Raw genomic sequence first — 57,502 nt, 5'->3', positions numbered from 1 at the left:
GGGGCGTAGCGCAGTCTGGTAGCGCACCTGGTTTGGGACCAGGTGGTCGTGAGTTCGAATCCCACCGCCCCGACCAAGAGACACACAAAGTATTGAATGTGCCCGTAGCTCAACTGGATAGAGCAACGGCCTTCTAAGCCGTAGGTTACAGGTTCGATTCCTGTCGGGTGCGCCAGCACACAGCGGCAGATTTCAAGGTTTTGTGGTGGCTGTAGCTCAGTTGGTAGAGTCCAGGATTGTGATTCCTGTTGTCGTGGGTTCGAGCCCCATCAGCCACCCCAAAGATAAAAAGCCCAGTCTTCGGACTGGGCTTTTTTCATTCCCGGCCAAGAACAGCCAGTAGGCAAATAGTAGGTATATTCAGTACGCCCCCTACACTATTCTTGCCTGCGCACTGTAATCGATCCAGAACAGCGTGGAAGCCACACTTCCTGCAAGCCCGAAAAATGTGTCTAATGACAGGCTTGATAGAGACACTGACCATAAACCGGCATGGACATTGTTACTCCACAAAAACGTTCGGCCATGATGTCCGGCATTCGTGGCAAAAATACAAAACCCGAACTCCTGGTCCGCTCCTTTCTGCACGCACAGGGCTTCCGTTTCCGCCTGCACAGAAAAGATCTACCCGGAGGCCCTGATATAGTGCTACCGAAATACCATGTATGCATTTTTGTACACGGCTGCTTCTGGCATCGCCACCCTGATTGCCGCCTGGCAAGCACACCAAAAAGCAGGCAGGAGTTCTGGGAGCCGAAATTTGCTGGAAATGTAGAACGTGACACCCGTAATCAGGCAGCGCTGCTTGCCAGTGGCTGGCGGGTAGTCATTTTATGGGAATGCGGCTTGCGCAAACCAGGAATTTCCGGATTAACCTGGCTGCCCGAATGGATTTTAAGCAATGAATTTGCTGTAACCTGGCCCGAGCGACCAGATTCACACTAATGAAGTTATTACAATTTTGCATGGATAATCATGAGTCTTTTTATTACCCAAATTGAGCAGCAGCTTTCGAACCTTGCGGAGTCTTATACGCAGCAAGGCAGCGACCTAAAGGCTGTAATTCATCATTGGGCACATGCAATTGCTGCAGGCAGCACGCCAATAGGTGAGCCACCAACCTTGGAGATAATTAAAACCCTCCAAAATGCGCAACTATATACAAACAAAGATGAGTTTCGCCACAAACTATACAGCGAAATAGTTTTCCCTCCCCCTTCGGCGCCCAAATTCCATTTCATCGATCTTTTTGCAGGTATTGGTGGTTTCCGGCTTGCTCTACAGGAAGCAAATGGCGCGTGTGTCTTCAGTAGCGAATGGGATCGTTCGGCACAGCAAACATATTTTAACAACTACGGCGAATTGCCATTTGGCGACATTAGAGCATTTACAAATGACAATATTAGCGACGAGCTACTAAATAAACTAATCCCAACCCATGAAATTCTTGCCGGAGGATTTCCATGTCAACCATTTAGCCATGCCGGAGTTTCTGCCAGATCAGCAGTTGGCAAGCAACACGGTTTTGAATGTAAAACCCAGGGTACTTTATTTTTTGATATTATGCGTATTGCATCTGTAAAACGCCCCAAGGTTCTACTACTTGAAAATGTACGCAACATCCAAAGCCATGACCAAGGCCGCACATTTAATGTAATAAAATCAGAAGTTGAAGAACTTGGCTACGACTTTAAATTCAAAATCATTGACGCCTCAACCCTAGTACCACAGCGGCGTTTACGATGCTATATGGTTTGCCTCAGAAAAGACTTAAATGTCAATTTTGAATTTCCAGACTTCACAGGAAATTCATTACCATTGCGTACAATCTTAGAGGAAAACCCGCCCAGCGATTTCACAATCTCAGACCGTCTCTGGCAAGGTCATATAAACCGTACTCAGCGCAATCTGGAACGAGGCACTGGTTTTACTGCGTTCACAGCTGATATTGACAAACCATCAAATACTCTTGTTGCTAGGTATGGCAAAGATGGTAAAGAATGCCTTATCCCGCAAGAAGGGAAAAACCCAAGACTATTAACACCTAGAGAGTGCGCACGGCTCCAAGGGTACCCAGATAAATTTGTAATCCCAAAAGCAAAAACACCCGCATACAAACAATTTGGCAACTCCATAGCCGTCCCTGTTGTTTCTAAAATTGTAAACAAATTAATCATGGACTTAATATGAGTTTTGAAGATTTTTGCAAACAAGTAAGCGCCCTGGACGAACAAACGATCGCAGTAAGCAATTCACTTGCAATCAATTTTAGCAACAAAAACGGCAAAGTTTTTTCTGTTGACCCCGTGGTACTTGTCGCATTTATTAATGCCCTACAAGAAAAACATGAAGATTTCCTAGCCATCTGGAGGGCCACGCCATCCAGAGGAGATAACTTCACTTCCTATGAAGAAAAATCATATCGTGAAATATTCAAACTAGCAGGAAGTTTAGAAGGTTTAACCATCATTGCTTCCCTTGGTGGAAGCCAAACTAGCCAGCTAACCAGAGTAATATCAAAGCTAATTTGCTACTATGGCAAATTTAACTACCAAAACATCAAAGACAACACCTTCTTTGACAGAGACTCGACAAGAATAGCTTTAAAAAATATACCCAATCAATTAACTAGCTTAACCGAAGATAAAAACAATCGCACAAAAAAAACAAAACCTTTAAACTTTGAGTCATGGTTAAAAAACAATGGCGCATCAGACCGAACCATTGCATCGTATACAATTACGGTACCAAATAAATTTGACGCTCTAACTGGAAGCAACGAATCCAATTCAAGCATGCTATCTATTCGTTCACTTTCAGATCTTGATAGACTATCTACCCAAGTTCGCGGACTGGACGAATGGAAAACTGCAAATACCAATGGAAATGGTATGTACGATGCGGGCCTAAATAAATACAAGGCATATCTCCAAGAAATACTTACAGATTCACTCCCACTACCCAAACCTCTATTACTCTTAGCCGGCATTTCCGGCACGGGCAAAACCCGTTTTGTCCGTCAGCAAGCCGAACGCACTGCGATACCAGGCTCCAGCAATTTCGAGCTGATCCCTGTCCGGCCGGACTGGCACGAGCCTTCCGATCTACTGGGCTATGTATCGCGCATTGATGGTACCCGCTATGTGGCGACGCCGTTTCTGCAATTTATGGCGGCCGCCTGGCGCGATGCGGCGATGCCGGGGGCGGCTTACCAGCTTAAAGATCCAGCCGAGATGACGCCATTCTGGGCCTGCCTGGACGAGATGAATCTGGCGCCGGTCGAGCAGTATTTTGCCGATTATCTATCGGTGCTGGAAACGCGGGCATGGTGCGATGGCCATTACAGCAGCGCGCCGATTTTCGCGCCGGGCAAATTACTGAAATCGGCTAACTCCGCCGTATTGGACCAGCTGTGCAGCGATCTGGGCCTGGCAGGTGAGGTATGGGCCGGGCTATGGGACTACTTCATTGAGCATGGCATGCCGCTGCCGCCGAATCTGATTGTGGCCGGCACGGTGAATATGGATGAAACCACGCACGGCTTTTCGCGCAAGGTGATCGACCGCGCTTTTACCATCGATTTTGGCGAGTTTTTTCCCAACGTTTATGCAGATTACTTTGAGCCCAAGCAACAGCCAGTCACACTGGGCTTTCCGCTGGATTCGCAGATTGCCAATGCCGATGAGCTGGGTGATGTTGCTGCCGATCCGGATGGCCAGCGCAGTATCGAGTTCCTGCAGGCGGTGAACGTATTACTGAAGGGCACGCCTTTCGAGCTGGCATTCCGCGCGCTGAACGAGCTGCTGGTGATGCTGAAATGCTTTTCGCCGCAAACCGATGCCCAGCTATACGCGGTGTGGGATGATTTTCTGATGGCCAAATTGCTGCCACGGCTGGAAGGCGATGAGGATAAATTGCAGGCCAGCGGTGACGATAGTTTGCTCGTCAAACTAAAAACCGAGCTCACCACCCGGTTTGCCTCGTCAGCATCACGCCCGGATCTATTTAATATCCAGCTAGCGGACGGCAAGTCACCCGATATTCCGTTCCGCTCTCTGGGCAAACTGGGCTGGATGCAAGACCGGCTGTTGCGCGATCGCTTCACCAGTTTCTGGCCCTGATCACAGGAAGTAGCAATGCCGGATTTACTCAAACTGGAAACCGCCGACTGGTCACTGAATGTCTGGAGCAGGGATATCGAGCCAGCTCAAAAGCAGCTGGCCAGCACGCTGGCTGCACGCCAGGTGAAGCGGGAAGTTACACGTATACGGCTGCAGCCATCAAAATTCAAGGCCTGCATCCCTATACCCTGCATAAATGAACATGAGCTGCACCTGTGCGAGCCGGTTTTTTTTGAGAACCGCAGCTATGAATTCGAGTTTGCTTTTTCGGCCAACGTGGACGAGGCAGAAATCCGCCACCGGCTCTCCGCGGTCTGCGATGCCTTCCGTTTTACCAACAATTCGCTGCGCGGCACGCTAAACACCGGCAATGATATTGGCTGGCTACGGCTAGGGCTGCGGTATCGCCGCGCGGGCGTCTGGCAGGATGCGGCGATTGCGCTTGAAGTATTGCCGACCAAGATGGTGATGGCCGATGATCTGCAGCAGATCAATACCGCCATTGATGAAACCTACCCGCTGTGGCGTTTTGCGCTGGCGCAGAAAACCGATGTCGAGCTGGCCCAATCGCGCCAGCCGTTTGAGCGTTTCCCGCTGCTCTGGCTGGCCCAGTTTGCCGCGCTGCGCGAAGCCTTACTAAAAGAAGTCCGCTATATCTGCAACGCGCCACATAACCGCCTACAGGAAACGGTACGCGCAGTCCGCGCCGAACGACTGCACGGCCGGATCAACCCCGGACTTGAAGAGCGAGTGGCAGAGGCGGTAAAAAACGGCGAACTACATCTGCGTTTTCAGACTACCAGCCGCCGCCTCTCGGTCGACACCCCTGAAAACCGTTTTATCCGCATGGTGTTAGAGCATTGCACCCGCAGCCTTGCGCGTTTTGCGGCCAGCGCACAGCGGCATAATTCGGCGCCGGACCGAGAAAGGATTTCATCGGCTTTTTTTAACGAGCTCTCGCAATGGCAGCAGCAGATCAGCCAGAAGCTGGCGCACCCGCTGTTTGGCGAGGTTGGCAAATTTGATGGCATGGCGCGGGAATCGCTAGTGTTACATCAGCGTGCAGGATACGCTGGGGTTTACCGCATCTGGCAGCAACTGAAACTATATCTGGATCTATTCGGCCGTAATGCATCGGTGTCGGTCAAACCGGTATCCGAGCTGTATGAAGTCTGGTGTCTGCTGGAAATCCGCAGGCAGTTGCAGTGCCTTGACTTTGTCGAACAGGACAGCAGCAAGGCGCTGCTGCGCGAAAAGAATCTGGAAAAAGAACTGATTGATGGCATGGGCGCATCGTTCGTTTTTACCCGGAGCGACGGCATCAAACTGCACCTGGCGCATGAGCCGATATTCAAAAAGCCCGGCAGCCAATACGACCGGATCTATTCATGGAATGCGATCCAGAAGCCGGACATTGTGCTCAAAGCCACCTTCCCCAATGGGGAATCAATCATCTGGATTTTTGATGCGAAATACCGGATTGAAACCGACGAAAAAACCGGCCACGATCTGGCGCCTGATGATGCGCTGAACCAGATGCACCGCTATCGCGATGCACTGATTCATCTGGGCGAACCGGTTGACGGCATAGCCCCCAAAAGCCGCCCGGTTGTGGGCGCCTATGTACTCTACCCGGGCTGGCATACCGATCAGCATGATCCGGCCGACAACCCCTATCACGCGGCAATTGAGGCGGTCGGCATCGGCGCCTTTCCCGCCTTACCGGGGCAGGCCAATCAATGGCTGGCGTCTTTTTTACTCGACCACCTCGGCAGCAAGCCATCCAGCATTGAATACCGGATCGAAGCGCCGGATGAGCATCTGGCCCGCGACTCGGTGCGCATCGCACCATCCGGCCTGCAGCTGCGCCGGTCAGCCGAACTGGTACTGGTCGCCCAAACTGGCGGCGGCCGCACACCCGAATATCTGGAAGGCTTTCGCAATGGCACCGCCCGCTGGTATCACATCCCGGCCGAAACGCTTGCCTTGCGGCAGACGCCCGAAACAGTCATCAATGATCTGCGCTTTTGTGCCATTGCGGTGACGTCAGCCGCCGGCCAAGCCGAAATCAGCTACATATTTGATATCCGCTCGGTCCGGCTGGTGCAGCGGCATGAGATTTCACCGGCACAGGCGGGCACGACCAAACCGAGCGCTACGGGCATGTACTGGCTATTCGAGTTGGGGGCGGCACATCGCCGCGCGGTGATCAGCGTACCGTTCGCACTGGGGGGACGTCGATTCAGCTTCTGGATTACCGAGGTGGCTGATCTGCTACATCCGCCGCCGGGTGAACCGAGGCCGGGCAGATACAGCTATCTGTATGCCGGCGGGTGATGCCGCATTGCCACATTGCCGCAGCGAGAAAACGGCGAGTCCAGTCGCCGCAGCGCGGAGCAACTAATGCACCGCCTGAATCAGCGGCACCACCTGCCCGAGCGCCACCACCTGTTGCGCTGCGCCTAGGGCAATTCCTTCTTTGGGCATGCCAAATACCACGCAGCTTTCTTCATCTTGCGCATAGGTCTGTGCACCTGCCTGGCGCAATTCAAGCAGGCCACGGGCGCCATCGTCGCCCATGCCGGTGAGCAAAAATGCCACCGTATTGTGCCCGGCCGCAACCGCCGCGGAGCGAAACAGCACATCCACCGATGGGCGATGGCGCGTGACCAGCGGGCCATCAATGACTTCTACGTAATATTCATTGCCATTGCGCCGCAATAGCAGATGCTTGCCCCCCGGGGCTAGAAGCGCCAAACCGCGCCGCATCCGGTCATTATGCTGCGCTTCGCGTACTTCGATCTGGCTGAGCATATCCAGCCGATCGGCAAAGCTGGCGGTAAATTTTTCGGGCATATGCTGCACAATCGCCAGCGGCGGGCAGTCTGGCCGCAACTGCGGCAGAATCTGTTCGAGTGCTTGGGTGCCGCCGGTGGAAGTGCCGATCACCACGATTTTGGGCGTGGCAGGCACCTGGGCCTTGCTGGCTGGGGCGGGCAGCACCGCATCGGCGGTGAGCTTGGGCGCTACGCGCCGCTCTTGCGCACCACGGGCCAGCGGGTCATCAAAAGCAGGCATAGGGGTGGCGGGTATAGGCCTAGCAGGCAATACGGGATTGATCTGCGGCGGCATACTGGCAGGGCGACGCAAGGCAGCACTATCGTGTTCGGGCAAAGGCGGTAAGTTCAGCTTTTGCACCTTGGCCTGGGCAGCGGCGCGAATCGCATGCACCAGCTCGGTACTGCTGGCGTGCATAAAATCGCGAAAACCAATCGCCGGTTTGTTGATCACGCACAGCGCCCCCGAGGCCAGCGCCAGCAAGCTGAGCTCCACATTCCGCTCGGTCAGGGCCGACATCACAACCACCGGCGTGGGTTGCTCGCTCATAATGCGCCGCAAGAAAGTAATGCCATCCATACGCGGCATGGCGATATCCAGCAGCAGCACATCGGGCCACTGCTTTTGCATTTTGTCGTAGGCAAACAGCGGATCAAAGGCGGCACCAATCACCGTGATATCGGGCTCGCGCTGCAAAATCTCGCGCACCACCTGCCGCACAATCGCCGAATCATCGACGATCATTACTTTAATTGGCGCCGCGCGGCTCATACCAGCCCCTAGCCGTAGCGGTAAATCGATTGCGCGATTTGCGCCAAAGGCATCACCTCAGCCGCGGCCTCCAGCTTAATGGCCTCTTTGGGCATGCCAAATACCACGCAGCTTTTTTCATCTTGCGCGATGGTGTGCGCGCCGGCTTCACGCATTTCTTTCAGACCCTTGGCGCCATCATCGCCCATGCCGGTCATGATAATGCCCAGCGCATTGCGCCCGGCCGATTTCGCGGCGGAGCGAAATAGCACATCCACCGAGGGGCGATGCCGACTGACTGGCGGGCCATCAATCACTTCCACATGATAAAACGCGCCGCTACGCTGAATGGCCAAATGCCGCCCCCCGGGGGCAATCAGCGCGCGGCCCGGCATAATCCGGTCGCCATTGCTGGCTTCTTTAACTTCAATTTGGCAAATTCCATCCAGCCGGCGGGCAAAGGCGGCGGTAAATTGCTCGGGCATATGCTGCACAATCGCAATGCCCGGGCTGGTTTTGGGTAACTGGGTCAGCACGAATTCCAAGGCCTGCGTACCGCCGGTGGAGGTGCCGATGGCCACTATCCGCTCGGTGGTGCGAAACACCTCATGCCCGGTGGGCGCGGCCAAAATCACATCGGCCGCCAGTTTTTCCCGAATCGTGGGCAGGGCCCCTGTGTCTGCCGTGGCGGTGGCAGGCTTCGCGGCTGGTGCTTCGGGCTGGCGCAAACGATTAACCCGCGCCACCGAGGCCGCGCGCACCGCATCGATCAGCATTTTGCGGTTTTCTTCGAGAAAACCTTTGACCCCCGCCATGGGCTTGGCAATCACATCTACCGCGCCAGCCGCCAGTGCCTGCATACTGATATCGGCGCCTTTCTGGGTCAGCGATGAGCAGATCACAATCGGCGTGGGGCGGGTGGCCATAATGTGTTTTAAGAAGGTAATGCCGTCCATCTTGGGCATTTCCACATCGAGCACAATCACATCCGGCCAGCGATGCTGCAGTTTTTCCTGCGCCATGATCGGGTCATGGGCCACATCGATAATCTGGATATCCCCCGCGCTACTGAGTTGTTGCCCCAATACCTGCCGCACCACGGCAGAATCATCTACCAGCATTACTTTGATGGTCATGGCGCCCCCTGGCCCCTTGGCTACGCCCGCTTGCGATAAATACCGGCCTGCACCAGATCTAATGGCAATTGAAACCCGGTTAGGCTTTCCGAATGGCTCACCAGCAAATAACCGCCGGGGTGCAAGGCATCGATGCAGCGAAGCAGTACTTTGTTTTTAGTCTCGATATCAAAATAGATCAGCACATTGCGCAAAAAAATCACATCAAAGTGACCTAGGTCGGGTAGAGATTCATTTAAATTCACCAACCGAAAATCCACCCGTTTGCGCAGCGCCGGCATGATGCGCAAGGTGTGGAGCTGCGCGCCCTGCCCTTTTAAACAGAAATCACGCAGATAGGCCGGCGGAATCCCTTCGCAGCGGCTCATCGGGTAATGGCCTTGCTGCGCTTTGGCCAGCACCGGCTGGCTGATATCACTGCCCAGCAAATACCAAGTGCCCTGCAGGCCTAAAAAGTCGCTGAGCATCATGGCAATGCTCCAGACTTCTTCCCCGGATGACGATGCGGCGCTCCACACCCGCAAGGCGCGGCCTACCGCCTGCGGCGAGAGCAAATAGTGCTTAAACCATTGAAAATGCTTGGGTTCGCGAAAAAAATACGTTTCATGCGTGGTGAGCAAATCGAGCGCCAATTGGCGCTCGGCTTCCTCGCTGCTAGCGAGCAGCGCACGAAAATAGGCTTCAAAGGTATCAATATTGCGCGCCTGCAGCCGCTTGATCAGCCGCTGATGCACCAGCGTTTTTTTCACCTCGGTGAGATTCACGCCGGTGCGTTCGCGCAGCCATTGCTGGTAGCGCACAAAAGTAGCGTCGGTTAGCACAGGCATGGGCAGCAGGCTCGCTTAATGGCTCACATGCTCCTCGGCAGCGGACTCGGCCACGTCCAGCGCGGTTTCGTCCAGCATGGCCAACTGCGCCATTTCCTCAACCGACAAGGCGCGGCTTAAATCCAAGAGCACCACAAAGCGATTTTGCACCTTGGCCATGCCGGCAATGAAATCCGAACGGATGTGATTGCCAAACTGCGGCGCAGGCACAATATCGCCATCGGCAATCGCCAGCACTTCGTGCACCGCATCCACCAGCACGCCAAAATACTGTTGCTGATCATCATGCTCAATCTCGATGATCACCACACAAGTACGGCGGCGTACCGTGGTTTCCCCTTTGCCAAAGCGCAGCGACAAATCAATCACCGGCACCACCGCACCGCGCAGATTCATCACCCCGCGCACAAAATCCGGCATCATCGGCACTTGCGTCATTGGCATGTATTCGAGGATTTCCTTGATCGCCAGAATCCCGATGGCGAAAGTCTCGCCGCAAAGCTGAAAAGTCAGATACTGCGAGAGATCAAGGTGCGCTTCCTCCTGCTGGACGCGCTCCTTGCTGGTTTTTAAGGCTAAAGCTCCCATGACACACCTCGCCTAGAAACGGGTGAATTCGGCGTCATCCAGCTCGCCACCTGATTTGGCGCCATAGCTATGCGCTTTGCCGCCGCCCTGCCCGCTGCTGGCTTTGCGGCCAGCCCCGCCGCGGCGCCGCCCGCTATTGCCGCTCTCATCGAGCTTGAAGAAAGATACCAGCTCTTGCAGGTTTTCCGCCTGGCTGCTCAGCTCTTCCGCCGTAGACGCCAGCTCTTCGCTCGAAGCAGAATTTTGCTGGGTGGTTAGATTGCTTTGCTGTACCGAGGCATTGACTTGATTCACGCCGCTGGCTTGCTCGGCTGCGGCGGCAGCAATTTCCTGCACCAGATCGGCCGTTTTGGTGCTGGAGCTAACCATTTCTTCCAGCAATTCGCCGGCGCGCTCAGCCAGTTTCACGCTGCTGCTGGCCACTTCGCCAATATCCTGCGCGGCCACCTGGCTGCGCTCGGCCAGCTTGCGCACTTCTGCCGCCACCACCGCAAAGCCCTTGCCTTGCTCACCGGCCCGCGCCGCTTCAATCGCGGCATTCAGCGCCAGCAGATTGGTCTGGTAGGCAATATCGTCAATGATGCTGATTTTTTCGGCGATCTGGCGCATGGCCGCCACGGTTTGCCGTACGGTATCGCCGCCATCGGTGGCTTCACGCGCCGCTTTGCTGGCAATGCCTTCGGTGATGCGGGCGTTTTCACTGGTTTGGCTAATCGATGAGGAGATTTCTTCCACCGAGGCCGAGGTTTCTTCGATGCTCGCAGCCGATTCGGCGGCGGTTTGGGCCAGCGATTGCGAGGTAGAGGTGAGCTGAATCGCGGCCGACGAGACATTATCGGCATTGGCCTTGATATCGCCCATCAACGAGCGCAGCTTATCGATGGTATTCGAAATCGAGGCGGCCAAACTGGTGGTGTCGCCCGGGCGCAACGAGATATTCACCAAGAGATTACCAGCGGCTACTTCGCGCATCACATCGCTCACATAGTGCGGCTCGCCCCCCAAGACGCGGTTGAAGCTGCGCACCAAGAAGAACACCACGCCAATCGCCACCACAATGGCAATTGCGCCGACGACGAGCAACTGAAACAAGGCTGTTTCATAGCTTTTCATCGCAGCTTCAGATTCTTCCTTGTTTTGCTTCACTTCCATCTCTGCCAGTTTTTGTACCACGGCATTGAGCTTGTCATAGGCCGGAATAGCTTTAGTAAGCATATATTCCTGAGCTTTTTCCGCTTCATTATTGCTACCCAGCTTCGCCACCTCATCGGAGGTCAGTTTGTACTCTGGAAGGAGTGTCTCTACTTGCGTCGCCTTTTCTCGCTCATCTGCAGAGCTAGATTTAGTCATCAACTCCTTAAATGTGCTGTAGTGCTGTTCAAAGCGCGTTTTACTGGTTTGATAGGCTTCGTTTGCCTTATCCAGCAGCTGCTTATCAGACATGATCACCATATTCCGGGTTTGAAAACCGGACTCCTGCAACGCGGTAATCATTTCGTAGGCGCTGACCATCTTGGCGTTGTTCACCTCGGCAATCATGCGGATGTTTTCGTTCAGCTTGAGGTAGCCGGCAATCGCCACCACCACCAGCAATACCATCAGGGCCAAGACACCACCAAAACCAAGCAACAAGCGGGTTGCTACCGTCATTTGCTTATTCATTTTGCACTCTCCGTACTCAGGATGGGTATCTACCGCAACCCTAATGTTTATAATGCTTTCACACCTATACCCAACAAAAAATCAATGTAACTGCGCCCGGCCTTGTTCGGTTTGCCCGGCAAAATCTGCGACTTCTTTTTGCTTGGCAAACTCAATCAGCGCGGGCACATCCAGAATCAGCGCCACCTCACCCGAACCTAAAATGGTTGAGCCGCTAATCGCCCGCAGATGGCTAAACAGCTGCCCCAGCGGTTTGATCACGGTTTGAAATTCGCCCAGCAGGTTATCCACCAGCAGGCCAGCTTTGCTCTCGCCGTAATTGACCACCACCACGTTTTGCCGCTTGCCCGGAGGCTCGCCCAGCTCGAGAAACTCGGATAGATTGAGCACCGGCAGCACCTCGCCGCGTAGGTTCAGATGCGAGTGCGTACCGTCGGATTTCAGATCGTCCGGTACCTCGATGCACTCCACCACCACTTCCAGCGGAATCACGAAGGTCGATTTACCAATCTGCACCAAAAAGCCATCAATAATCGCCAGTGTGAGCGGCAGGCGAATGCGGAAATTGGTGCCCTCGCCCACGGCCGAATCGATATCAATCGTGCCGCGCAGGGCTTCCAGACCGCGCTTCACCACATCCATCCCCACCCCACGGCCGGAGATATTGCTGATCTGCTCGGCAGTGGAAAAACCGGGCTCGAAAATCAGTTTGTAGATTTCGTTATCGCTGAGCATGGCGTCGGCGCTAATCAGCCCGTTGGCCACCGCTTTGGCGACGATTTTGTCTTTACGCAGGCCACCGCCATCATCGGCTACTTCGATCACGATGCTGCCCGATTCGTGATAGGCATTGAGCCAAACATTGCCGGTGGCCGATTTGCCGGCCGCCAGCCGGGTTTCCACCGGCTCGATGCCGTGATCAATGGCATTGCGCACAATATGCATTAGCGGATCGCCGAGTTTTTCGACCATGGATTTATCCAGCTCGGTTTCCGCACCGCTGATATGCAGCTCGATCGATTTACCGAGCTCCTTCGAGACATCGCGCACCACGCGAGGAAAGCGGCTAAAAATCTCACCGATCTGCACCATGCGCATCGAGAGCGTGCCGGCACGTATCTGCTCAATCAGCGTGGCGATGGTGGCGGTGGATTCGATCTGGGCACTTTGGCCCGAGCGGCGGGCGATGAGGTTGGCGGCTGCGCCAGCGATGACCAGCTCGCCAATCAGATTGATCAGATTATCGAGTTTGCTGGCTTCCACCTTGATAAAGCGGGTTTCGGTGGTTTTGGTTTCTTTGTGTTCGGTTTTGCGGGCCACCGCGCCGCTGGCCTGTTTGGCGGCCTGAGCAAACTGCAGATTGCTCGCCAGAGGCGCCACCGCCTCAACAGCCGCCACCTCGGTCACGACTTCAGCCTCAGCCTCGATCACCACCCCGAGCTGCTGCCAGGCCGCAGCCACCGCCTGCTGCTCGGCCTCATCCTGCCCCTGGGTCACGGTGGCCAGATAGCGGCCTGCCGTCGCCAGCGGGAAAATATGAATCTGGCTGCTTTCCCGCACAAATTCGAACACATCATTGAGTTTGGCCAGCGGCATAGTGCTGTGATACACCAGCTCAAAGCGCAAATAACATTGCTCAGGATCGAACGCATCGCCGCTGGGGAGCTGGGTGGCAATGGTTTGCAAGCCGCCCAGCTGGCCGCTTTCGGCCAGATAGCGCACAAACGAGAGCGGATCCATGCCATCGGCCAGCACTTCACGGCCAAAGCGCAAGGAAATCAGCCAGCTTTGCTCGGCCGCCGCGGGCGCTTCGGTGGCGCTGGCGGCCAGCGGGCTGATTTCGCCGCTGGTTTGCTGCCGGAAATAAGCTTTGAGCTCATCAATCAGCGGTGGCGCAGCCATGCTGGCGAGTACATCCGGCTGATCCAGCTCTTGCAGCATGGCTTTCACGTGATCGTGGCAGCGTAGCAGCAAGGTATTGAGCTCATCATCAAAGCTAAGCTCCCCCGCGCGCAAGGCATCGAGGACGTTTTCGGCTTCATGGGTAAAGCGGACAATCGCATCGAGGCCAAAGAGGCCCGATGAGCCTTTAATGGTGTGCATGGCGCGAAACATGGCATTGAGCTGTTCGCTATCGGGCTGCTGGCCCTGCACATCCATCAATATGCTCTCCATTGCGGCGAGCAATTCGTGGGCTTCATCCAGAAACGCCGGCAAGGCGCTGTCGTATTCACTCATGGCCGGCTCCTTCGGTCTGCACAATGTGGCTTAAACCCAGCTCCGCCAGCACTTCGGCCAGCACCGCCGAGGGCTCGCCAATGGTGAGCGGCCGCCCTAGCCGTTTGGCCTCGGGTACCAGCCACAGCAAGATCTGCACCAGTGAGGAATCCACCTCGGTAACATCAGCGAGCTCCAGCTGCAGGGGCTCGTTGTGCTCATGCAGGGCTTGCCAGAGCTGGGTGTGGGTTTGCCGGGCCTGATAAATGGTTTGCTCACCGAGCAATTGAATAGTGTGTGTCATGCTGCACCCCACTTAGGGCAAGACCAGCTTGGAAATCGCATCCAGCAGAATCGGCGGCTGAAATGGTTTTACCACCCAAGCCTTGGCGCCAGCGGCCTTGCCGGCGGCTTTCTTGGCTTCGTCGGCTTCGGTGGTCAGCATAATCACAGGGGTGAATTTATAGGCTGGCATTTGCTTCACCTGCGTCACGAAGGCAATGCCATCCATATTCGGCATATTCACATCCGAAACGATCAGGTTTACTTTTTGGCCGGTGAGCTTGCTCAGTGCATCTTTGCCATCGCACGCTTCGAGCACGTCATACCCTGCGCCCTTGAGGGCAATGCCGACCACGGTGCGCAGACTGGCCGAGTCATCAACGATCATGATTAATTTAGACATTGCCGCTCCTCAGAAAAAATCGACTGAAGTTGTAGGGGTATTGCTCGCAGAGCCAGATCGGCCGTGGTGTAGCGCCTTTTGCTCCAGGGTGGTATAGGTGCGTTCCAGCTCGCTAAGCCACAGCTGGCGATCAGGCAACTGCCACTGCTCGTGGGTGAGATCGGCTTCATGCAAGGCTTGCTGCAGCTTGTGGATATCGCCCACCACATGGCTTTGAATCTGCCCTACCCGATCTTGAAACTGCAGATTAACCAGCACTTCATCGACTTCGTGGCTGATCTGCCGGTTTTGGTGTTCCAGCTCTTGCAGGTTGTCGTTCAAAGCCTGAGTAGCGGCATGAAATTCGCCGATCACGCCCTGAATCACCTGCTCGGCCGACTGGATAATGCTTTGCTCTTCGCTCGAAAGCTCGCTGGTCAGGGTCAGGGTTTGGGCCATGGCCTGATTGATCAGATCGATTTTCTCGGTGATGTGTTTACCGGTGTCGCCCGATAGATTGGAGAGCTTGCGCACTTCATCGGCCACCACGGCAAAGCCCCGCCCCATTTCCCCGGCGCGGGCGGCTTCAATGGCGGCATTGAGCGCTAGCAAATTGGTTTGATTGGCAATCGCGCTAACCGAAGTCCCCATTTGCTTGAGCTCGGCGGTAAAACTAGCCAGCCCGCGAATTTCATCCAGCATGGTTTGCCGGCTTTCCACTGCGCGGTGCAGTGCTTCCAAAATCTGGCTAAGTTGCGTTTCCGAGCGGCTAATCATGCCGGGCAGATCGCTTTGGCTGCCGCCACTGGTGAGTGCCAGCGCGGCATTGAGCTGCTGATTAATCCCGACAAAGCGGTTGGCCAGATTGCCGATGGCTTGTTCAGTCTGCTCGCGGGCCACATCCAGATTGCGCGCCCAGATCGGCAACACCCCCAGCAAGAGTTCGCGCGCCTGCTGGGCAAACTGGCCTAACCGTGTTGCAGCGTGTCCGCGCGGAGGCTGCGCGTCTGAATTTGGTGTGGGGCTGGGGGCGCGGTGCCAAGCGAGTGCAGCAGTTGCCGCTATGCACAATAATCCGGCCCACCAACTGGCATTACCCAGCCATAACAGCAGCACTTGGACAATGAGGATAATGGCTGTGAGAGCGATCCTAGGTGGCATCTCGCTCCTCCCTGCGGGTTGGTTGTTTTCAACCACCGTTCTAGCAGAGCGGTTTTGCGCTTGCCGAGATGCAAATGGGAGCGATTCTTACGAAAAACGGAAGCAGAAAAGGGATAAAGTCGCTGTCAGCAAGGCTTTGCGCCATGCTGACAGTGCCGCGCAAGCCCTGCCTGGGCTCGGTTTAGGGGCTAATTTACTGCTCAGTAGCCGACAAACGGCAGGGCAATTACTTACAGAGTGTCGTCTTGGCGCGAATCGGCAAGGGCGTAGTAAAACTGCCCGTGCTGGATGGTGGCTTCCAGAAAGCGGCGCCCGTAGCCGACTTCACGCCCGGCTTGCCGGTCTAGCTCGCCCAGCGCCAACACCCAGTCGGCGCCATCGGGATATTCGGCGACCAGCAGGGTGAGTTCCAGCCAGTCTTCCAGCGAATTGGTGTATGCCATTTGCCGTGCCTCCGCTTAGCCGCCGGTGTTGCCGTGCAGCAATCAACCGCTGATTCAATTCGAGTATACGGGCAGGTGCGGGCCGAAAAATGAAGAATTGGTGACGGTGAAATGGTGGGGGTGGGGGTGGGGGCGGGGGCTGCGGCTAGCTTTGGATTTGCGCCACACCCTGATTGGCCAAGGCATCGGCCCGCTCATTGCCCGGATTGCCCGCATGCCCTTTCACCCAGCGCCACTGCACCGCATGCCGCGCCACTTGTTCATCCAGCGCGCGCCACAGGTCTTCATTTTTAACCGGCTTTTTGTCGGCGGTTTTCCAGCCGTTGCGTTTCCAGCCGTGTATCCAGCTTTCAATGCCGTTTTTAACGTATTGCGAGTCGGTATGGATGGTGACTTCGCAGTGGCGAGTGAGCGCGGCCAGCGCCGAAATCACCGCCAGCAGCTCCATCCGGTTGTTGGTGGTATGGGCTTCGCCGCCACAGAGCTCTTTTTCATGCGCGCCATAGCGCAGATAAGCGCCCCAGCCACCGGGGCCCGGGTTACCTTTGCAGGCGCCATCGGTATAAATTTCGACCATCACTGCGTCTCTTTGGCGTTGGCCTGTCGATTGGAAAGCGGCGTATTTTACGCGCCGCTGGCAGTTTTGGGCGATTGGCTAGCGCCTGTCCCAAGCTCAGCCTATACACCCCTAATGTATAGCTCTGAAAATATTAAAATCCAAGGGCCACATCAATATACCCTGTCTTTATTTGCAGCGATCTTTCTCGGCTTGCAGCCGCATTTTCTCCACCACCGCGGCGGCATTGCGTGCGGGCACGTGCACAGTGCGCCACTCGGGCTCGATGATGGTCATGCCGCTCACGCGTTTCACTACATCCAGGCAATACACGCCGCCACCAGCCGGCCATAAACGATCGCCGGCGCGCTCCAGAAAACGGCTTTTTTCCAGCCAGCCCTTGCGTTGCAGCGGCGGGCGATAGCAAAGAAATTCACCACGCAGCAGTTGTAAATCCAGCAAGCGCAACCAGTCTTTGAGCCGCTGCGGGGCCAGAAACTGCCCTTGCCAGGCCACTTCATTGGCCTTGAGCCGGCGCAAGCCCCACAAGCTCCAGGGATTAAAACCGGTGATCAACAGCCGCCCTTCCGGCATCAGCACGCGCTCGGCCTCGCGCAACACACTGTGCGGGTCGGCAGCAAAATCCAGCGTATGCGGCAGCACCAGCAAATCCAGTGATTGCGAGGCCAGCGGCAGGGCATCAGCCTGGCAGGCCAGCTGTGTGCCCGCGGCCGCGCCGGCGATCAGCCGCCATGGCATGCGATTGGCGCGCAGGCAGTCCATTTGCGGTAATTCCAGTTGCACCGCCTTGTAGCCAAAGATATCCACCGTGGTACGATCAAACCAGGCGGCCTCGCTATCGCGCACATATTGCCCGAGCGGGGTGGCCAGCCAGGCGGCAAACTGCTCGACTGGTGTATTCATGCTGGAACCTGACTGGGCATACTCATGTTGACACTCACCGCGCTTCCCATCTTTAGCGACAATTATATTTGGCTACTGCACAACGAACAGGCGGTCATCGCCGTTGATCCGGGTGAGGCCGCGCCGCTGCAAGCCTGGCTAGCGGCCCGCGGGGCTCAGCTCGCCGGCATTTTGATTACCCACCATCATCACGATCATACCGGCGGCTTGGCCGCACTGGCCAGCCCCGCGCTGCCGATCTACGGCCCGGCCGGTGTGGCTGAGGTCAATAGACCGCTGGTAGGGGGAGAGAGTTTCACCTTGCTGGAAACACCCATCGAAGTCATTGCCACCCCGGGGCATACGCTGGATCACCTGAGCTACCTTGTAGCCGACAGGCTGTTTTGCGGCGACACCTTGTTTTCAGCCGGCTGTGGGCGCTTGTTTGAAGGCACACCGGCGCAAATGCTGGCCAGCCTGCAGCGTTTAGCCGCCCTGCCCGCGCGCACACAGGTGTGCTGCACGCATGAATACACCGCCAGCAATCTGCGCTTTGCCCGCCATCTCGAGCCCGAAAATGCCACCCTGGCCCAGCGCGAAGCCGAAGTGCTGGCCCTGCGTGCGGCGGGCAAGGCGAGCCTACCCAGCAACATGGGCCTTGAGCTTGCCACCAACCCGTTTTTGCGCTGTGGCGAAGCGACAATTCAGGCTGCAGCCCAGCGCTTTAGCCCCGGGATCAGCGGCGAGCTAGCCACCTTTACGGCCCTGCGCGAATGGAAAAATCAGTTTTAGTGGTGAAACACGCTAAACAACTGATCATGCAACTGAATTTGCCGCCAATCTTGATTGACACGGCCAGAAAGCGCCGTTTACCATCGCAGGATTAGCAATATCTGAAACAGGATCCGGGCCCATGATGCGTCGCCTGTGCGCTGCCTGCCTGGCAGCCGCCTTTTCCCTGCCCGTGCTGGCCTTTGAATCTGGCAAACTCGATTACGAATTTCGCAGCGCAGCTCAACTACCTGCGGACACCCAAGCCACCGTTATCCAGCTGTTTAACGATGCCAATCCATTAGTGCAACGCGATATCTGGGAGCGCATCCGCACCGGTTTTGCGATTCCCGACATTGATAGCCCACTGGTCACCAAATGGGAAAACTATTACGCCAGCCGGCCTGATTATCTAAACCGGATTATCGAGCGCAGTAGCCGCTATCTGTATCACGTGGTGAATGAAGTCGAGCGCCGCAATATGCCGATGGAAATGGCGCTCTTGCCGATGATCGAATCGGCCTACAACCCGAAAGCCGAATCACCGGCCAAAGCCGCCGGCATGTGGCAATTTATCCCTGCCACCGGCAAGCGTTACGGCCTGGAGCGCACCTGGTGGTATGACGGCCGCCGCGATGTGGTTGCCGCCACCGATGCCGCTCTGTCTTATTTGCAAGACATTCACGGCATGTTCGATGACTGGCAATTGGCGCTGGCTTCCTACAACTGGGGCGAAAATGCGGTAAAACGCGCAGTTGAACGCAATAGCGCCGCCGGCCTCTCTACCGCGTATATCGATTTGCGCATGCCGGACGAAACGCGCAATTACGTACCGAAACTGCTCGCGATTCGTAACATCATCGCCGATCCGGCAGCTTATGGCGTCGAACTGCGCAAGATCCCGAATCAGCCGTATTTTGTGACGCTGCAACCGGGCAAACACATGGATGTGTCGGTAGCGGCCAAGTTGGCGGGTATTAGCGTCGAAGAATTGCTGCGCCTCAATCCTGGCTTTATCCGCCCGGTGATCGCGCACAAAGACGAGCGCAAACTGGTGTTGCCGCTGGAGAAAAAAGAGCAGTTCGAGCGCAACTTGGCGCAGTACGAGCAGCCACTGCTGAATTGGCAGCCCTATGTGACCAAACCGGGCGAAAACCTGAGCCAGCTGGCCAGCACCTTTGGCATTGATGTCGACGAGCTGCGCGACATTAACGACATTGGCAACCGCGATACCGTGGCCCGCGGGCAAACGATTCTAGTGCCTAAAGTAGCGGGGCTGGATGTGTCCGAACGCCAGACTTTGGCCGCGCTGCATAAAAACCGTGAAGCCGATGCGATTGATACCGGCGAGAAAGATCAGCCCAAGCCGGTGCTAGCCGCCGCTAGCAAAGCGGAAAAAGGCGCGCGGGAACACAAGGTGGCTAAAGGCGATACGCTGTTTAATATCGCCCGCCGCTATAACCTGAGCGTGGCGGAGCTCAAGGCGCTGAACGGTTTGAAATCCACACAAGTGGCGCTGGGCGACACCCTGCGCGTGGGTATTGCCCCACCCAAAGCCTATGTGGTGAAACGCGGCGATACGCTGGCCTCGATTGCCCGCAAGCTCAATGTCGATCTGGCCGAGCTGAAAAAACAAAACCGCAAACCGCTCTCGCCCGGCATGACCGTGGTGATGAATTAAGCGTTTTTACCGCTGACCTACGCCGCTCTCTGAGCGGCGTTTTCATAGGTATTGCCCGCCAAGCAAGATCATAAAAGGCCTACAGCGCAATACCCTACATGGAGAGCAATATGTTGCGCTGGATATTTGCCTTGCTCGGGCTGGGCGCCGCTTGGCTATATGATTTGGATCGCCTGTTCTGGTTGCTGCCGATTGCCGGCTTTCTGGTCGGGCGCTGGTTTGAGCAGCGTAGCGCCGCTCCCGCGGAGGACACCGCGCCAGATTTGCAGCAAGCAGACTTGCAGCAATTGGTGCAGCGGGTGGCGCGATTAGAAGCCGAAGTGGCTCAGCTACGCGCGCGGCAGGCCCGCGCGACCACCTCGGTCCACCCCACCGCCACTGCGGATGCCCAAGCTGCTAGCCAGCCAATGAGCGCCACGCCACCCGCCGCGAATCCAGCCAGCCCCGCGCCAGTATTGCCGCATGGCATCAGCGCCAGCACCGCACAAGTCAGCCCCGGCGCAGAACGCGAACTGACGAGCACTGCGGCAGCACCCAATACCGCCGCAGCCAGCGCAACCAGTGCAGAGGTCTTGCTGGCGGCCACCCAGCGCCCACGGCGACCTAGCGTGCCGCAACCCGCTGAGGAAAATCCATTCTGGCGTCAGCTGCAAGGCTGGCTGCTGGGGGGCAATACCGTGGTGCGGCTGGGTATGTTGATTTTGTTTGTGGGCGTGGGCTTTTTGCTGAAATTTGCCGCAGATAATGCCCTGCTGCCGATTGAAGCACGGCTGGCTGGCTTGGTGCTGGGCGCCGGCGTGTTGTTTAGTTTTGGCTGGCGGCTGCGCGAGTCGCGGCGGGCCTATGCACTGATTTTGCAGGGCGGCGCGCTGGGTTTGCTGTATTTCACCCTCTATGGCGCGCTGCGGCTGTATCAGCTGCTCTCGCCCGAAGTGGCGTTTGCGCTACTGAGCTTGCTGGGCGTGGCGGCGGCCTATCTATCGGTGCGCCAAGATGCCAGCCCGCTGGCGGTAATGGGGATCTGCGGCGGCTTTCTGGCGCCGATCCTCACCAGCACGGGCGGCGGGCAGATTCAGCTGCTGCTGGGCTATTACGCGCTACTGAATGCTGGGATTTTTGCGATTGCCTGGTTTAAAGCCTGGCGCGGGCTGAATTTGCTGGGTTTTGGCTTTACCTTTGGCGTGCTGTCACTGTGGCTGCTCAACGATTACCAGCCAACGCAATGGGCCAGCGTGCAGCCTTTTGTGGTGTTGTTTTGGTTGTTTTACACCGCGATTGCCGTGCTACATGCCCTGCGCCAACCGGATAAGCCACCTAGCAAGGTCGATGCCACACTGGTGTTTGGCACGCCAATGATCACGCTCGCCCTGCAGGCACGGCTGATGGACGGCGTGCAATACGGGCTGTGCTACAGCGCCATCATCGCGGCGCTGCTGTATTTCGGGCTGGCCTATGGCTTGCAGCGCCAGCAGGGCAGCCCAACACTGCGCCTGCTGGCACAAGCCGAGCTGGCACTGGGGGTATTACTCGCCACGCTGGCGATCCCGCTGGCTTTCGGCCCGCTCACCACAGCGACGGCTTGGGCCGTGGAAGGCGCGGGCGTGGTGTGGCTTAGCCTGCGACAAGGGCGGCAACGGCCGCTGCTCTTTGGCCTAGCCTTGCAATTTATCGCGGCACTGGCGCTTCTGGATGATCTGCGCCCAGCCGTGTATAGCAGCCAGTATTACCTCGCCCAGCTGCTACTGGCACTCAGCAGCCTATTTTGCGCCTGGCAATTGCAACAGCGCAGCCAGCACTGGGCGGCGCAGGTTTCCCTGCTCTGGGGCGCGTGGCGGGCGATGCTGGGTTGGGTCATGTTGGGCTGGGGCCTGCTGTGGTGGGCGATTGCCCAGCTGGAAATGACCCGCGCCGAGCTGGTGGGCGACGCGATCATGAATGGCCGGATGCTGCTTTTGCTGCTGACGGCGGGGCTGCTGCAATTGGGCTGGTTGCGCGGCCAATGGGGAGAGCTAGCCGCCCCGCTGCGCGCCCTGCCCGCGCTGGTGGCCCTGCTGGCTCTCGCCCAGCTCGATGTTACCCCGCATCTATTTCATTTCTGGGCCTGGGCCTTGTTGCTGCCAGGTAGCCTGTTACTGCTGTACTGGCAGGATGAAGCCGCCAGCACCCAGCCGCAGCAGCATTTAATCAGCGCACTGACTTTCTGGGGTATCTTCACCCATGAATTGGTTTATCTGCTTCAGCAACAGATACCCACCGAGGTATATCGAATCAGCCTCTTTGCCATCGCCTTGAGCGCCTTGCTGGCAGGTCAGCGAGCATTGCGCTGGCCAGTGCAACAACATACTGACATTTATTTGCGCGCCGCCAGCTGGCCCGCCGTCACCCTGCTGATCGGCTGGGGCGGCTATAGCGCCCTCGCGGCCGGCGACAGCGGCTGGGCGTATCTACCGATCATCAACCCGCTGGATCTGGCGCAAATTCTGACCGGCTTGGCTCTCTGCCATTGGTGGCAGGCGCAATCCACCGCGCAGCCGGCTAGCACACCGTCAACCCAAGTGCTGGCGCTGGGTGTCTTGGGGGCAGGTAGTTTTGTTTGGCTCAACGCCATGCTGCTGCGTACGCTGCATCACTATCACGGCGTTGCGTATCAATACACGGCGCTGAAGCAATCGATGCTGGTGCAGATGAGCTTATCGCTCTTTTGGACCGTGCTCGCCTTGCTGCTAATGCTGTTGGCCACCCGGCGACAGCTACGGGTGATGTGGCTGTGCGGCGCTGGTTTGCTGGCGGTGGTTATTGGTAAATTATTTTTGCTGGATTTATCGCACATCAGTGGGCTGGAACGGATCGCCTCGTTTATCGGAGTCGGCGTGTTGCTACTACTGATCGGCTATGTCGCACCATTACCGCCCGAGGACAAAGCGCACGACTAGTGCGGCCAAGTGCATGCCCCAAGCATACAAACCTTGCGCTTTCACCAATCATACACTAAGCTTTTTCCCCAATAATTACAGCACATCAGGGGCAAGGTATGCAGGTGGGTCGGCAGGTATTAAATTGGAGTCTTTGTGTCATGAGCGCGGCCTTGCTGGCCGCTTGTGGCGGCGGTGGTCTTGATGACTCGCGCCTGCTCAAACCCGACCCGCTCAATCCGGGCGGAGGTAGTGGTGGCGGCAGCACCCCAGCCCCCGGCTCTGCGCAAGTCTGCGCGCCCAACAACCCCTACCGCACCGATGTGGCCAATCACACCGTGGGTACGCTCAGCAATGAGAAAAACTGGGTAGCGCAATACATGCTGGATGCTTACCTCTGGTACAAAGACATCCCGGCGGTCAATGCCAGTGACGCGGCCTATAGCAATGAAAATGCCGTCTATAGCTCGCTGGATGCTTATTTCGAAGCCTTGAAAACCCCGCTCAAAACCGCCAGCGGCGCCAAAAAAGATAAATTCAGCTTTACGTACCCAACCAAAAAATGGGAAGCACTCTTTGCCGATGGCGCGAGTTTTAGTTATGGCGCGGAATGGAAATTCAGCAGCGTAAATAGCACCACCCAGAAAGTCCAAATCGCCTATGTTGAGCCGGGCTCGCCCGCTGCAGCGGCGGGGCTTATGCGCGGAGACACGCTGGTTTCGGTCGACGGGGTATCGGCAACCGACAAAGCAGTGAACACCCAGCTAGAAGCATTGCTGTATCCAACTGTGGCGAGCAAACATACCTTCACCTACACCCGCAATGGCAATCCGGCCCAAAATGCGGATGTCACACCGGGCAAAGTCACCAGCTCGCCAGTGCTGCATAAATCCACCTTCACCGATGGCAGCGATAAAGTCGGCTATCTGGTGTTCAACGATCATATTGCCACCGCTGAGCAGCAGCTGATCGACACCATCACCAATTTCAAAGCCCAGAATGTCAACACCCTGATTCTGGATGTGCGCTACAACGGCGGCGGCTATCTGTATATCGCCAGTGAATTGGCCTATATGATTGCCGGCGCTACCACCACCAGCAACAAAGTGTTTGAAAAGCTGCAATACAACGACAAACGCCCCACCGATACCGCCAATGGCGTGACACCGTTTTACAGCGAATCGTGCATTTTGGTGAATGGCAATTGCACCAAAACGGCCGCCTTGCCAACGCTGAATCTGAATAAGGTATATGTGATTACCAGCGGCTCTACTTGCTCGGCCAGTGAAGCCATTATCAATGGCCTGAAAGGGATTGATGTCACCGTGGAAGTTATCGGCGGCACCACTTGCGGCAAGCCGTATGGCTTCGTTGGTAAATCCAATTGCGGGATTTCGTATTTCCCGATGGAATTCCAGGGGGTAAACCATAAGGGCTTCGGTGATTATGCCGATGGTTTCCCGCCAACCTGCAGCGCCAGCGACGATCTCACCAAACAACTGGGCGATGTCACCGAGGGCATGCTTAAAGCGGCGCTGTATCGCAAAAATAACCCAGGTAGTTGCCTACCTAGCAGTGCAGCACTGGGGCTCGGCAATAGCGAGCTGCGCCGCAGCATCATTCGTGAAAACAAATACTGGATTCAACGCTAACCGCGTCTACCAGCAAAAAGCCCCGCGCTGCGGGGCTTTTTATTTGCTGATGGCTTAGCGTGGCGGCGATGAGCGGCTAGGGTTAAGTTTGAGCTGATGATCCACTTCCTGCCAGCGGGCGTGGTGCTCGCGGATCAGGTGGATGGCGTCTTCGATGGTGTCCACCACGATCGGAATCTGCATATCCACGGCGCTGGCTAGGCCCGCCTCGTTGTCCACCATATAGTGCTGCGCCCAATCCACCAGCTCATGCCACATTTCACCCACCAGAATCAGCGGGGTGTCGTAGAGTTTGCGCACTTGCAAGAGCTGCCACACCATCGAGAGCTCAAGCAAGGTGCCAATCCCGCCCGGCGTCACAATGAACGCATTCGAGCGCAGAATGAAATGGTGTAGCCGGGAAAAGAACGTCTTGTGCTCAAACACCCGGCCGACAAAATCATTCACATTCTGCTCGAAATCCAGATCAATCCGGATCCCGACCGAGGCTTCGGGTTTGTTCGGTGCGCCTTGGCTGGCGCCTTCATTTGCAGCCTGCATCAGGCCCGGGCCACCGCCGGTGACAATCCGGCAGCCCATGGCCGCGAGCTGGGCAGCCAGTTGCTTCACTGCTTCGTAGGCCGGCGTGTTTTCCTGAATGCGCGCCGAGCCAAAAATAGTCACGTGATAATCCGGGGTATGCGCCGGGCGCAGACGGGATAAATCATCCACCGCATCCCACAGTTTCAGTACGGCTGAGCCAACGATGTCCAGGGCTTCCTCATCGTCGATCACGCCGATGGGTTTATTGTTTGGATTAATCATGCTGTTCCCTTCTGTGTTGTTATTGGTCTTGGTTGTCACTCTGTCAGCTTAGGTATAAACCACGACCTTTGTATAGGCCGGCGCCGGCTCTGCGCTAAAATAGCCGCTTCACGAGCCAAAGCCGGGCCTTTTATGCGACTGAGCGACCCCACACTAGTTCAAACCCGTTGCCTGATTAACGGCCAATGGCAGTCTGCCTGTGCAGTATTACCGGTCTACAACCCCGCCAGTGGCGAATTACTGGCCACAGTACCGAAGCTGGGTTCAGCCGAAGCTCAGCTGGCGATTGCTGCGGCCACCGCGGCCCAGGCTGACTGGCAGGCGCGCAGCGGCAAAGAGCGCGCCCAGTATCTGCGCCGCTGGTTTGAGCTGATGATGGCTGCGCAAGACGATCTGGCCCGCATCATGACAGCCGAACAAGGCAAACCGCTGGCCGAAGCGCGCGGCGAGATTGCCTACGCGGCCAGCTTTATCGAATGGTTTGCCGAAGAGGCCAAGCGCATTTATGGCGATGTGATGCCACATCCGCAAGCCGGCGGGCATATTCTGACCCTAAAACAAGCCATCGGCGTGTGTGCGGCAATCACCCCGTGGAATTTCCCGGCCGCCATGCTCACGCGCAAAGTCGGGCCAGCGCTGGCGGCGGGTTGCACCATCGTCGTCAAACCGGCATCGCAAACCCCGCTCACCGCGCTGGCGCTGGCAGAACTCGCCCAGCGGGCCGGCATTCCAGCCGGGGTGCTCAATGTCATTACCGGCCCCGGCGCCGAGCTTGGCGAAACGTTAGCCAACAGCCCACAGGTACGCAAACTCTCGTTCACCGGCTCCACCGCCACCGGCCGCCAGCTGATGGCCACTAGCGCCAGCAATATCAAAAAACTCTCGCTCGAGCTGGGCGGCAATGCGCCGTTTATTGTTTTTGCCGACGCCGATCTGGATGCCGCGGTGGCCGGCGCCATGGCCAGCAAATTTCGCAACGCCGGCCAAACCTGCGTTTGCGCCAACCGCTTTTTAATTGCAAGGGAGATCTACGAGGCATTTACCGCTCGCTTCGCCCAAGCCATTAGCGCATTAAAGGTAGGGTATGGTGATGCAGATAGCACCCACATTGGGCCGCTGATAGATACCCCATCCGTCGAAAAAGTCGAAAGCCATATTGCGGATGCCTTGGCGCAAGGCGCACAGCTCGTCTGCGGCGGCCAGCGACACCCGCTAGGAGGAAGTTTTTTTGCGCCGACCCTGCTGCGCGATGTACCGCCCACAGCGCTGATTAATCACGAAGAAACCTTTGGCCCGGTGGCGGCGCTAGTGCGCTTTAGTGATGAAGCAGAAGCGCTGGCCTTGGCCAATGCCAGCGAATACGGGCTGGCCGCCTATGTGTATACCCGTGATCTGGCCCGCACTTTGCGCGTGGCGACAGCGCTGCAAACCGGCATGGTCGGCATCAATACGGGGCTGATTAGCAATGAGGTGGGCCCTTTTGGTGGCATCAAGCAGTCAGGGCTTGGGCGCGAAGGCTCAAAGTATGGGATTGAAGAATACCTTGAGCTGAAATATCTGTGCCTTGGTCACTAGGCACTAACGAATGCGCTGATTTTGGCTACGACATTGCTGACCGGGGTCGAGCAATTGCTCACCGGCCAGTTGATTGAGTGAAAACACCGCCTGTGCCGCTCGACCGGTGGCGGCACACCAGAGCTGTTGCCGCCGCGCTTCGGTGGGGCGGGATACGGGGCAAAAACTACTCTGCCCGTCTTGCACCCGCTCGGTAAATACCTCCAGCACCCCCTGCCAGCGCTCAGCGGGCAATGTGGCTGCCACCGCCTGTAAATAGGCCGCGGTATCTGGCCGTGGATCACGGCGCACGCCTTGCCCATCCTGCACCAGCCAGATCACCCCGCTCTGCTGTTGCAAGCGTTGTAGCATTTCGGCATACACTCGCGGCGGGCTATGCCCACCAAAAAACGTCGACACATACACGGGCTTGCCCGGCGTGAGTTTGCGTAAAGCCACGACTTGCTCGCGCAAATGCTCGGCCAGCATTTGCTGCCGGGGCAAGGATTGCCAGTTTAAATCGTCGATTTCTTCCGATAGATACCAGCCTTTGACCTGTTCGCCCATGTGGGGCTTAATTTTGGCCGCCTCCGCCAGATTGGCCTGCGCCAGCACATGCAGATAGTCTTTCAACTCAGCATCGCTAAGTTTTAGCCGCTCGAAAAACTGCGGATCCGCATACAGACCAAAAATGAACTGATACTTGCGGTTGCCACATAAACGCCGCTGCAGCCAGTCATAACCGCCACTATCCCACAAGGAATAAGCGCCATAACGGCTCCACTGCAGAATAATGGTTTTTACCTGGCGCGCTTGCAGCTTGGCTTTAATCGGCTCCAGCATCTCTTCACTCAAGCCCTGGTGTCGCAAGAGGGGCTGGTAAAACACCATGGGCGCGGGCTGGCTGCTGCACTCCAGCGCGGACTGGGCTGGGTGGGCTAGCAAACTCAACAGTAGCGCTGCGTAGCCAGCAATTCGCTTGTCCATTAGTGCACCAATTGCCAGTTCAGCAAGACGCTATGGCGATCTTTGGTATTACCGCCAATCGCCTGCCGCGCTTCAAGGCTCCAGCGTTGCGTCCAATCCGGTGCGCGCCAAGTATCTCCACCATGCCAGATCGTTAGCGCCAGCCCCACGCCCACATCCCAACGGCTCACCGCCGAATTGGTGTCATTGGCGTTGTTCATGGCAAAAATGCTATTTACGTAAGGCTCGAGTGTCATTTTGCCCTCAAACTGGCTGAGCTTGTAATGCCGACCAGCCTCGGCTTTGGCGGTGAGGTAATAGGCCTCGCTCCTCACCAACCAGGCAAAGTCACCGTACAGATTAAAATGATTCCACGCTGAGGCGACTGGATTCCAATCGGCGCCCAGCGAGTGCGAGCCTGATAAGCGCAGCATCAAGTCATCTTGCACTATCCCTTCCTCAGCATGCACCCACTCCGCTGAGCCTAGCACATTGTAGTCTTTGGATAAGCGCTGACTCACGCCCACCCCGGTCATCCATGCCTTGCGTAGTGGCTGCAGTGAATGCTCTTCCAGGCTCGTCATGACCCGCCCAAAGACATAGGTCGGATGCGCGCTATCCCACAACGGATCGAGCCGGTAAGCCACATTGGCAGCGAGCTGGCTATTGTATTGCGCGTATTGCACCGGGCTCGTCATCATGGCGGTATCGGGCTGATTATCTAGCCGCCATTGCCCGCCCAAAATAAATGACCAGCGGTCTTCATGCGTCTGCACAGCGCGCTGCCAGCCAAACTGCCGCTCGGCCGCGGTATCGGCATCGTAGTCCAAGTGCTCTTGAATCTGCGCAGCGGCGTCGATTGATTGACGCCAATACTGGGCCGCCAATTCACGTTGGCCCGCGTCGGAAGCGACTTGCGCCAAATCAGGCAGCAGCTCTTTGCGACTAGGCTCTAGTTGATAGGCCGAGCTCAATGCCACCAGTGCAGGCGCCACTTGTTGCGCTTGTTTTAGCCAATAGCCATATTCGGCTTGAAATTGCGCATTGTCGGGCGCGAGTTGCGCCGCTTTGGCCAGCGCGGCGCCTTGTTCGGCCGTCTGCTCTAAATGCCGATGCGCTTGTGCCAATTCGTACCAGCTATCTGCCTGCTCATTGGCTGCCAACGCACGCTGATAGGCCACCACCGCAGCGGCCCAATTTTGCTGCTGCATTAATCGGCGCGCATGACTTAGCGGTACTTCACCCAGCGGTAATGCCGCCTCGTAGCGGGCCAGTAGCGCCGCGCTGTAGGGTAATTCCGGGTGCGCCAGTGCCAATTCTGCAATATGTTTGGCTAGGGCTGGGCTAGGCGCTAGCTGATTGACTTGATCGTAACGTTCCAGCGCTACCGCCAGCTCACCTGCGGCCAGCCGCGCATCTGCCTCGCCGCGTAGCCATGCAACGGGCACCGCTTGGTTTAATTGCCGTGCGATCTGCTGAGCCGCAACAAAGTATTGCGCAGCAAGGGCCGGGGCTTTTTCTTGCATCGCGCAGTAGGCGGCGGTTAGCTGGCTATGACTGCTGCTGCATTTTGCATCGCTGGAGACGGCGACTAATTTAATTAGCTCGGCACAATGTTTCCCTGACAGTCGATTGGCCAATTGCTGCTCGATTTTGGGGGTATATAAACCCGCCGTTTGCAGTGCTTGCACCGACAGCTCTAGCTCCTGATAACGAGCTTGGCGGATGAAGCTGGCAAATAGCGCCGATAGCTCGGCTTGGCGTTCCGCAGCGGACAGTTCGCGATACGGAAACTCTGGCGCTTTCGCTGGTGCAACGACTTCTGCTGCGCGGGGCTGATTAACCGCAGCTTTGGTTTTTTTGCTCGCTGCAGATGGCGTTTTTTTCGCTTGAGGCGATGCGATGGGCGGCGCTACGAGCGCCGCAATCTCGGCTGTAGTGGTGCTTGGGGTTTCTTCGGTAGTAGCGGGCTCGGCCGCCAATTGTTGTTGCCAGTATTGTAAATCGCTGGCTGCGATCGGCACCTGCTTGGCTTGCAATAAACGGATGGCCTGTTGTGCTTCGGTTTTGCGTTGCTCATGCAGTAGCGCCGTCACCCAGGCGCGTGCGCCGCGCTGTTGCTGGGTCGCCGTCAGCCCGCTGCGGACGAGCGCGGCGCTGGCATACACGGGCACGATCGTCCAGTTTTGCTCTAGATAGGCGGCATAGGCTTGTAAATAAGGGCCCAGCGCATCGGCGGGGCGAATATGGCTCCACTGCGCGCCTTGCTGATCCAGACAAGCGGCATCGCCCAAACGACCACAAATTTGTGACAACAAAATCCGCGCCTCACGCGCTTTGGGGTCGATGCGCACTACTTCTTCCACCAGCGGGCGCGCGCCAGCCAGATCATTTTTGCGATACAGCTCGTAGGCCTTGTTCAGCCGCGGATAGGTACGAAAATTGCGCCACTCATCGCCCAGCCAGCTGGCCTGAACCGGAGTGGCCAAGCCGGCCAGCAGCAAGCTGCTGAGCAAGACCGGCACGACAAAAATAGGTTTTTTCATTGGCTCAATCATCCGCATGCAGATCGGGGAAGTCGTGGCTGGTTTTATCCCATTTCACCGCGCTGCCCGTTTTGCGACTATTGCGCACCTGGAAAAAGGCGCGGAAAAACGCCCCGATATTGACCACATTGCCCACCAGCAGGCGCGGTATCGATTGCAGTGCTTGCCACCAGCCAAAATAGCGGCGGGTAAAAATAAAGCGCTGCAAGACGCGATTACACATAAACAAAAAGTTGATTCCCACCAGCGCCCACAGCCAGCTCTCGCGCGGAATCAGCTCGGGGAAAGTCCACCAATCGGGGTCGATTTCATGGTGTACCCAGGCCTGAAAGACCGAGAACACAATCAGGTAGCCCATCAGCAGCGATGGGAAGGCCAGCACGCTTTTGCGATCACGCATCAGCATATAGCGCATCAGGGGTTTACCTTGCCAGCCCAGGTTTTTCCAGCCCTGGAAGACAATACCCACGATCCAGCGCGATTTTTGCCGAATGGCCTGCCAGAGGTGGTTGGGAAAATATTCCTGCACGCAAATCATGCGGTGCACGCCTTTGCGGCCAAACCAGCTCGGCGGCTCGCCTTTAAACTGCACATCGTAGTGCAGCATCATTTCGCGCGCGCCCACCGCATGCAGCCGAAAGCCAATCTCATAGTCTTCGGTCAGCGTGCCGGTATCAAACACCACGCCGCCGTTGATTTGCTCCAGCAGGCTAATGGCTTTACGGCTAAACGCGGTGCCCACGCCAGCGCTTGGCACCTGGCCGGTCAGCATTTGCCGCACCAGAATATCCTTGCCGTGCCACTCGGCAAATTCATCGACATAGTGATTGCCCACCACGCTGGTCCAGCGCCGCGCCAGCGGCATCACGGGCAGCTGCACCAGATCAAACTGCGGCACCAGCCGGTTAAAGGCGCGCAGCTCCAGCGGGTGAATAATGTCTTCAGCATCGTGATAGGCCAAGCAACTGAAATGAATACCATCGCGCGCTTCCATCTCGGTGATAAAGGCAATGATGTTGTTCAGGCAATCGGCCTTGGTGGTCGGGCCGGGGTCGCGCGTGACGACCTTGTGCACATTCGGGTAGCGCGCAGCCACCTTATCGACTTCGGCCTGGGTCTCAGGGTCGTTCGGGTAAGTGCCGACAAAAATGTGGTAATTGTCGTAATCAAAGGTGCGCGCGGCATAATCGGCCATGCGCTGAATCACCGGCGCCTCTTGCCAGGCCGGAATCATAATTGCAATCGGCTGCTGGGTATCCTGATACAGCTCATCAGCATATTCTGGCAGGTATTCGCTGCGACGCCAGTCTTTACGGTGTGTCAAGCGCCATACCCAGTAGCGAACATCAATCAAAAAGTCATCAATCGAGCTAATAAAGATGGTAACAATCCCCACCCGCAGCAAAATGGCCAACACAAACCAATAGGTGGCCAAGAAATCAAGCCAGCTCATCGTGCGGCGCTCCAGGCTTTAATCAAGGCCACAATCTGCTGCGCCGCATCGCCACTGCCATACGGGTTTTTGGCTTGCGCCATCGCGGCATAGGCGGCGGGTTGTTCTAGTAATTCACTCACCGCCTGCACAATGGTGGTGGTTTGCGTACCGACCAATTTGGCGGTGCCAGCCACAACCGCCTCGGGCCGCTCGGTGGTATCGCGCATCACGAGCACCGGTTTTCCCAGCGCAGGTGCTTCTTCCTGAATGCCGCCACTGTCAGTCAAAATGATGTGCGCCTGTTTGAGCAAATACACAAAGGGCAAATAATCTTGTGGCGCAATTAAGTGAACATTCGGCACCTCGGCCAGCCAGCGCTGTACTGGCGCCTGCACATTCGGGTTGAGATGCACCGGATACACGACTTGCAAATCATCACGCTGCGCGAGTTGCGCTAACGCGGCACAAATCTGCTCAAACCCATCGCCAAAATTTTCCCGCCGATGGCCCGTCACCAGCAGCAGTTTTTTGCGGGGATCGAGAAACGGAAACTGGCTCGCCAACTCGGCAGCTAAGGCGGGTTCACGGTCGATGCGCTGGCTGATGCTGAGTAGCGCATCGATCACGGTATTGCCAGTAATGTGAATCTCGCCCTGCCGATGGCTGCTGCGCGTGAGGTTTTCGGCGGCTTGCGGCGTGGGCGCAAAATGCAGCGCGGCAAATAGCCCAACCACGGTGCGGTTCATTTCTTCGGGCCACGGCGCATCCAGCTGCCAGGTGCGCAAGCCCGCCTCAACGTGGCCAACGGGAATCTGCCGGTAAAACCCAGCCAGCCCGGCCGCCAAGGTGGTGCTGGTATCGCCATGCACCAGAATCAGATCAGGCTGCGCCTGCGCCAACACTTCATCCACGCCTTGCAAGGCGCGGGCCTGCAGCTGCGCCAGTTGCTGGCCGGGGGTCATTAAATCCAGATCATAGTCAGCCTGCAGCGCAAACAGCTGCATTACCTGATCGAGCATTTCTCGATGCTGGGCAGTGACACACACCAGGCTTTCGATGGCCGGATCGGCGGCCAGCGCATGCACCAATGGGGCCATTTTGATTGCTTCTGGCCGGGTGCCGAAGACCGATAACACGCGGATAGGCTGTTTCATCTTTCTTCCACCTTTCTGAATTTATGACCTGCAATTATATGCCGGCCAGATAATTTAGATGTGAAGTAAGAATTCGGATGTTGTGCACTATTACATCGACAAGGCCAATTGGGCAAAAAAAGACCGCACCGGCGCAAGCGCACAGTGCGGCAGAGGATGGAGACGGTGAATCGGCTAGGCCACTAGCGTGAGCTTGGGGGGCTGCGGGTGATATTTATGCTGCATTTTATCCAGCGACAGCGGTTTGATTTTGTCGGCCATCCCGGCGCACCCAAAATCAACATAGCGGGCACGGCAAATCGTTTGCATCGCACTAATGGCCGGTTTCAGATACTGCCGCGGGTCAAAATCAGCCGGATGCTCGGCCAGATGCTTGCGAATCGCGGCGGTCATGGCAAGGCGCAAATCAGTATCGATATTAATTTTGCGTACGCCCCAGCGGATGGCGCGCTGGATTTCTTCAATCGGCACACCCCAGGTTGGCGGCAGCTCGCCGCCATACTGGCGAATCTGCTGCAGTAAATCCTGCGGCACGCTGGAGCTGCCATGCATGACCAGATGGGTGTTCGGTATTGTGTCGTGAATAACTTTCACCCGCTCGATATCCAGCACTGCGCCCGTAGGTGGGGCGGAAAATTTATACGCGCCGTGACTAGTGCCAATCGCGATGGCCAGTGCATCCACTTGGGTGGCGGCCACAAACTCTTTGGCTTGCCACGGATCGGTGAGCATCTCGGCATGGCTGAGCGCGCGTTCGGCCCCCACCCCATCTTCAGCTTCGCCCCGGCCGGTATCGAGCCGCCCCAGGCAACCGATCTCCCCTTCCACCGAAACCCCGCAAGCGTGCGCCATGCGCACCACTTCTTGTGTTACCGCCACGTTGTAATCGTAGCTACTGGGGGTTTTGCCATCGTCGAGCAAAGAGCCGTCCATCATCACACTACTAAAACCATGCTTGATGGCGGTCAGGCAGACGGCCGGGCTGGTGCCGTGATCTTGATGCATCACAATCGGCAAATGCGGAAAACTGGCCAGCGCACCTTCGATTAGCTGCTTTAAAAACTGCTCGCCGGCGTATTTACGCGCCCCAGCGCTGGCCTGCAAGATCACCGGGCTGCGGGTGGCCTCGGCCGCCTGCAAGATCGCCTGCACCTGCTCCAGATTATTGACATTGAATGCGGGCACGCCGTAGCCGTGTTCGGCGGCGTGATCGAGGACCTGACGAAGCGAAACCAGTGGCATTGCCAACCTCTTATGTTGCGTTGCGACAAGGGCACTTTAATCATGCCCGAGTCGCACTACAAATAAGCGATTTTCCCATCAGGGAGATACCTGAAACCACTTGCTGCAGGCCAGCAATACCACTTATTCGCTGCGTTTGACCGCCGCGCGCAAGCTGGCGAGTTCCTCGGCTGACACCGCCGGCACAAACTGCGCCCCGCCCATGCCATCGGCAGTGAAGTTAATGGCCAGCGACAGCCGTTGCCCGCAGGCTTCGCCAGTCCAGGTTTCCTGCCATTGGCCGCGAATCAGCGTGTAGGGTTTGCTTGGGCTGAGCTTCAGTTGCAGATATTCTGCGCCACTCAGCGGCTGGCTGATTTGGAAATCCACCGGCTTGATGTCTTCATTGGTGCATTGCGCTGCCGTGGCTAGGCGCTGGAAGGCCTCGGTCACGACCGGATCGCGCATGACTTCGCGGCGTAAATTGAGTGGCGCCAAGCTCTCACCCAGCTCGCTCGCCCGTGCCCACGCTTCGCGATTAGCACATTGACGATACCAGTTGGCCCGCTCCGCCCCACTCAGCGCCGTGACCGAATTACTAATATCGGCGCACACCACCTCTTTTGCGGGGGTAAAGCCCTGCAAGGCCGATGAATAAATGAGTTCAGCGGCATACCGCTCGTTCTCACGCTCTTTCAGGCTGCGCTTGCCCAGCGCTTCATAGCGCGCCGGATCGACCCGGCCATTGGCGCCCTGCAAATCTTGTAGCGCTTCTTGTTTCAGCATGCCGCCCAGCAAAAACCGTGCTTCGGCATTGCTGCGTGCCAGCGGCTCTAATAGTTTACGCGCCGCGGCTACGTTTTTCTCGGTGCCTTTGCCGTGCATATAAAATTGCGCCAGCAACATCTTCACCGCGGGCGTCGCTTGGCCCGATTTCACATCGGCCTTGGCCGAGGCAAATGCCAAGGCATAGTCGCCTTTTTCCAGCGCGCTATTGATCAGAATCTCACCCGCCCACAGGCCGCTGGCCCACAGTCCGAGGCATAGCGATAACACCAGTCGTTGCATTATTTTCTCCATCCTGTTGTTGTTTTTCGCTGGCAGATCAAGCTGCGCAGCCTGTGCGTATCTTACTGTAGTCATCGCCGAGCGCCTACAGCTGCAGCTCACACCTGGATAGGCCCGACCTGTAAATATTACAGGCCAAGTTTGTAAGGCGCTTTCTATTGTTGGGCTAAATCCCTATCATGATGAACATTCGGATAAGGATGGCTTTATGACTGCCGCTCCCTCACTTTGGCGCAATCGCAATTTCATGCTGTTGTGGCTGGCTTCGATCATCAGCAATTTTGCCCTCGCCGTGGCCATGTTGGCCGAAACCTGGTACGTGGTAAAAACGCTGGACGCCAAAGCCCAGCTGGGCCTAGTGATGATTGCGGGCTCGGTGCCCAGGGTGTTGCTGATGGCCGTGGGCGGCGTATTGGCCGACCGGATGCCGCGCAGCCGGATTATCTTTATCTCGCTGGCCAGCCGAGTGCTAATGCTGTTTGGTTTGGTCGCCCTGCTATATTGGCAGCGGCTGGATATCTGGGCGCTCACCGGCTTTGCCTTTCTATATGGCGCGCTGGATGCTTTTTTCTGGCCGGCGCGCGATGCACTCACCCCCACTATCGTGCCAGAACACGACCTCACCCGCGCCAACTCGGTCATGCTCACCACCAATCAGGTGGGGCTGGTGTTTGGCCCGGTGCTAGGCGGCATTTTGCTGGCAGCGCTGTCGTATGAAACGATTTTTGCCCTCACCGGCGCCACGCTGCTGCTGGCGACCTTGTGTATTTGGCTGATTAAAGAGCCTTTCACGCCCCGCGCCGTGCAAGCCGGGCATTCGATGCTCAGCGAGCTAAAAGAAGGCGTGCAATATGCGCTGCAAACCCCGGTCTTGCGGGCGCTGATGCTGGTGTATGCCGCCGCCAATTTATTATTTATGGGGCCATTGGCGCTGGGTATTCCGCTGATCGTCACCGAAAACCTCGATGGCCAGCCAGCGACCTTGTCATTTCTGAATAGCGCCTTTGCCGCCGGCATGGTGCTGGGCGGGATTTTGCTCACGCTGTATCCGCCACAACGCAAGCGGCTGCTGATGATCACGGTGATTATCGCGCTGGAAGGCGTGCTACTGGCTTTGCTCGCCCACACACATTGGGTCTGGGTGGCGGTGGGCATTCAGCTGCTGATCGGGCTGGGCGTAGCCGGTAATAATGTGCCGATGATGTCCCTGATTCAGCAGTTTTCCGACAAGGCCAAGCTGGGCCGGGTAATGAGCCTGAACAGCATGGCGTCGATGGGGCTCACCCCGCTGTCGTATGCGATGGTTACCGGCATGCTGTCGCTGCACTGGTCAATTGGCTGGATCATGCCCGCCTTTGGCCTGCTAATGAGCGCGGTGATGGTGTATCTGAGCTGGCAAATGGCGGTGATTCGGCAGACCGACTAAGCCCTAGCCGCGTCGCAAGTCGTGTAGTTGGCGCAAATTCACTACACAACTCGTGAATACACGCTGCGGCCGCCTAAAGATAAACCATTAAAAATAAAAGGCTTTTCAAAGCCACATCGCCATTCGTGAAATTGTGCGCTAGGCACACCCCGAATTGTCATGTGGCAAGGCATGATGCCTCCATCGCTTGGAGTGCACATGATGTTTCACCGCCTGATTACCTGTTTTTTTCTCTTGCTGAGCCCGCTGCCGCTGCTGGCCGCCAGCTTGCAAGTGCAGCCTTGGCCCGCTGGCGCCAAAGCGGCGCATACCATCGCCCATGATGATGTGTGCGGTGGAAATACCGGCGGGATTTTTCAGCATGCCCTGCCCGTGCTGCAAGCCCGCGGCCTGCATGCTAGCCTGGGCGTGATTGCCGGATTATGTAACGAGCAACAATGGCAGCAGCTCAAACAAGCGCTGCAAGCCGGGCATGAATTGTTTAATCACACCACCAGTCACGTCGGCATGCTTGAGCCGGGCAGCCTCGCCCCGATCGCGGGTTGGGATAATCTGAAAGAAATTGCTCAAGCCCAACGACTGGTGCAGGCCAAACTAGGCTACAGCATGCAATTTGTGGCCTTCCCCAGCGATCTAGCCACGCCCGAAGCCAAAGCCTTTGCCGCGGCCCAGCCGGAAATCCTCGGGCTCAGAGCGGCCAAACACCTCTACGATGGCAGCAATGCCGGCCTGAATGTCGTCGATGAAATCGACCCGCTGTTTGTGAAATGGGATATGTACTGGCGCGATGGCAAATGGTCGCGCTACAAACCGGCCAACGGCAATATGCTGATCCAGCATGCGCAGGCCGCGCTCGAGAGCGGCAGCTGGAGCTATCGCACCATGCATGGCGTGGCCGATGGCTCGTTTGAAAGCGTGCCGCTGGCCCAATACACCGAATACGCCGATTTTCTCGCCGCCAAAGTCAAAGCGGGCGAGCTATGGGTCGCACCGCCCACCACCGTGCTGCGCTATGCCATCAGCCGCCAGCAATGTGCGCTGCAATTACAAGGCAAGCAGATCAAAGTCGATGCCAGCGGCCCCGATTGCCAGCGCTATCACACCGCGCTGACTGTCGACCTCACCCCCGACGCCGACTGGCAAGGGCAATTTAGCCAGCAGGGCCAGAAGCTGGCCAGCCAGAAACTCGCCAGCGGCCAATACCGTATTTTGCTCGACCCGACCAAGGGCAATGTGCGCATCCAATAGAGGTATAAGCCTCAACAATAATAAATAAAAGACTTACCGGGCAATACCCCAAGAAGCGTGACGAGTTGTGCCGATTCCGGTAGCGGGCAACTCACCTAACTAGAAAGAGGATGGAGATTATGCAAGCCAAGAACATGGGCCACGCCCTGGTGTTCGCATTACTCACCAGTGCTGGTCTGGTGTTGAATCCGGCGCAGGCCACAACGCCCACGCCAAGCCCCACCGCGACGCCGAGCTACCCAAGCTGGGATAGCGCTGCCGTGTATAACGGTGGCCAGCGCGTCATTTATAACAGCCAAATCTACGAAGCCCGCTGGTGGACGCAAGGCAATAATCCGGCCGAGGCCGGTGAATGGGGGCCGTGGAAATTAATCGGCGCAGGCCCAACACCCACCCCGAGCCCAACCCCCAGCAGCAATGTGGTAACACTGACGGCCAGCCAGGTGCCGAATGGCGTTAAACCTTGCGGCAGCGCTAATTATGCCAACTGGCAAAGCAATCAGAACTATGCCAGCGGCGCGATTGTCGCCGTGAGCAGTACTAGCGTACCGTTTCTGGTCTTCACTGCGCAGCAAGCGCATTTGAGTACAGCCGCCAATCAGCCACGCGACAACGGCAATGGCACCATCAGCTACGACCGTACCGTGTGGGCGCCAAGCAATGCCTTGCCCGCGCCGTGCCCATCCTTAACGCCATCACCTACCCCAAGCACGCCGCCGGTTAACCAAGCGCCAACAATCAGTTTGGATACAGCTGCATCGGTGAGCTGTCAGGCTCCATTCCTGCTCAAAGCGAATGCGAGCGATAGCGATGGCTTAGTAAGCAAAGTTGAATTTTTTGTTGATAACAACTTAGTCGGTAGTAAAACCAATGCGCCGTACGAGCTGACTGTGAGCAATACCAACGGCTGCTCGGCGATTGGTAGCAAAAAAGCCATCTACGCTGTGGCCACCGATAACCTAGGTCTGCAAACTCGCTCGGCCACGATCAACGTCACGATCGTCAGCGATATCGTGCCAACGCCTAACCCCACCCCAATCGCCACCTATGCAAACTGGAATGCCACGACGGCCTACACCAGTGGTCAGCGGGTGAGCTATAACGGCCGCGCCTTTGAAGCCAAATGGTGGACACAGGGCCAGACGCCAAATGCCAACGATCAGTGGGGGCCGTGGAAAGATCTGGGCGTGATTGGTAATGCAACGCCAAGCCCGACGCCCGTGATCACCGCAACACCAACCCCAACGGTGAGTGCGTCACCAAGCCCAACACCAAGCGCCACACCAACGGCCACGCCAAGCACGACGCCCGCTGGCAACCTCAGCCTGACGACCGCGGCCATCACCACCTGGAAAAACGGCGCCAAAGGCGCGTATTCACTGGTGCATGATGATTATTGCTCGATGTATTACGGCACCGATCCATACATCAAAATCATGGACCCAGAGCTGAAGAAACGCGGTCTGGTCGCTGGTTTTGGCATGATCACCGGCAGCTGCTCAGAGCAACACTGGGCGGCGGCGAAGACCTTTATCGCCAATGGCCATGAAATCGTGAGCCACAGCCGCAATCATCCGAACCCGTATATTCCGGATGCCAGCCTGGAAACCGAAATCAACGGCGCTACGGCCGATATCGCGGCCAAACTGGATGGCTATCAAGCTAGCTACTTTATCTGGCCGGGTGATGTGGCATCGACCAAAGCAGTCGATTTCCTGAAAGCGCAGCCCAACTTCATTGGCGGTCGCGCAACGCATCTGGTCGATGGCTCCGGCCCGAACAATGCGGTGGATTACACCACCATGCCAGCCGGGGTGAATCCAGCCAACTTTGATAATCCATACCGCGTGAAGTGGGACTTGTTTACCACCGATGGTAAATGGTCGCTCTATCCAATGGGCAGCGAGATTCTCAATCTGCACATTGATGCGGCCATCAGCCAGGGCGGCTGGGCGACGCGTACCGCTCATGGTGTCGATACCGGCTACTGGGAGACCATTCCACTCAATCGCTATCTGGCTCACCTCGATTACGCCAAGGCCAAAGTCGATAGTGGCGAGCTGTGGATGGATACCCCATCGAATGTGATCAAGTATCGCTACGCCCGCGAAAAATGCAGCTTGATTGTGCCAACCGTGGTGGGTAATCGCAGCATCGGCTTTAACACCAGCGCCGAATGCCAGAAATACGCCACCCCAGTGACGCTGCAGCTTACAGTCGCCAATCTGCGCGGCACGCTGCAAGCCACGCAAGGCGGTCAGGCCTTGGCAGTGAAGGCCGGCCCAGCTGGTAGCTGGCTGGTGACCGCGCACCCACTGGCCGGCGGCATCACGCTGAGCGACAGCCAGTAAACACCGCACGACATCTTTTCCCCGCTCGGGTCAGATACTCTGCTTGAGCTTGCCCCCGTACTGCCATCCGGCGTACGGGGATTTTTTTCTGTCATCACCCTGTGCTACTCTTCGCGGCTGATTCGACCAAGACGTGCGCGCCACCCCGGCGCTAGAACACGCGAAGCAGGATGGACGTGGTAAATCTGAAGAAACGCAATATCATCACCATCACCGATCTCGATCGCACCGAGACTTGGGTGAAGTATTACAACGGCTTATGTGACGACTGCGTCGGCAGCTGCTGCACCATGCCGGTGGAAGTCAAAATCGTTGATCTGATCCGTATGGGTGTAGTGGATGAATTTGATGCGGTAGAGCCGGCGAAAAACATCGCCAAACGGCTGATGAAGGCGCGCATCATCGAGCATTTCAATTTCAAAAACGAAATTTACACGCTGGCGCGCCGGGCCAATCACGACTGTATTTATCTGGATGAGCGTAGCCGCCGCTGCACCATCTACGAAAACCGCCCCAATACCTGTCGCAAACATCCGCAAGTCGGGCCACGTCCCGGGTATTGCGCGTATAACCAAAAACGCGAAACGGCCAAGTGTTAAAACTTGGCCGCCGCAGCTTACTATCGGGGTATATCTAGAAAGAATTGAATTTAACGAGACCTCCAGAATATACCCACCCCTAGTATTAGCATATCTGTTCACCCTCCTCGGATGATGGCCCCTCTCGCGTCACTGCCGCAGCCAATAAAGCCGCTTCATACGCCGCCAGCTGACTGTCATCCATCTCTGGTCGGAGTTGCTCAAGCTTAGTCGCCGCGACATAGGCTTTAAACGGATGCGGCGCCTGCACTTGTTGCAGCAGCTCATCCAGTTGCGCCAGACTAACCGTCATGATTTCAGCTCCTTGCGATGCTTGTTGTTATTCGGTAAACCAATGGGGAAATTGTTCCCGCAGCCGGGGCACCATCGAGCGGGCCACCGGAATCGCCGTCTCGCCCAGCAACACCGACCAGTGCTCCCGCCCCCGCTTGCTCATCCCGGTCACCTTGCGCGGGTTAACCAGATAGGAGCGGTGCACTTGCACCAGCAGGCTCTCTTCAAAGTAAAGCCGAATCGCCCGTAAACGTAAAGTAATATACAAAGGCGCGACGAGATCACTCGCATGAATCGCGCTGTAACCCTTGTCGGCGCGGATGTATAAGAGCTTATCGCGCCGAGAAGCGATCTCATACACCTCGCTTAAGAGCTGCGGCTGGCGGCCCAATTCATACAATTGCCGCCGCACAATCTGTAGCTGCTGCAATAGGCTTTGAAAATACGCCGCGTCGTCTTCATCCAGTGGGGCGGTAAACTCAAGCTGCAGGACATAATCATCCAGCGGCTGGCTCATACGCTGCGCGGCCACACCCAGCTCACGCGGGCTGGGGCTCGCCTCATCGGCATCCAGATCCAGCACGCTGCTGTGGCGCACCAGTGGTTCGGTGGCCAGAAAGCCCAGCGTGATTTCCAGCATTTTTTCCAAGCTGCGCTGCTCCCCCAATTGCCGCCCCAATTCGGTCAGCCGCTGCAAGCGCTGCGCGGCGCTGGCGGCGGGCTTTGCACTGGGGCTTGCCACTGTTTGGGCAAGGTAAGTGGCCTGGGGGGCATCGCCAAGCGTGGCTTCGCTCAGTTCGCCGGCAGCCAACTCATTTACGGCCACCGCGGGCGCGGTAGACTCATCTGGCTTTTCAGCAGCGGGCGAGTCGGACTCTGGTACATCCGTTGCCACCACAGCCGGCGCGGCGAGCGCTGGGCGCGGCGGAGCCGGCAGCAAGGGCTGCAGCTGCCAGGCCAGCTGGCGGCTACGCCGCACCCACGGCTGCTGCGCCGGTCCCCCCTGCTCGGCCAGCTCGGCCAAAGTCAGCAGCTGAATCGGCAACTCGTTCAGCTGTTGCCGCAACTGCGTGATTTGCGCGACTTCCTGCGCCAGCAATTGTGCGCGCTGCTTGCGCCGCCACCACCACTGCAGCATGAGCGCCAGCTGTGCGGCCAGGATACAGCCCAACAGCAATTCCACCCAGGCCGGATGATGCCGCCACCAGTATTGCAGATCATGCCAGCGGCACTGCCACGGTGCGGCATCGCGTTCGATTTGCCGCAGCAGCCGGTAATCGGCCGCGTCGCTGGTGAGCTCCCACAGGGCGATTCCGCGCAAGCCGCGCGCGCGGGCAAAATCCAGCTTGGCCGCCAGCGCCGGCTGGCTTTCCACGCTGATAAACTGCCGTTTGCTGGCGCTGTAAAAGGTGGTGGCCTTGGCCAGCGGATCCCAATGCTCTACAAAATCGCCATCCTGCCGCAAGGCGGCCAGCTCATCTTGGCCAAACACGCCGGTGGCCCCGGTTTGCTCGTTATCCCACGAGCCCATACTGACGCCGCCATGCGGCTGCCCCAGCCCCTGTGACATCGTTGGCACGGCATTAAAACTAATGCCCTGCGTGGGGATCAGTACGCTCAGTTGCGCAGGCTTTACGCCATACCCCAATACCGTATCGACCGCAGATGCAATAGATACCTGCCCTGGTGGCGCATACAGTGGTGATTTATGCCCAGTTTGCCCTGACCAGGCGCCGACAAAATCGGTGGCGATCAGCATAAAGTAATCCACCTGTGCCGCGAGCTCGGCCCAACGCAGGCCTTGCCATTGATACGGCTGGGTACCAATTGCCAGACCAATCCGCAGCCCGGGCTGAGCACGCCGCAGCGCACTTACAAATGCCAGCAGGTGCTCACCATCGGCGGCATCAACCGCATTGCCGGCCTTGCCGCCCGCCACCGGATAGCGCCAATCAATTTCGATGCCGTCAAAACCTTGCGCTGCCAGTAGCGCCACGGTCGAGCGCACTGCGCGAGCCTGCTGCGCGGGCTGCAAGGCGGTGGAGATCTGCGCCGAATAATTCCAGCCCCCCACGGCCAACACGGTTTTCAGCCGCGGATACAGGCGTTTTTGCTCGCGTAATAGCGCAAAATTGCCACGCAGCATGCGGCCATCGGCCAACGTATAGGGTTTGGTGAGATCGGCAAAATTATCCCCTGCGATCAGCTCCCCTTGCGGGGTAAAGCGCGCAAAGGCGTAGGTGAGCTGATCCAGCCTCGCAAGGGGTAAATCGGCTAAGGGGCGGGTCTGGGCGTAACTCACCCAGTAGGGATAATAGGCAGTGAGCTGGCCGGCACTGGCGGTCGCCATGAGCAAGCCGCAGAGCCAAGCCCAGCAGAAAACAGGTAAGCGCATTTCGTCTCCATCGCGCTCTGTGGCGCTTTGGGCAGCAGCTTACCAGAGGCGATGGCCGACACCGCTGTGCCAAGGCCACCTTGCGGCGCGAATGCCGCAGTTAAAACAGCTCGTCGCTGCCGCTGGCGACTTCCTGCTGGGGCAGGGTATCAAAAAACACAATCTGATTGCGGCCACTGTCTTTGGCCTGATACAGCGCCTGATCGGCACGGCCTAAGGTCATGCTCAAGACTTCATACGGGCGGATATCGGTGACGCCACCACTGATGGTGAGCTGATCGATTTGCGGAAAGCTGTGTTTTTCGACTTTTTTGCGAAAACGCTCAAGCGCCTGCACCGCCCCTTCCCGGGTTTGTGGCCCCAGAATCACCACAAACTCTTCCCCGCCAAAGCGGAATAAGCGATCGTTGGCGCGAAAACAGGAGCGCATCAGCTGAGCGATCAGCAGCAAAACCTCATCGCCATACAAATGCCCGAGCCGATCGTTAATGCGCTTGAAGTGATCAATATCGAGCACCACCAGAAAATAATGCCCCACCCCCTGCTCTTGCCGGCGGCCATTTTGCAAAGGATGCACGCCCGGCAGGTTTTGCAGCGCAGTGACGATTTTGAAAAACTGCCGCTCCAGCGTTTTGCGATTCAGCAGGCCGGTGAGGGTATCGGTTTCACCGTAATCCAGCAGCGCGATGTGGTTTTCATAAATCCGCGCCATCCCCTGCAATAAGCGAAAATCCGCCGGCACCAGACCTTTATTTAGCCGCATATCCAGCAGCGCATACACCGACTGCTGCCGATGCAGGCCCAAAATCACCCGATTGCCATTGGCATCGACCTGCAGCGAGCTCTCCGACACCAGCGCGCCGTGCAGCAGCGGGTCTACCTCCGCCTCACCGGCTTTCGCCGTGGTTTGCTCCAGCGAATGCTGACGGATGCCGTTTTCGTCGAATTCCACCAGCAAGCCCAGTCGCTGCTTACCGGTGCCCTGCATGGTGCGGTAAAAGCGCAGCGAGCTGGATGGCAGCATCTCGAAAATCGTCAGACACAAGCTCACAGCCAGATCATCGCGGTCGATCAGGCCGGTAAATTCAGCCAGTGAATAGATAAAATCGTGCGGGTTTTTCTGCAAATTCATGGCTGACAGGCGTGCGAAAGGAACAGAGCTTCCAATCTAGACCAGCCCGCGGGCAACCCCAAGCCCGCCGGCCGATTTAGCAGCCGCTCGGCCAGTCAATCCCGGGCAGGCTGGCCGAACGTGAACCGGCCAGTGGCAAGTTATCGCGGGCGTGGTAGCTAAAGACCAGCGAATACTTGGTGTGCGTGGTGGTATTGCGGCTAGCGGCATGGAAAGTGCGCGCATCAAAGAGCACCACATCGCCAGCGGCCAGCGTTGGAAACTCGGCCCGCGCGACCCACGGGGCGGCCTCGGGGTGGCTGGCCTGCAAAAATTCCTTGGCATCAAAGGCCGCTTCGGGGAAATCCACCCGGTGCGAGCCGGGAATAAAGCCCAAGCCGCCATTGCGCGGCGATTCCTCGCCCAGCGCGAGCCAGCTTGACACCAGCTCGGGGCGGCTAAACCGCCAGTAACGCACATCGCGGTGCCACAGCGTATCACTGCTAAAACTAGGCTGTTTGGTCATCAGGCTATTGTGATGCGCCTGCGTCAGGGTGAGGTCCGCACTGCCCAGCAGCAGACGTAACAGCGCCAACAGCGCAGGCTCGCCCGCCCAGGTATGAAACAGCGGATGGCGCGCGGCCATTTCACGCAAGCGGCGAATGGTCGCGCCCCCTTCGGCCTGGGTGGAGCTCGGCGCCCCGGGGTAGCCCAGCTCGGCTTCCAGCTCTAGCGGCGGCAGGCGCAAATCCAGCTGGTGCATCGCCTCGGCGCGAATGGCGGCCACGCGTTCGGCGGCGAGAAAACCGCGCAAAATCACCACCCCATCGCGGGCAAAGTCGGCGGCAATCGCCGCAGGCTGGCTAAAATCGCTGAAAGAGGAAATACCCACGGTCAGTCCATCCAGATATCGGGCAGTAATTGTACTGCAATGCCGAGGCGACGCCCATGCGCACTTGCCGCAAGTGCGGGGCAATACAGCCGGCACGCATGGAAGCAGGCCTCAAATACCCACCAGCCGTATAGCGCAGAAACGATTTATTTACCTAGCACTTCAGCTTATACCCGCTTAAAGCACGGCAGGCAAAGTCACAATGGCTTGCAAGCCACCATCGGGATGGTTTTCCAGGCTCAGCTCACCGCCATGGGCCTGAATGATATTGCGCGCGATGCCCAGCCCCAGCCCGTGGCCATGGCTATTGCGCTGCCGGCCGTGCTCCAGCCGCACATAGGGATCAAACAGCGTTTTCAGCGATTCTTCCGGCACCCCCGGGCCATGGTCGCGGATGATGATCACCCGCTTGCCCACGCCTTCCAGCACTTTTACTTCGGCACGCTGGCCGTAATACAACGCATTATCCAAGAGATTGCCAATCGCACGTTTCAGCGCCAAAGGCTTGCCTTTCACCCGCAGGCCGCTGCGACTAAATGCTACTTCGTGCCCGGCCAGCCGCGCATCACGCACCATCCGCCCCAGCATGGCATCGAGGCTGATCGCGGTGTGGTTTTCGTGAATATCGCTGTCTTTCACGCTTTGCAGCGCGCCTTTCACCATCATATCGAGCTCATCGAGATCTTCGTGAAACTCGGCGCGGGTGGCTTCATCATCCAGCATTTCGGTGCGCAATTTCAGCCGGGTGATGGGTGTGCGCAAATCGTGGCTAATCGCCGAAAAGAGTTTTTCCCGGTCTTCGAGGTAGCGCACAATCCGCTCGCGCATGGCGGCAAACGCCTGCGCCGTGCGCACGAATTCAATACTGCCGGCCTCGGGCAACACCGGCGATTCGCCCCGGCCAAAGGCCTCCGCAGCATTGGAGAGCGCAGCCAGCGGGCCGGTAATCCAGCGCACCACCACCCAGCTCAACAACAATACGGTGCACAGCGTGACAAACTGCAGCAGCCATCGCTCAGGCGGCAAGGGATTACTGTTATCCAGAAAGAACGGATCAGGCATCAGCGTGGCCAGATACAGCCATTGCCCGGGCTCGATCTGCGCCTGTATCACCAGCACCGGCGCTGGGCGTGGCTGGGTGAGGATGGTATTGCGAATCCAGTGATCAGGTAGCTCCAGCATATGGGTGCCGGATTTATTCACCACCAGATCATCGGGCCAGGCAAACTGCACATCCAGCCCCAATAGCTGCGGCAGGCGGGCAGCAAAATCGGCGTGGATTTTCTGCGTGACCAAATCGGCCATGGGCTGCGGGCCAATACTTTGAAAATCAATCGCCGAATTATTGGTGCTAATAAAAAACCGCGTGCCGCCGATTTCGCGCATCTGCTCAATCACCAGATGCCGGTAGGTGAGCGGCAGGCTCTGGAAATACTGAATCGCGCTGGCCGCGCCCGAAGACACCTGCAACGCCGCCTGCCCGACTTCCTGCTCGGATTTGGCCTGCAGATAGTTTGCCCAGATCAGATTGCCCAGGATTTGCGAGGCCAGCACGCCCAGTGTCATCACCAGCAAAAAACGCGCTAACAGGCTCGCGGGCAGCAGCCGCTCAAACCAGCGCGGCGCACGGGAGCCCCAGCGCCGCTGCAAGCGCAGCCAGAAACCGGGCGCTGGTGCTTCACTCACTTCGGCCGGTGGAGCCGGCCGGGCGCGGGAATCAGGCATTACTCTGGCTCACCTCGGCCGACAGTACATAGCCCGCGCCACGCACGGTTTTAATCAGGCTAGGCTGTTTGCCATTGTCGGAAAGGCGCTGGCGCAGGCGGCTAACCTGCACATCGAGCGAGCGATCCAGCGGGCCAATATCGCGGCCACGGGTTTCTTCAGCCAGCTGGCTGCGATCTAAAATCTCGCCCGGATGCTCCAGGAAAAACTTCAACAGCTGAAAATCCAGCCCGGTAAGCTTCACCAGATCGCCGCTGGGCGACTGCAAAGTGCGCTCAACGGTATCAAGGGTAAAGCCGACAAACCGATAAAAGCGCCCACCGGTACTGACGGCATCGAGGCCCGCGCGGCGGTGAATGGCCTTGATCCGCGCCAGCAATTCGCGCGGGTTATACGGTTTGGCAATGTAATCATCGGCGCCCAGCTCCAAGCCCACAATGCGGTCGGTGTCATCCGAGCTGGCGGTCAGCATAATGATCGGCACATTGCACTGTTTGCGCACAAACTGGCACAGCGCAAAACCATCGGTATCGGGCAGCATCACATCCAGAATCACCAGACTCAGCTCGTCGCGATAACGCTCGAATTCCTGATAAAAACTCTCGCCATCGTGCGCCAGCCGCACATCATATTGGTTGCGCTCCAGATAGGCTTTGAGCAGCATCCGGGTTTTCTGGTCATCATCAACGATCAGGATTTTTCGGGTCGTCATTATTGTTCTCCTGAATATTCAGCGCCCGCACCATGGCGGCCATTCTTTGCTGGTTGTCGGCCACGCTCAGGCCGTCATCCAGATAAAACTTATGCACTTGCGCCACCACGGCGTCTTTAAATTTTTCATCACTGGCCATCCGGTGCACAAGGCTAGGAGCCTGCACCGCACTGCCGCGATTAAAGGTCTGCCAGGAATTAAGCGCACAACGATCGAGCTGGCCTTGCTCGGCCCGTGACAAATCACGCCGCACCGTCACCGAGCCTTTCAGCCGGTTATAGCCATGTTGCACCGGCGGGCTTAGCAGCGCCTGCGCCATTTTTTCCTGCGTTTGCTGCTGCGAATAATCACCGGCAAACATCACCAGCGTATCCACACTATACAAATGCCAGTTGGCCGTACCCGGCAAGGTGGTACAGACAAAATCGGTATCCAGCTTTTTGCCCAGCGCCTGCAATTCGCCTTTAAACCAATCGCCCATAATCACCATGCCCACCTGGCCATTGGCGAGTTGTTGCGCGATCTCGGTCCAGCTTTGCTCACGCGGGGTTTTGCCGCCATGCGCACGGATCTGCCGCAAGCGCTGCAAGGCATTGGCAAAGCGCACATCCAGATAAGCTTGCGGATTACGCTTTACAAATAACTCGCGGTAAAACGCCGGCCCGCCCTCGGCCAGCACCAGCGTTTCAAATAAAGTTGCCACTTGCCAGGGCTCGCTGCTCTGGCCAAAGGGCACCACATCGGCGGCGGCCAGCCGCAGCGCCGCGCGTTTCAGATCTTCGCTGCTGTGTGGCTCGGCAATGCCCAGCTTGCGAAACAGTTTCGCGTTGTAATACAGATTGTTGATGCGATGCACGCCCAGCGGAGCGGCCACCACATGCTCGCGGTGCTGCAAAAGCTGATACACCGTGGGGCTCAGCGCCTTGCTCCAGCCCTGATAACGAGCCACGGTATCTAGCTCTAAGATCAGCCCCAAATCAGCCCATTCGGCAATCGCCGGGCCAATCAGCTGCGCCACGGCGGGCTGTTTGCCGGCCAGCACACGGCTTTTCAATACCCGCATCGCGCCAATGCCACCACCACCGGGAATCGCCGCGTCATGCCAGTCTATGCGCTCATCAGCGAGGCGCTGTTGCAAAAACCGGGCGGCCGCACGCTCACTGGCCGAAGTCCACCAGTGCAACACGTCCAGCGATTCGGCAGCTTGCAGCGGCAAACTCAGCAGCAAGCCCAAGGCCAAGATTTTTGCTTTGTATTCAAACACCTGTTGTATACCCCACCCAGCGGCCAAACTATATCGTAAGCAAGACGACAAAATTGTAATAAAAGATCACAGACTCTTGCTAAACCCTAACACACTCGTGCGCCAAGCATTTCATTCCAATGCTTATTTTTGCTGAGTTTGCTGCCGGTCGCGATGCGGGCTTTCGTTAATATCTGTAACAGCCGCAGGAAAAGATTACGCCCCGATTTTCAATTAAATTGTTCAATATCAAACACATAGACAATTCGACACGGTTTCATCAGCCTGTATTCGTGTCACAAAAATCGCCGTGCTACTTTGCCGACACCGTGGCAACAGATCACGGCAACCAAAGCGCCACCTTCATAACAACGGCGCGCACTGAGGATATATCGAACATGCAACATGCAAGCACAAAACTGCTGCTGGGCAGCCTTTTACTGGCCAGCACGCTGGCGCAAGCCGGCACCGTCACCATCGAGTCTTGGCGGGTGGATGACAAGGCGCTGTGGGAAGACGTCTTGATCCCGGCTTTCCAAAAGAAAAACCCCGGCATTCAGGTTAAATTCGCCCCAACTGCCCCGACTGAATACGATTCATCGCTGACCGCCCGCCTCACCGGCGGCACCGCAGGCGATCTGATCACCTGCCGCCCGTTTGATAAATCGCTGACGCTGTTTAAACAAGGCCAGCTGGAAAAACTCGACGGCAAAGCCGGCATGGAAAACTTCCCGGCTTCGGCCAAAGTGGCGTGGCAAACCGATGACGGCAAAGACACTTACTGTATGCCGATGGCCTCGGTGATTCACGGTTTCTTCTACAACAAGAAGATCTTTAAAGACCTGAATCTGAAAGAGCCAAAAACCCAGGCTGAATTCTTCGCTACGCTCGAAGCGCTGAAAAAAGCCGGCAAAGTACCACTGGCGCTGGGGACTGCCGATCAGTGGGAATCCAACCAGATCGTATTCACCAGCATTGGTGCCAACTACTGGAAAGGCGAAGAAGGCCGTAAAGCGCTGATCGCCGGCAAAGCCAAATTCACCGACCCACAATTTGTGGCTGCGTGGGATCAAATGGCCAAGTGGGGCCCGTATCTGAGTAAAGGCGCGTCAGCCCAAACTTATGCCGATAGCCAGAACTTGTTCGCCATGGGCAAAGCCGGTATTTACCCAGCGGGCTCTTGGGATATCGCTTACTTCAATCAGCAAGGTCTGGATTTTGGCGCCTTCCCGCCGCCAGTGGCCAAAGCCGGCGATAAATGCCAGATTTCGGATCACACCGACATCGGCATGGGCGTAAATCCGAAAGGCAAAAACAAAGCCGACGCGTATAAATTCCTGGCGTGGCTCGGTTCGCAAGAATTTGCTGATCTCTACACCAATAAAGTCACTGGCTTCTTCTCGCTGTCGAACCACCTGATTTCGGTTAAAGACCCCGTCGCCAAGCAAATGATCGACTGGCGCAAAACTTGCGGCTCCACCATCCGCCTGAACGCGCAGATTATGAATCGTGGCGAGCCAGCGATGGAAAACGAGCTGTGGAATGTGAGCTCGCAAGTCTTGAACGGCAAAATGGCGCCGAAAGACGCCGCGGCCAAAATCCAGACTGGCTTTGCCAAATGGTATAAACCGCAGCAGAAATAAGCAGGAAACCCCTGCCGGGTATAGCACTGCAATCATTATTGGTAGATTGTTGTAGCGCTATACCCACCCTCTCCTCCTCCTCGCTCATCCGCGAGCTGGCCGGCAGCAGCCTGCATGATCGCTTGTTGCCGGCCCTTTTTTTGTGCAAATTCGCTGCCGCAAGGCAGCCCAAGTTCGACCCAGGGAGCCTGCGATGAAACGCATGCCATGGCATATTGCCGTCTTTCTCGCCCCGGCCGTGTTGGTGTATTCGGTGTTCAGCGCTTTGCCGCTGCTCGATACCCTGCGGCTAGGTTTTTACGCCACCACCGATACCGGCAGCACCCATTTTGCCGGGATCAGTAATTACCTGACCATCCTCACCGATCCGGCCTGGTCGGAATCGTTCTGGAATGCGATGTGGAATAACTGCAAGTTTTTCTTCATCCATTTGCTGATCCAAAACCCGATTGGCCTCGTGCTCGCCACGCTGCTCTCGCTCAAGGGCCTCAAAGGCGCGCGCCACTATCGCACGCTGATTTTCCTGCCGACGCTCTTGTCGGTGGTGATCATTGGTTTTATCTGGCAGCTGATTCTGTCGCCGCTGTGGGGCGTATCGGAAGGCTTGATGGCCAAGGTGGGCCTCGCGGATTATTTCGCGCCGTGGCTGGGCCAGGAAAGCAGCGCGCTGATTACGCTGGCGCTGATTTCGGTGTGGCAGTTTGTCGGCATTCCGATGATGCTGATTTACGCCGCGCTGCTGGCGGTGCCGGAAGACATCGTCGAGGCCGCCCATGTGGAAGGCGCTTCGGCGTGGCGCATTTTCTGGGAAATCAAACTGCCGCTGATTTTGCCCACGCTGGGCCTCGTTACCATCCTGACCTTTGTCGGCAACTTTAATGCTTTTGATCTGATTTACTCGGTGAAAGGCGCGATCGCCGGCCCGAATTACAGCACCGATATTTTGGGTACGCTGTTTTACCGCACCTTCTTTGGCTACCAGAGCCAGGTCGGCAGCCCAACCATGGGCGCAGCCGTGGCCACGCTGATGTTTTTGGTCATCCTCGCCGGGGTGGGAACGTATTTCTATTTCGTGCAGCGCAAGCTGACACGTTACGAGCTGTGAGGCTGCGCGATGAAAACTCATAAAATCACCCAACCGCTCTCCAGTGCCGGCGTGCATCTGGTGCTGGGCGGCTACACGCTATTGGCGCTGTTTCCGATCATTCTGATTTTGATTAATGCCTTTAAAAGCCGCGCCGGCATTTTCGACGACCCGCTGGCGCTGCCGAACGCCGAAACGTTTTTCCTCGGCGGCTTTGAAAAGGTATTGTCCAAATCGCATTTCATGCTGTATTTCGGCAACAGCCTGACGGTCACGCTGATTTCATTGGCGCTGATTTTGCTGTTTGGCGCCATGGCCGCCTGGGCGCTGGCGGAATATAAATTCCGTGGCAATCGCCTGCTGGCGCTGTATCTAGCCATCGGCATTATGGTGCCGATTCGCTTGGGCACCGTGTCGATTCTAGAACTGATTGTGAAGCTTGATCTGATCAACACCCTCACCGCGCTGATCTTGGTCTACACCGCGCAGGGCTTGCCGCTGGCGATCATGATTTTGAGCGAGTTCATCGCCCAAATCCCAAAAGAGCTGAAAGAAGCGGCGCGCTGCGATGGCGTCGGTGAATTCAAGATTTTCTTCCAGATCATCTTGCCGCTAATTCGCCCTGCCGTTGCGACGGTGGCCGTGTTTACCATGATTCCGGTCTGGAATGATCTATGGTTCCCGCTGATTCTGGCGCCGGGTGAAGAAACCCAGACCGTCACGCTGGGCGTGCAGCAGTTTATCGGTCAGTACGTTACCGACTGGAATTCGGTGCTGGCTAGCCTGAGCCTGGCGGTGATTCCGGTGCTGATTATGTACATGATCTTCTCGCGCCAACTGATCCGCGGCTTGACTTCGGGCGCGGTGAAATAAAGGTATTGCTCTCAGAGCTAAATGAATATTGACCTGGGTGGATATACCCCCATCCAGCAAAGGAATACATCATGGCAACAGTAAAACTGAATAACCTTTCCAAATCCTACGACGGCAAAGCCAAGGTTTTGGATGGCATTAATCTCGACATCAAACACGGCGAATTTGTGGTGCTGGTTGGCCCATCGGGCTGCGGCAAATCCACGTTGCTACGCATGCTGTGCGGGCTGGAATCGATTACCGGCGGCGAATTATCGATTGGCGACACGGTGGTAAATGATCTGCCACCGGCTGAGCGCGGCATCGCGATGGTATTTCAAAGCTACGCGCTCTACCCGCATATGAGCGTGTACAAAAACATGGCCTTCGGCCTGAAAATCGCTGGCGAGAGCAAAAGCCAGATCGAAGCGCGCATCAAAAATGCCGCCAAGATTCTGAAAATCGATCACCTGCTCGAACGTCTGCCGCGCGAATTATCGGGTGGCCAGCGCCAGCGCGTGGCGATTGGTCGTGCGATTGTGCGCGAGCCGAAACTCTTTCTATTTGACGAGCCACTCTCCAATCTGGACGCCGCCCTGCGCGTACAAACCCGGCTCGAAATCGCCAAACTGCACCGCGAACTCAACGCCACCATGGTGTATGTGACGCACGATCAGGTCGAGGCGATGACGCTGGGCGACAAAATCGTGGTGATGCACGACGGGCACATCCAGCAAGCCGGTACCCCGCTGGAGCTGTATCAGCAGCCGGCCAATCTATTTGTCGCCACCTTCATCGGCTCGCCGAAGATGAATTTGCTACCAGCCGAAGTGCGCGCAGTCGAAGCCAATGGCGTGCGCCTGTGGCTCAAACAAGGCAAAGAGATTTTTGCCGAAGTGGATGGCAGTGGCCTGCAAGCGGGGCAAAACGTTACCGTTGGCATTCGTGCCGAGCATTTGCTGGAAGGTCAGCGCGCACAAACCGGCGCCAGCGAAGAATTCAATGGCAAGGTCAATCTGGTTGAGCATCTGGGCGAGGCCAACTATCTGTATCTGACGCTGGATAATGGCTGCGATCTGGTGGTGCGCGGTGATGGTGAGCGCGAAGTGGCACTGGGGAGCGACATCAGCATCAGCGCGGCCAGCCAGTCTTTTCATGTGTTTACCGCCGATGGCCAAGCACTGCGCCGGCTACGCCCGGGCAATACCCGCTCCTCGCGGCAGCAGGCAGTGGCCGCCTGACCAACGCGCTGGCAATGTAAAGCGGATCTGCCACACTGAAGTCATCCCATTGCTGGGGTTTCATCATGCGCGATCCGCTGCCCATTACCGAACAAGCGGCCTTAGCCACCCGACTGGCCGATTTGCGCCGCGCCTGGCATTTGCAACCTGAAGCCGCGCGGCGCGCCTGCCTGCAATTGATTGATGAAGCCCGCAGCGCCCGCGAGCCGCGCATCCAGATTCAAGCCGCCGATTTGTACGGCAAAATCATGGATCACGAAGGTCAGGCTTTTGCCGCGCGCAATGTGCTTTATGAGGCCATCCAGCAGGCGCAGTCGCTGCATGAATTCGGGCTGGAAGCCCGCATTTACGAGCAAATTGGCCGCCTGCATTACACCCAGGGCGATTACCGCACCGCGCTGCAAAACTGGCAACAGGCGATTGAGCTGGCGCAGGCCGAGCCCACTACCTGGATGCTGGCCAAAGTGGGGCTGGGGCAAATCTATGATGCGCTGGGTGATCCCGCCTCGGCGATTTTGCTGCATCAGGCTGCCGCTAGCCGCATTGGCGAAGTGGATGACGCCTATCTCGAAGCCAAAATCCGCATCAATCTGGGCGTGAACCTGCAAAAATGTCAGCGCCACAGCGAAGCACGGCAAGAGCTGCAGCGCGCGCTGGATTTATGCCTGGGCCCCTATCCCGATTACGCTGCCGAATCGCTGTTTCGCTTAGCCGAAATCGCCTTGGCCGAAAACGATCTGCCGCTCGCGCGCCAGCAACTGGAAAGCGCGCTCGATCTGGCACGGCAAGTGCATTACCAATGGGGCGAAGCCAATATCTACAGCACGCTGGCCGAGGTGTATGCGCGGCAGGAAGACTGGCTCACCGCGCTGGATTTGATTCAGGTAGGGCAGCAAATTGCGCTCACCAATAACTTCAACCACATCCTGATGCGCCAGCACTTGGCCGCGGCGCGCTATGCCGAGGCCTTATTTAATGCGCCACTGGCGCTGGCCGAGCTGAAAGACGGCTTTGCCTACCAGCAAAAAATCATCGAGCAAGCCCAGCCCGAGCAGCGCGCCGAGCTGGAAATGAAAACCGGCCTGCGCCCCAGCGTCAGCAGCCAGCTGATACAGCTGGCCAATCACCATGATATCGAACACGGCAGCGAGGCCGAATTTCGCCAGCTGATTTGCACTGAGGCCTGCAGCATTTTGCAGCTCAGCCGCGCCAGCTGGTGGCTGCTGGGCGAGGATGGCCTCACCCCGCTACAGCAGCATGATAGCCTGAACCCCGATGCCCCCTTGCCGCCCGCCTTGGGGCTGGCCGAGCTGGGGGCGGCCTACGCCGAGCTCAAAGCCAATCGGCTGCTGATCGCCCACGATGCGCTGCACCACCCGGAAGTCTGGACGCTGGCCGAGCGATTTTTGCACCCGCGCCAAACGCCATCAATGCTGGCTCTGCCGGTGCGCAGTAGCCACCAGCATTGCGTCTTGCTGCTGGAGCACGTGGGCGAGCAGCGCAACTGGATTCCCGATGAAATCATGCACGCCGGGCAAATCGCCGATATTGCGCTGCGCGCGCTGAATAATCACGAACGGCGGATTTTCCAGCGCGAAATCCGCGAGCTGAATCTGCGCCTCTTGGAAGCCAATGAAGCGCTGGAGCAACGCGTGCAACAGCGCACCGAAGAGCTGGCCCGCACCAATGCCGAGCTGCAACAAGCGATGGCCAAGTTAGTACAAAGCGAAAAACTCGCCGCGCTCGGCAGTCTGGTGGCCGGGATTGCCCATGAGCTGAATACCCCGCTGGGTGCAGCGCTCACTTGCGCCACCGCGCTGCATAGCGAAAGCGATTTAACGCGGGGCCTGTTCGAGAGCGGCAATCTGAAAAAAACCGAGCTGGATGATTTTCTGCTCACCGCCCATAGCAGCAGCGAAATTATCGAGCGCAATATTCGCCGCGCCAGCGGCTTGGTGGCGCAATTCAAACAGGTGGCAGTGGATACCGATAGCGAACGGCGGCGGGAATTTGGCCTCGCCGAGCTCGCGCGCGAAGTGGTTATGATGCTGCGGCCGCATATTGATGCGGCGCGGGTCGATGTACAGCTGCAATTGCCGGAAGATCTGCTGCTGGATAGTTACCCCGGCCCGCTGGAGCAGGTATTGAGTAATCTGCTGCAAAATAGCCTGCTGCATGGCTTTGGCGAACAAGGGCATGGGCAGATCCGGATGTATCTGGCCCAGCGTGATGATCAGCAATGCCAGCTGATTTTTGAAGACAATGGCGCCGGCATCGCCAGCGAACATCTGAAGCGGGTTTTTGATCCGTTTTTCACCACCCGGCTGGGTCAGGGGGGCAGCGGGCTGGGGCTGTATATTGTCTACAACCTGGTCACCGGCCAGCTGGGCGGGGAGCTCAGCGTCAGCAGCGAGGTGGGCGTATACACGCGCTTTACCCTCACTTTACCGCTGTGCGCGCCCAATACCCAAGACAGTATCGCCCTGTAGGCCATAATTTAAATAGCCCCCAGGGTAATACCCCTAGTCAACGATCATAGTGACCGCGATAGGCAGCTCGCTTTCGATCGCCTCGCCATTACGGCGGGCCGGCTCGAAACGCCAATTGTCGAGTATCTGCTGCGTCACCGACTCATCAATCAGCGGATTGCCACTGCCCTGCTGCACCGTCACCCGCAGCGCCCGCCCCTGCGCACTCACGCGAATCAGCACCACCACCCGCCCCTGCAGGGCCTGCTCGGTCTGGCGCAAACGGCGCGGCACCTTAATCGGTGGATTACGCAATTGCGGGCCTTGCGCACTGGCCGGGCGATCATCGCCACCGCCCGCGCGCTCGCCCGTGGCCGCAGCTTGGCTACGCGGCGCATCCACCGGTGCAGGCGCCGCCGGCTGATTATTGCTACTGGCGCCCATAGCGCTCAGCCCCGGTTTAGCCACTGGTTCTGGCAAGGCTGCCGCGGCTGGCGGGGCCGATTTCAGCGCCAGCAACGCTGGATTAAGCGGCCTGATTGGCTGCTGCGCCGGAGCGGAGATTGGTTGCCGCGCCGGTGCGGCGATGGGCTGCGCAGGCCGACGGCA

At 57.3% G+C, this 57,502-nt stretch carries 45 protein-coding genes and 3 tRNA genes; 21 read left to right on the top strand and 27 right to left on the bottom strand.

Going from position 1 to position 57,502, the window contains the following annotated elements:
• From L991_RS05035 to L991_RS05010, 7 genes are all read left to right on the top strand, one after another.
• Window positions 1-76 (top strand) — tRNA-Pro (locus L991_RS05035).
• A gap of 22 nt (window positions 77-98) precedes the next feature.
• A tRNA-Arg gene (locus L991_RS05030) sits at window positions 99-175 on the top strand.
• A gap of 30 nt (window positions 176-205) precedes the next feature.
• Window positions 206-281: transfer RNA gene (locus L991_RS05025), tRNA-His, on the top strand.
• Window positions 282-492: 211 nt separating this feature from the next.
• On the top strand, window positions 493-945 hold the full coding sequence (locus tag L991_RS16885) for a very short patch repair endonuclease (RefSeq protein WP_081986545.1): 453 nt from the start codon (window positions 493-495) through the stop codon (window positions 943-945).
• A 30-nt stretch (window positions 946-975) separates the two neighbouring features.
• Window positions 976-2,190, top strand: coding sequence for a DNA (cytosine-5-)-methyltransferase (gene dcm, locus L991_RS05020; protein ID WP_047392970.1), 1,215 nt, complete (start codon window positions 976-978; stop codon window positions 2,188-2,190).
• Entirely contained in the window at window positions 2,187-4,121 is a 1,935-nt protein-coding gene (locus tag L991_RS17450) for an McrB family protein (RefSeq protein ID WP_197053815.1), read from the top strand. Before dcm ends, L991_RS17450 begins: the two co-directional genes overlap by 4 nt.
• Before the next feature lie 15 nt (window positions 4,122-4,136).
• Window positions 4,137-6,458, top strand: a complete 2,322-nt coding sequence (locus tag L991_RS05010) for a restriction endonuclease-like protein (protein ID WP_052190630.1) — start codon at window positions 4,137-4,139, stop codon at window positions 6,456-6,458.
• A gap of 63 nt (window positions 6,459-6,521) precedes the next feature.
• Here L991_RS05010 and L991_RS05005 read toward each other — a convergent pair whose 3' ends face one another.
• The 12 genes from L991_RS05005 to L991_RS04950 form a co-directional block, all read right to left on the bottom strand.
• On the bottom strand, window positions 6,522-7,730 hold the full coding sequence (locus tag L991_RS05005; RefSeq protein WP_047392967.1) for a chemotaxis response regulator protein-glutamate methylesterase: 1,209 nt from the start codon (window positions 7,728-7,730) through the stop codon (window positions 6,522-6,524).
• Window positions 7,731-7,738: 8 nt separating this feature from the next.
• On the bottom strand, window positions 7,739-8,845 hold the full coding sequence (locus L991_RS05000; RefSeq protein WP_047392965.1) for a chemotaxis response regulator protein-glutamate methylesterase: 1,107 nt from the start codon (window positions 8,843-8,845) through the stop codon (window positions 7,739-7,741).
• 20 nt (window positions 8,846-8,865) lie between these two features.
• Entirely contained in the window at window positions 8,866-9,672 is an 807-nt protein-coding gene (locus L991_RS04995) for a protein-glutamate O-methyltransferase CheR (protein WP_047392962.1), read from the bottom strand.
• Window positions 9,673-9,687: 15 nt separating this feature from the next.
• On the bottom strand, window positions 9,688-10,260 hold the full coding sequence (locus L991_RS04990; protein ID WP_051258902.1) for a chemotaxis protein CheW: 573 nt from the start codon (window positions 10,258-10,260) through the stop codon (window positions 9,688-9,690).
• Window positions 10,261-10,272: 12 nt separating this feature from the next.
• Window positions 10,273-11,922 carry a methyl-accepting chemotaxis protein gene (locus L991_RS04985; RefSeq protein WP_047392960.1) on the bottom strand — a complete coding sequence of 550 codons (1,650 nt, stop codon included), beginning with the start codon at window positions 11,920-11,922 and terminating at the stop codon, window positions 10,273-10,275.
• 81 nt (window positions 11,923-12,003) lie between these two features.
• Entirely contained in the window at window positions 12,004-14,160 is a 2,157-nt protein-coding gene (locus tag L991_RS04980) for a chemotaxis protein CheA (RefSeq protein ID WP_047392957.1), read from the bottom strand.
• Window positions 14,153-14,443, bottom strand: coding sequence for a lipid asymmetry maintenance protein MlaB (locus L991_RS04975; RefSeq protein ID WP_047392954.1), 291 nt, complete (start codon window positions 14,441-14,443; stop codon window positions 14,153-14,155). The genes L991_RS04980 and L991_RS04975 overlap by 8 nt, the downstream gene beginning before the upstream one ends.
• Window positions 14,444-14,455: 12 nt before the next feature.
• The gene (locus L991_RS04970) at window positions 14,456-14,824 is read right to left on the bottom strand and encodes a response regulator (protein ID WP_047392950.1); all 369 of its coding nucleotides are present in this window, start codon (window positions 14,822-14,824) and stop codon (window positions 14,456-14,458) included.
• Between the two features lie 9 nt (window positions 14,825-14,833).
• Window positions 14,834-15,964 carry a methyl-accepting chemotaxis protein gene (locus L991_RS17650; protein WP_081986544.1) on the bottom strand — a complete coding sequence of 377 codons (1,131 nt, stop codon included), beginning with the start codon at window positions 15,962-15,964 and terminating at the stop codon, window positions 14,834-14,836.
• 230 nt (window positions 15,965-16,194) lie between these two features.
• Window positions 16,195-16,407 (bottom strand): hypothetical protein, encoded by a 213-nt coding sequence (locus L991_RS04960; protein ID WP_028449912.1) that lies wholly within the window; start codon window positions 16,405-16,407, stop codon window positions 16,195-16,197.
• Window positions 16,408-16,552: 145 nt separating this feature from the next.
• The gene (rnhA, locus tag L991_RS04955; RefSeq protein ID WP_028449913.1) at window positions 16,553-16,984 is read right to left on the bottom strand and encodes a ribonuclease HI; all 432 of its coding nucleotides are present in this window, start codon (window positions 16,982-16,984) and stop codon (window positions 16,553-16,555) included.
• Window positions 16,985-17,152: 168 nt separating this feature from the next.
• Complete coding sequence (locus tag L991_RS04950) at window positions 17,153-17,887, bottom strand: class I SAM-dependent methyltransferase (RefSeq protein ID WP_028449914.1); 735 nt, start codon at window positions 17,885-17,887, stop codon at window positions 17,153-17,155.
• 24 nt (window positions 17,888-17,911) lie between these two features.
• Here L991_RS04950 and gloB point away from each other — a divergent pair, with 24 nt between their 5' ends.
• The 4 genes from gloB to L991_RS04930 all read left to right on the top strand — a co-directional run bounded on the left by gloB (window position 17,912) and on the right by L991_RS04930 (window position 24,882).
• Entirely contained in the window at window positions 17,912-18,658 is a 747-nt protein-coding gene (gene gloB, locus L991_RS04945) for a hydroxyacylglutathione hydrolase (RefSeq protein ID WP_047392947.1), read from the top strand.
• A gap of 121 nt (window positions 18,659-18,779) precedes the next feature.
• Entirely contained in the window at window positions 18,780-20,318 is a 1,539-nt protein-coding gene (locus tag L991_RS04940) for a LysM peptidoglycan-binding domain-containing protein (RefSeq protein ID WP_051258904.1), read from the top strand.
• Window positions 20,319-20,428: 110 nt separating this feature from the next.
• Window positions 20,429-23,251, top strand: a complete 2,823-nt coding sequence (locus tag L991_RS04935) for a DUF2339 domain-containing protein (RefSeq protein WP_197053814.1) — start codon at window positions 20,429-20,431, stop codon at window positions 23,249-23,251.
• A 140-nt stretch (window positions 23,252-23,391) separates the two neighbouring features.
• Window positions 23,392-24,882, top strand: coding sequence for a S41 family peptidase (locus L991_RS04930; protein ID WP_047392944.1), 1,491 nt, complete (start codon window positions 23,392-23,394; stop codon window positions 24,880-24,882).
• A 54-nt stretch (window positions 24,883-24,936) separates the two neighbouring features.
• On the opposite strand, the gene L991_RS04925 is transcribed toward L991_RS04930, so the two are convergent.
• The gene (locus L991_RS04925) at window positions 24,937-25,686 is read right to left on the bottom strand and encodes an LOG family protein (protein WP_051258907.1); all 750 of its coding nucleotides are present in this window, start codon (window positions 25,684-25,686) and stop codon (window positions 24,937-24,939) included.
• A gap of 132 nt (window positions 25,687-25,818) precedes the next feature.
• Here L991_RS04925 and L991_RS04920 point away from each other — a divergent pair, with 132 nt between their 5' ends.
• Window positions 25,819-27,261 (top strand): NAD-dependent succinate-semialdehyde dehydrogenase, encoded by a 1,443-nt coding sequence (locus L991_RS04920; protein ID WP_047392941.1) that lies wholly within the window; start codon window positions 25,819-25,821, stop codon window positions 27,259-27,261.
• A gap of 3 nt (window positions 27,262-27,264) precedes the next feature.
• On the opposite strand, the gene L991_RS16370 is transcribed toward L991_RS04920, so the two are convergent.
• The 6 genes from L991_RS16370 to L991_RS04895 all read right to left on the bottom strand — a co-directional run bounded on the left by L991_RS16370 (window position 27,265) and on the right by L991_RS04895 (window position 35,630).
• Window positions 27,265-28,227, bottom strand: a complete 963-nt coding sequence (locus L991_RS16370; RefSeq protein ID WP_052190627.1) for a DUF4434 domain-containing protein — start codon at window positions 28,225-28,227, stop codon at window positions 27,265-27,267.
• The gene (locus tag L991_RS16365) at window positions 28,227-30,752 is read right to left on the bottom strand and encodes a hypothetical protein (RefSeq protein WP_197053813.1); all 2,526 of its coding nucleotides are present in this window, start codon (window positions 30,750-30,752) and stop codon (window positions 28,227-28,229) included. The genes L991_RS16370 and L991_RS16365 overlap by 1 nt, the downstream gene beginning before the upstream one ends.
• A gap of 4 nt (window positions 30,753-30,756) precedes the next feature.
• Window positions 30,757-32,205 carry a glycosyl transferase family protein gene (locus L991_RS04910; protein ID WP_052190625.1) on the bottom strand — a complete coding sequence of 483 codons (1,449 nt, stop codon included), beginning with the start codon at window positions 32,203-32,205 and terminating at the stop codon, window positions 30,757-30,759.
• Window positions 32,202-33,341, bottom strand: coding sequence for a non-hydrolyzing UDP-N-acetylglucosamine 2-epimerase (gene wecB, locus L991_RS04905; RefSeq protein ID WP_231550485.1), 1,140 nt, complete (start codon window positions 33,339-33,341; stop codon window positions 32,202-32,204). Before wecB ends, L991_RS04910 begins: the two co-directional genes overlap by 4 nt.
• A gap of 174 nt (window positions 33,342-33,515) precedes the next feature.
• Window positions 33,516-34,583 carry a class II fructose-bisphosphate aldolase gene (gene fba / locus L991_RS04900; protein WP_047392939.1) on the bottom strand — a complete coding sequence of 356 codons (1,068 nt, stop codon included), beginning with the start codon at window positions 34,581-34,583 and terminating at the stop codon, window positions 33,516-33,518.
• A 123-nt stretch (window positions 34,584-34,706) separates the two neighbouring features.
• Entirely contained in the window at window positions 34,707-35,630 is a 924-nt protein-coding gene (locus L991_RS04895; RefSeq protein WP_047392936.1) for a hypothetical protein, read from the bottom strand.
• A gap of 208 nt (window positions 35,631-35,838) precedes the next feature.
• Between L991_RS04895 and L991_RS04890 the strand changes: the two genes are divergently transcribed.
• The 4 genes from L991_RS04890 (at window position 35,839) to L991_RS04875 (ending at window position 41,254) form a co-directional block, all read left to right on the top strand.
• The gene (locus L991_RS04890; RefSeq protein WP_047392935.1) at window positions 35,839-37,056 is read left to right on the top strand and encodes an MFS transporter; all 1,218 of its coding nucleotides are present in this window, start codon (window positions 35,839-35,841) and stop codon (window positions 37,054-37,056) included.
• 198 nt (window positions 37,057-37,254) lie between these two features.
• Entirely contained in the window at window positions 37,255-38,304 is a 1,050-nt protein-coding gene (locus L991_RS04885) for a polysaccharide deacetylase family protein (RefSeq protein ID WP_047392933.1), read from the top strand.
• Between the two features lie 119 nt (window positions 38,305-38,423).
• Window positions 38,424-40,655: a carbohydrate-binding protein gene (locus L991_RS17445; RefSeq protein ID WP_197053812.1), complete on the top strand. Its 2,232-nt coding sequence runs from the start codon at window positions 38,424-38,426 to the stop codon at window positions 40,653-40,655.
• 170 nt (window positions 40,656-40,825) lie between these two features.
• Complete coding sequence (locus L991_RS04875; RefSeq protein ID WP_034619468.1) at window positions 40,826-41,254, top strand: YkgJ family cysteine cluster protein; 429 nt, start codon at window positions 40,826-40,828, stop codon at window positions 41,252-41,254.
• Window positions 41,255-41,339: 85 nt separating this feature from the next.
• Here L991_RS04875 and L991_RS04870 read toward each other — a convergent pair whose 3' ends face one another.
• The 7 genes from L991_RS04870 to L991_RS04840 all read right to left on the bottom strand — a co-directional run bounded on the left by L991_RS04870 (window position 41,340) and on the right by L991_RS04840 (window position 49,626).
• Window positions 41,340-41,546 carry a hypothetical protein gene (locus tag L991_RS04870; protein ID WP_047392926.1) on the bottom strand — a complete coding sequence of 69 codons (207 nt, stop codon included), beginning with the start codon at window positions 41,544-41,546 and terminating at the stop codon, window positions 41,340-41,342.
• Window positions 41,547-41,573: 27 nt separating this feature from the next.
• Entirely contained in the window at window positions 41,574-43,922 is a 2,349-nt protein-coding gene (locus tag L991_RS04865; protein ID WP_047392923.1) for a glycosyl hydrolase family 18 protein, read from the bottom strand.
• 100 nt (window positions 43,923-44,022) lie between these two features.
• Window positions 44,023-45,054, bottom strand: coding sequence for a GGDEF domain-containing protein (locus tag L991_RS04860; RefSeq protein ID WP_051258910.1), 1,032 nt, complete (start codon window positions 45,052-45,054; stop codon window positions 44,023-44,025).
• Between the two features lie 76 nt (window positions 45,055-45,130).
• Entirely contained in the window at window positions 45,131-45,925 is a 795-nt protein-coding gene (locus tag L991_RS04855; protein WP_197053811.1) for a phytanoyl-CoA dioxygenase family protein, read from the bottom strand.
• A 177-nt stretch (window positions 45,926-46,102) separates the two neighbouring features.
• Complete coding sequence (locus L991_RS04850) at window positions 46,103-47,650, bottom strand: ATP-binding protein (RefSeq protein WP_028449928.1); 1,548 nt, start codon at window positions 47,648-47,650, stop codon at window positions 46,103-46,105.
• The gene (locus tag L991_RS04845; protein WP_028449929.1) at window positions 47,643-48,362 is read right to left on the bottom strand and encodes a response regulator; all 720 of its coding nucleotides are present in this window, start codon (window positions 48,360-48,362) and stop codon (window positions 47,643-47,645) included. Before L991_RS04845 ends, L991_RS04850 begins: the two co-directional genes overlap by 8 nt.
• Entirely contained in the window at window positions 48,334-49,626 is a 1,293-nt protein-coding gene (locus L991_RS04840; protein ID WP_231550484.1) for an ABC transporter substrate-binding protein, read from the bottom strand. Before L991_RS04840 ends, L991_RS04845 begins: the two co-directional genes overlap by 29 nt.
• 377 nt (window positions 49,627-50,003) lie before the next feature.
• Here L991_RS04840 and L991_RS04835 point away from each other — a divergent pair, with 377 nt between their 5' ends.
• The 5 genes from L991_RS04835 (at window position 50,004) to L991_RS16360 (ending at window position 56,914) form a co-directional block, all read left to right on the top strand.
• Window positions 50,004-51,248 (top strand): ABC transporter substrate-binding protein, encoded by a 1,245-nt coding sequence (locus L991_RS04835; protein ID WP_028449930.1) that lies wholly within the window; start codon window positions 50,004-50,006, stop codon window positions 51,246-51,248.
• A 193-nt stretch (window positions 51,249-51,441) separates the two neighbouring features.
• A complete protein-coding gene (locus tag L991_RS04830) occupies window positions 51,442-52,353 on the top strand; it encodes a carbohydrate ABC transporter permease (RefSeq protein WP_047392919.1) in 912 nt (303 codons plus the stop codon).
• Between the two features lie 9 nt (window positions 52,354-52,362).
• Window positions 52,363-53,205, top strand: a complete 843-nt coding sequence (locus L991_RS04825) for a carbohydrate ABC transporter permease (protein ID WP_047392916.1) — start codon at window positions 52,363-52,365, stop codon at window positions 53,203-53,205.
• A gap of 71 nt (window positions 53,206-53,276) precedes the next feature.
• Window positions 53,277-54,425 carry an ABC transporter ATP-binding protein gene (locus tag L991_RS04820; RefSeq protein WP_047392913.1) on the top strand — a complete coding sequence of 383 codons (1,149 nt, stop codon included), beginning with the start codon at window positions 53,277-53,279 and terminating at the stop codon, window positions 54,423-54,425.
• Between the two features lie 65 nt (window positions 54,426-54,490).
• Entirely contained in the window at window positions 54,491-56,914 is a 2,424-nt protein-coding gene (locus L991_RS16360) for an ATP-binding protein (RefSeq protein WP_052190624.1), read from the top strand.
• A gap of 33 nt (window positions 56,915-56,947) precedes the next feature.
• Here the strand turns inward: L991_RS16360 and L991_RS16355 are convergent.
• Window positions 56,948-57,502: energy transducer TonB (locus L991_RS16355; RefSeq protein ID WP_052190623.1), on the bottom strand; the 555-nt coding region annotated here is incomplete at its 5' end.

This window comes from Chitinibacter sp. ZOR0017, assembly GCF_000799095.1.
Taxonomy (GTDB): Bacteria; Pseudomonadota; Gammaproteobacteria; order Burkholderiales; family Chitinibacteraceae; genus Chitinibacter; species Chitinibacter tainanensis.
Note: the sequence above shows the minus strand (reverse complement) of the source record. Positions and strands in the feature narration are given on the sequence as shown.

What these genes read in the sequence shown, in the direction of transcription:
- L991_RS16885 (WP_081986545.1), top strand. Translation starts at nt 493, where the DNA reads ATGGACATTGTTACTCCACAAAAACGTTCGGCCATGATGTCCGGCATT.
- dcm (WP_047392970.1), top strand. Translation starts at nt 976, where the DNA reads ATGAGTCTTTTTATTACCCAAATTGAGCAGCAGCTTTCGAACCTTGCG.
- L991_RS17450 (WP_197053815.1), top strand. Translation starts at nt 2,187, where the DNA reads ATGAGTTTTGAAGATTTTTGCAAACAAGTAAGCGCCCTGGACGAACAA.
- L991_RS05010 (WP_052190630.1), top strand. Translation starts at nt 4,137, where the DNA reads ATGCCGGATTTACTCAAACTGGAAACCGCCGACTGGTCACTGAATGTC.
- L991_RS05005 (WP_047392967.1), bottom strand. Translation starts at nt 7,730, where the DNA reads ATGAGCCGCGCGGCGCCAATTAAAGTAATGATCGTCGATGATTCGGCG.
- L991_RS05000 (WP_047392965.1), bottom strand. Translation starts at nt 8,845, where the DNA reads ATGACCATCAAAGTAATGCTGGTAGATGATTCTGCCGTGGTGCGGCAG.
- L991_RS04995 (WP_047392962.1), bottom strand. Translation starts at nt 9,672, where the DNA reads ATGCCTGTGCTAACCGACGCTACTTTTGTGCGCTACCAGCAATGGCTG.
- L991_RS04990 (WP_051258902.1), bottom strand. Translation starts at nt 10,260, where the DNA reads ATGGGAGCTTTAGCCTTAAAAACCAGCAAGGAGCGCGTCCAGCAGGAG.
- L991_RS04985 (WP_047392960.1), bottom strand. Translation starts at nt 11,922, where the DNA reads ATGAATAAGCAAATGACGGTAGCAACCCGCTTGTTGCTTGGTTTTGGT.
- L991_RS04980 (WP_047392957.1), bottom strand. Translation starts at nt 14,160, where the DNA reads ATGAGTGAATACGACAGCGCCTTGCCGGCGTTTCTGGATGAAGCCCAC.
- L991_RS04975 (WP_047392954.1), bottom strand. Translation starts at nt 14,443, where the DNA reads ATGACACACACTATTCAATTGCTCGGTGAGCAAACCATTTATCAGGCC.
- L991_RS04970 (WP_047392950.1), bottom strand. Translation starts at nt 14,824, where the DNA reads ATGTCTAAATTAATCATGATCGTTGATGACTCGGCCAGTCTGCGCACC.
- L991_RS17650 (WP_081986544.1), bottom strand. Translation starts at nt 15,964, where the DNA reads ATGCCACCTAGGATCGCTCTCACAGCCATTATCCTCATTGTCCAAGTG.
- L991_RS04960 (WP_028449912.1), bottom strand. Translation starts at nt 16,407, where the DNA reads ATGGCATACACCAATTCGCTGGAAGACTGGCTGGAACTCACCCTGCTG.
- rnhA (WP_028449913.1), bottom strand. Translation starts at nt 16,984, where the DNA reads ATGGTCGAAATTTATACCGATGGCGCCTGCAAAGGTAACCCGGGCCCC.
- L991_RS04950 (WP_028449914.1), bottom strand. Translation starts at nt 17,887, where the DNA reads ATGAATACACCAGTCGAGCAGTTTGCCGCCTGGCTGGCCACCCCGCTC.
- gloB (WP_047392947.1), top strand. Translation starts at nt 17,912, where the DNA reads ATGTTGACACTCACCGCGCTTCCCATCTTTAGCGACAATTATATTTGG.
- L991_RS04940 (WP_051258904.1), top strand. Translation starts at nt 18,780, where the DNA reads ATGATGCGTCGCCTGTGCGCTGCCTGCCTGGCAGCCGCCTTTTCCCTG.
- L991_RS04935 (WP_197053814.1), top strand. Translation starts at nt 20,429, where the DNA reads ATGTTGCGCTGGATATTTGCCTTGCTCGGGCTGGGCGCCGCTTGGCTA.
- L991_RS04930 (WP_047392944.1), top strand. Translation starts at nt 23,392, where the DNA reads ATGAGCGCGGCCTTGCTGGCCGCTTGTGGCGGCGGTGGTCTTGATGAC.
- L991_RS04925 (WP_051258907.1), bottom strand. Translation starts at nt 25,686, where the DNA reads ATGATTAATCCAAACAATAAACCCATCGGCGTGATCGACGATGAGGAA.
- L991_RS04920 (WP_047392941.1), top strand. Translation starts at nt 25,819, where the DNA reads ATGCGACTGAGCGACCCCACACTAGTTCAAACCCGTTGCCTGATTAAC.
- L991_RS16370 (WP_052190627.1), bottom strand. Translation starts at nt 28,227, where the DNA reads ATGGACAAGCGAATTGCTGGCTACGCAGCGCTACTGTTGAGTTTGCTA.
- L991_RS16365 (WP_197053813.1), bottom strand. Translation starts at nt 30,752, where the DNA reads ATGAAAAAACCTATTTTTGTCGTGCCGGTCTTGCTCAGCAGCTTGCTG.
- L991_RS04910 (WP_052190625.1), bottom strand. Translation starts at nt 32,205, where the DNA reads ATGAGCTGGCTTGATTTCTTGGCCACCTATTGGTTTGTGTTGGCCATT.
- wecB (WP_231550485.1), bottom strand. Translation starts at nt 33,341, where the DNA reads ATGAAACAGCCTATCCGCGTGTTATCGGTCTTCGGCACCCGGCCAGAA.
- fba (WP_047392939.1), bottom strand. Translation starts at nt 34,583, where the DNA reads ATGCCACTGGTTTCGCTTCGTCAGGTCCTCGATCACGCCGCCGAACAC.
- L991_RS04895 (WP_047392936.1), bottom strand. Translation starts at nt 35,630, where the DNA reads ATGCAACGACTGGTGTTATCGCTATGCCTCGGACTGTGGGCCAGCGGC.
- L991_RS04890 (WP_047392935.1), top strand. Translation starts at nt 35,839, where the DNA reads ATGACTGCCGCTCCCTCACTTTGGCGCAATCGCAATTTCATGCTGTTG.
- L991_RS04885 (WP_047392933.1), top strand. Translation starts at nt 37,255, where the DNA reads ATGATGTTTCACCGCCTGATTACCTGTTTTTTTCTCTTGCTGAGCCCG.
- L991_RS17445 (WP_197053812.1), top strand. Translation starts at nt 38,424, where the DNA reads ATGCAAGCCAAGAACATGGGCCACGCCCTGGTGTTCGCATTACTCACC.
- L991_RS04875 (WP_034619468.1), top strand. Translation starts at nt 40,826, where the DNA reads ATGGACGTGGTAAATCTGAAGAAACGCAATATCATCACCATCACCGAT.
- L991_RS04870 (WP_047392926.1), bottom strand. Translation starts at nt 41,546, where the DNA reads ATGACGGTTAGTCTGGCGCAACTGGATGAGCTGCTGCAACAAGTGCAG.
- L991_RS04865 (WP_047392923.1), bottom strand. Translation starts at nt 43,922, where the DNA reads ATGCGCTTACCTGTTTTCTGCTGGGCTTGGCTCTGCGGCTTGCTCATG.
- L991_RS04860 (WP_051258910.1), bottom strand. Translation starts at nt 45,054, where the DNA reads ATGAATTTGCAGAAAAACCCGCACGATTTTATCTATTCACTGGCTGAA.
- L991_RS04850 (WP_028449928.1), bottom strand. Translation starts at nt 47,650, where the DNA reads ATGCCTGATTCCCGCGCCCGGCCGGCTCCACCGGCCGAAGTGAGTGAA.
- L991_RS04845 (WP_028449929.1), bottom strand. Translation starts at nt 48,362, where the DNA reads ATGACGACCCGAAAAATCCTGATCGTTGATGATGACCAGAAAACCCGG.
- L991_RS04835 (WP_028449930.1), top strand. Translation starts at nt 50,004, where the DNA reads ATGCAACATGCAAGCACAAAACTGCTGCTGGGCAGCCTTTTACTGGCC.
- L991_RS04830 (WP_047392919.1), top strand. Translation starts at nt 51,442, where the DNA reads ATGAAACGCATGCCATGGCATATTGCCGTCTTTCTCGCCCCGGCCGTG.
- L991_RS04825 (WP_047392916.1), top strand. Translation starts at nt 52,363, where the DNA reads ATGAAAACTCATAAAATCACCCAACCGCTCTCCAGTGCCGGCGTGCAT.
- L991_RS04820 (WP_047392913.1), top strand. Translation starts at nt 53,277, where the DNA reads ATGGCAACAGTAAAACTGAATAACCTTTCCAAATCCTACGACGGCAAA.
- L991_RS16360 (WP_052190624.1), top strand. Translation starts at nt 54,491, where the DNA reads ATGCGCGATCCGCTGCCCATTACCGAACAAGCGGCCTTAGCCACCCGA.